Source organism: Flammeovirga sp. OC4 (assembly GCF_000812565.1).
Lineage (GTDB): Bacteria > Bacteroidota > Bacteroidia > Cytophagales > Flammeovirgaceae > Flammeovirga.
In genome coordinates this window covers 57672-115342 of the sequence record NZ_JTAM01000003.1, presented here as the reverse complement: position 1 = coordinate 115342, position 57671 = coordinate 57672, and the positions used below count along the sequence as shown (strand labels likewise).

The 57671-nt window shown below is 34.0% G+C and carries 50 protein-coding genes (2 of these 50 cut by a window edge); 32 read left to right on the top strand and 18 right to left on the bottom strand.

What is annotated here, in order from left to right:
• From PL77_RS03540 to PL77_RS03470, 17 genes are all read left to right on the top strand, one after another.
• A protein-coding gene (locus PL77_RS03540) for a glycoside hydrolase family 3 C-terminal domain-containing protein (protein WP_052444137.1) crosses the window boundary here: on the top strand, positions 1–610 show its 3' portion. 1586 nt of this gene lie to the left of the window's left edge; the window shows 610 of its 2196 coding nt (coding positions 1587–2196); the start codon falls outside the window, past its left edge; the stop codon is at positions 608–610.
• A gap of 138 nt (positions 611–748) precedes the next feature.
• Positions 749–2740: a cellulase family glycosylhydrolase gene (locus PL77_RS30180; RefSeq protein ID WP_052444136.1), complete on the top strand. Its 1992-nt coding sequence runs from the start codon at positions 749–751 to the stop codon at positions 2738–2740.
• Between the two features lie 224 nt (positions 2741–2964).
• Positions 2965–3990 (top strand): glycoside hydrolase family 5 protein, encoded by a 1026-nt coding sequence (locus PL77_RS03530; RefSeq protein ID WP_082026385.1) that lies wholly within the window; start codon positions 2965–2967, stop codon positions 3988–3990.
• 544 nt (positions 3991–4534) lie between these two features.
• A complete protein-coding gene (locus tag PL77_RS03525; RefSeq protein WP_044201837.1) occupies positions 4535–4717 on the top strand; it encodes a hypothetical protein in 183 nt (60 codons plus the stop codon).
• A 241-nt stretch (positions 4718–4958) separates the two neighbouring features.
• Entirely contained in the window at positions 4959–7943 is a 2985-nt protein-coding gene (locus PL77_RS03520; protein ID WP_044201834.1) for a two-component regulator propeller domain-containing protein, read from the top strand.
• Between the two features lie 178 nt (positions 7944–8121).
• Positions 8122–8283 (top strand): 4Fe-4S cluster-binding domain-containing protein, encoded by a 162-nt coding sequence (locus tag PL77_RS32530; protein WP_371199140.1) that lies wholly within the window; start codon positions 8122–8124, stop codon positions 8281–8283.
• On the top strand, positions 8240–8368 hold the full coding sequence (locus tag PL77_RS32525) for a 4Fe-4S binding protein (RefSeq protein ID WP_216595879.1): 129 nt from the start codon (positions 8240–8242) through the stop codon (positions 8366–8368). The genes PL77_RS32530 and PL77_RS32525 overlap by 44 nt, the downstream gene beginning before the upstream one ends.
• A 38-nt stretch (positions 8369–8406) precedes the next feature.
• Positions 8407–9861, top strand: a complete 1455-nt coding sequence (locus tag PL77_RS03515; protein ID WP_052444135.1) for a glycoside hydrolase family 47 protein — start codon at positions 8407–8409, stop codon at positions 9859–9861.
• 213 nt (positions 9862–10074) lie between these two features.
• Entirely contained in the window at positions 10075–11193 is a 1119-nt protein-coding gene (locus PL77_RS03510; protein WP_044201832.1) for an MFS transporter, read from the top strand.
• 169 nt (positions 11194–11362) lie between these two features.
• Positions 11363–11974 (top strand): thioredoxin family protein, encoded by a 612-nt coding sequence (locus PL77_RS03505; RefSeq protein WP_044201830.1) that lies wholly within the window; start codon positions 11363–11365, stop codon positions 11972–11974.
• Between the two features lie 60 nt (positions 11975–12034).
• Positions 12035–12646, top strand: coding sequence for a hypothetical protein (locus tag PL77_RS03500; protein WP_044201828.1), 612 nt, complete (start codon positions 12035–12037; stop codon positions 12644–12646).
• Between the two features lie 103 nt (positions 12647–12749).
• Positions 12750–14309, top strand: a complete 1560-nt coding sequence (gene bshC, locus PL77_RS03495) for a bacillithiol biosynthesis cysteine-adding enzyme BshC (protein ID WP_044201826.1) — start codon at positions 12750–12752, stop codon at positions 14307–14309.
• A 28-nt stretch (positions 14310–14337) separates the two neighbouring features.
• The gene (locus PL77_RS03490) at positions 14338–14958 is read left to right on the top strand and encodes a sterol desaturase family protein (RefSeq protein ID WP_044201824.1); all 621 of its coding nucleotides are present in this window, start codon (positions 14338–14340) and stop codon (positions 14956–14958) included.
• Positions 14959–14995: 37 nt separating this feature from the next.
• On the top strand, positions 14996–16357 hold the full coding sequence (locus PL77_RS03485) for a dipeptidase (RefSeq protein ID WP_044201822.1): 1362 nt from the start codon (positions 14996–14998) through the stop codon (positions 16355–16357).
• Between the two features lie 532 nt (positions 16358–16889).
• Positions 16890–18356: a Fe-S cluster assembly protein SufB gene (gene sufB, locus PL77_RS03480; protein ID WP_044201820.1), complete on the top strand. Its 1467-nt coding sequence runs from the start codon at positions 16890–16892 to the stop codon at positions 18354–18356.
• A gap of 465 nt (positions 18357–18821) precedes the next feature.
• A complete protein-coding gene (locus PL77_RS03475; RefSeq protein ID WP_082026384.1) occupies positions 18822–19940 on the top strand; it encodes a PAS domain-containing sensor histidine kinase in 1119 nt (372 codons plus the stop codon).
• A gap of 8 nt (positions 19941–19948) precedes the next feature.
• Positions 19949–20308 (top strand): response regulator, encoded by a 360-nt coding sequence (locus tag PL77_RS03470; protein ID WP_044201815.1) that lies wholly within the window; start codon positions 19949–19951, stop codon positions 20306–20308.
• On the opposite strand, the gene PL77_RS03465 is transcribed toward PL77_RS03470, so the two are convergent.
• Both PL77_RS03465 and rpoN read right to left on the bottom strand, forming a co-directional pair.
• Positions 20305–20964, bottom strand: coding sequence for a hypothetical protein (locus PL77_RS03465; protein ID WP_044201814.1), 660 nt, complete (start codon positions 20962–20964; stop codon positions 20305–20307). The two genes, PL77_RS03470 and PL77_RS03465, sit on opposite strands and share 4 nt — an antisense overlap.
• 1 nt (position 20965) lies before the next feature.
• Positions 20966–22441 (bottom strand): RNA polymerase factor sigma-54, encoded by a 1476-nt coding sequence (gene rpoN, locus PL77_RS03460; RefSeq protein WP_044201811.1) that lies wholly within the window; start codon positions 22439–22441, stop codon positions 20966–20968.
• A 285-nt stretch (positions 22442–22726) separates the two neighbouring features.
• Between rpoN and PL77_RS03455 the strand changes: the two genes are divergently transcribed.
• The 8 genes from PL77_RS03455 (at position 22727) to PL77_RS03420 (ending at position 32338) form a co-directional block, all read left to right on the top strand.
• Entirely contained in the window at positions 22727–23125 is a 399-nt protein-coding gene (locus PL77_RS03455) for a rhodanese-like domain-containing protein (RefSeq protein ID WP_052444134.1), read from the top strand.
• Positions 23126–23228: 103 nt separating this feature from the next.
• Complete coding sequence (gene yaaA / locus PL77_RS03450; protein ID WP_044201809.1) at positions 23229–23990, top strand: peroxide stress protein YaaA; 762 nt, start codon at positions 23229–23231, stop codon at positions 23988–23990.
• A 71-nt stretch (positions 23991–24061) separates the two neighbouring features.
• On the top strand, positions 24062–25129 hold the full coding sequence (locus PL77_RS03445) for a hypothetical protein (RefSeq protein WP_044201807.1): 1068 nt from the start codon (positions 24062–24064) through the stop codon (positions 25127–25129).
• A complete protein-coding gene (locus PL77_RS03440) occupies positions 25130–26644 on the top strand; it encodes an NAD(P)-binding protein (protein WP_044201805.1) in 1515 nt (504 codons plus the stop codon).
• A gap of 29 nt (positions 26645–26673) precedes the next feature.
• Complete coding sequence (locus PL77_RS03435) at positions 26674–27528, top strand: DUF350 domain-containing protein (protein ID WP_044201803.1); 855 nt, start codon at positions 26674–26676, stop codon at positions 27526–27528.
• Positions 27529–27752: 224 nt separating this feature from the next.
• Positions 27753–29840, top strand: a complete 2088-nt coding sequence (locus PL77_RS03430) for an outer membrane beta-barrel family protein (protein ID WP_044201801.1) — start codon at positions 27753–27755, stop codon at positions 29838–29840.
• Between the two features lie 174 nt (positions 29841–30014).
• Positions 30015–31601, top strand: a complete 1587-nt coding sequence (locus PL77_RS03425) for a hypothetical protein (RefSeq protein ID WP_044201799.1) — start codon at positions 30015–30017, stop codon at positions 31599–31601.
• Between the two features lie 113 nt (positions 31602–31714).
• Positions 31715–32338, top strand: a complete 624-nt coding sequence (locus tag PL77_RS03420) for a 4'-phosphopantetheinyl transferase superfamily protein (protein ID WP_044201797.1) — start codon at positions 31715–31717, stop codon at positions 32336–32338.
• On the opposite strand, the gene PL77_RS03415 is transcribed toward PL77_RS03420, so the two are convergent.
• Positions 32330–32524: a hypothetical protein gene (locus PL77_RS03415; RefSeq protein ID WP_044201795.1), complete on the bottom strand. Its 195-nt coding sequence runs from the start codon at positions 32522–32524 to the stop codon at positions 32330–32332. The genes PL77_RS03420 and PL77_RS03415 overlap by 9 nt on opposite strands.
• A gap of 329 nt (positions 32525–32853) precedes the next feature.
• On the opposite strand from PL77_RS03415, the gene PL77_RS03410 reads away from it, so the two are divergent.
• A complete protein-coding gene (locus PL77_RS03410; RefSeq protein ID WP_216595873.1) occupies positions 32854–33531 on the top strand; it encodes an NAD-dependent epimerase/dehydratase family protein in 678 nt (225 codons plus the stop codon).
• 113 nt (positions 33532–33644) lie between these two features.
• On the opposite strand, the gene PL77_RS03405 is transcribed toward PL77_RS03410, so the two are convergent.
• Positions 33645–34121: a globin domain-containing protein gene (locus PL77_RS03405; RefSeq protein WP_044201792.1), complete on the bottom strand. Its 477-nt coding sequence runs from the start codon at positions 34119–34121 to the stop codon at positions 33645–33647.
• Between the two features lie 41 nt (positions 34122–34162).
• On the bottom strand, positions 34163–35197 hold the full coding sequence (hemA, locus tag PL77_RS03400; RefSeq protein ID WP_044201790.1) for a glutamyl-tRNA reductase: 1035 nt from the start codon (positions 35195–35197) through the stop codon (positions 34163–34165).
• Between the two features lie 327 nt (positions 35198–35524).
• On the opposite strand from hemA, the gene yiaA reads away from it, so the two are divergent.
• Positions 35525–35920: an inner membrane protein YiaA gene (gene yiaA, locus PL77_RS03395; RefSeq protein ID WP_044201788.1), complete on the top strand. Its 396-nt coding sequence runs from the start codon at positions 35525–35527 to the stop codon at positions 35918–35920.
• 46 nt (positions 35921–35966) lie between these two features.
• On the opposite strand, the gene PL77_RS03390 is transcribed toward yiaA, so the two are convergent.
• From PL77_RS03390 to PL77_RS03375, 4 genes are all read right to left on the bottom strand, one after another.
• Positions 35967–37313 carry a leucine-rich repeat domain-containing protein gene (locus PL77_RS03390; protein ID WP_044201786.1) on the bottom strand — a complete coding sequence of 449 codons (1347 nt, stop codon included), beginning with the start codon at positions 37311–37313 and terminating at the stop codon, positions 35967–35969.
• 111 nt (positions 37314–37424) lie between these two features.
• Positions 37425–38939 carry a M56 family metallopeptidase gene (locus PL77_RS03385; protein WP_082026383.1) on the bottom strand — a complete coding sequence of 505 codons (1515 nt, stop codon included), beginning with the start codon at positions 38937–38939 and terminating at the stop codon, positions 37425–37427.
• Positions 38940–39038: 99 nt separating this feature from the next.
• The gene (locus PL77_RS03380; protein WP_044201782.1) at positions 39039–40586 is read right to left on the bottom strand and encodes a M56 family metallopeptidase; all 1548 of its coding nucleotides are present in this window, start codon (positions 40584–40586) and stop codon (positions 39039–39041) included.
• The gene (locus tag PL77_RS03375) at positions 40579–40956 is read right to left on the bottom strand and encodes a BlaI/MecI/CopY family transcriptional regulator (protein WP_044201780.1); all 378 of its coding nucleotides are present in this window, start codon (positions 40954–40956) and stop codon (positions 40579–40581) included. The genes PL77_RS03380 and PL77_RS03375 overlap by 8 nt, the downstream gene beginning before the upstream one ends.
• 383 nt (positions 40957–41339) lie before the next feature.
• Between PL77_RS03375 and PL77_RS03370 the strand changes: the two genes are divergently transcribed.
• Positions 41340–41735, top strand: coding sequence for an energy transducer TonB (locus PL77_RS03370; RefSeq protein WP_044201778.1), 396 nt, complete (start codon positions 41340–41342; stop codon positions 41733–41735).
• Between the two features lie 144 nt (positions 41736–41879).
• On the opposite strand, the gene PL77_RS03365 is transcribed toward PL77_RS03370, so the two are convergent.
• The 9 genes from PL77_RS03365 to hisF form a co-directional block, all read right to left on the bottom strand.
• A complete protein-coding gene (locus tag PL77_RS03365) occupies positions 41880–43871 on the bottom strand; it encodes a YgiQ family radical SAM protein (protein ID WP_082026382.1) in 1992 nt (663 codons plus the stop codon).
• Between the two features lie 355 nt (positions 43872–44226).
• On the bottom strand, positions 44227–45303 hold the full coding sequence (locus PL77_RS03360; protein ID WP_044202130.1) for a lysylphosphatidylglycerol synthase transmembrane domain-containing protein: 1077 nt from the start codon (positions 45301–45303) through the stop codon (positions 44227–44229).
• A gap of 141 nt (positions 45304–45444) precedes the next feature.
• A complete protein-coding gene (locus PL77_RS30175; protein ID WP_052444133.1) occupies positions 45445–47394 on the bottom strand; it encodes an ATP-binding protein in 1950 nt (649 codons plus the stop codon).
• Between the two features lie 45 nt (positions 47395–47439).
• Entirely contained in the window at positions 47440–49098 is a 1659-nt protein-coding gene (locus tag PL77_RS03350; protein WP_044201777.1) for a S41 family peptidase, read from the bottom strand.
• A gap of 25 nt (positions 49099–49123) precedes the next feature.
• The gene (locus tag PL77_RS03345; RefSeq protein ID WP_044201775.1) at positions 49124–49432 is read right to left on the bottom strand and encodes an iron-sulfur cluster assembly accessory protein; all 309 of its coding nucleotides are present in this window, start codon (positions 49430–49432) and stop codon (positions 49124–49126) included.
• A 223-nt stretch (positions 49433–49655) separates the two neighbouring features.
• On the bottom strand, positions 49656–50141 hold the full coding sequence (rfaE2, locus tag PL77_RS03340; RefSeq protein ID WP_044201773.1) for a D-glycero-beta-D-manno-heptose 1-phosphate adenylyltransferase: 486 nt from the start codon (positions 50139–50141) through the stop codon (positions 49656–49658).
• Positions 50125–51147, bottom strand: coding sequence for a lysylphosphatidylglycerol synthase transmembrane domain-containing protein (locus tag PL77_RS03335; protein ID WP_044201771.1), 1023 nt, complete (start codon positions 51145–51147; stop codon positions 50125–50127). Before PL77_RS03335 ends, rfaE2 begins: the two co-directional genes overlap by 17 nt.
• 95 nt (positions 51148–51242) lie before the next feature.
• Positions 51243–51593, bottom strand: a complete 351-nt coding sequence (gene panD, locus PL77_RS03330) for an aspartate 1-decarboxylase (RefSeq protein WP_044201768.1) — start codon at positions 51591–51593, stop codon at positions 51243–51245.
• 385 nt (positions 51594–51978) lie between these two features.
• The gene (hisF, locus tag PL77_RS03325) at positions 51979–52734 is read right to left on the bottom strand and encodes an imidazole glycerol phosphate synthase subunit HisF (RefSeq protein WP_044201766.1); all 756 of its coding nucleotides are present in this window, start codon (positions 52732–52734) and stop codon (positions 51979–51981) included.
• Positions 52735–52906: 172 nt separating this feature from the next.
• On the opposite strand from hisF, the gene carB reads away from it, so the two are divergent.
• The 4 genes from carB to PL77_RS03305 all read left to right on the top strand — a co-directional run.
• A complete protein-coding gene (carB, locus tag PL77_RS03320) occupies positions 52907–55723 on the top strand; it encodes a carbamoyl-phosphate synthase large subunit (protein WP_044201764.1) in 2817 nt (938 codons plus the stop codon).
• A 106-nt stretch (positions 55724–55829) separates the two neighbouring features.
• Entirely contained in the window at positions 55830–56285 is a 456-nt protein-coding gene (locus PL77_RS03315; RefSeq protein WP_044201762.1) for a deaminase, read from the top strand.
• Between the two features lie 206 nt (positions 56286–56491).
• Positions 56492–57523, top strand: coding sequence for a cytochrome c oxidase subunit II (locus PL77_RS03310; RefSeq protein WP_044201761.1), 1032 nt, complete (start codon positions 56492–56494; stop codon positions 57521–57523).
• 41 nt (positions 57524–57564) lie between these two features.
• Positions 57565–57671, top strand: partial view of a cbb3-type cytochrome c oxidase subunit I gene (locus tag PL77_RS03305; RefSeq protein WP_044201759.1) — the 5' portion only. Its footprint extends 1786 nt past the window's final position; only the first 107 of its 1893 coding nucleotides appear in the window; its start codon is at positions 57565–57567; the stop codon falls past the right edge of the window.

The following is a 57671-nucleotide window of genomic DNA, read 5'->3' as shown; positions in this document are numbered from 1 at the left end:
TAGTGAAACGGGTCATGCTTTGGCAGATGTGATCTCAGGTGATGTAAATCCATCGGGCAAATTGCCAATTACTTTCCCTAAAAAACTTGAGGACAACGGAGCTCATCAATTAGGAACAATGTCTTATCCTGGCGACTCAATCAATGTTGAATATAAAGACGATATTTTGGTAGGGTACCGTTGGCATGATACTAAAAAAATTACTCCAAAATACGCTTTTGGGTACGGGTTATCATATACTGATTTCGAAATCAGTGAAGTTGTGGCTGACAAAAAAGTATATGCTTCTACAGATGATATTACGATTACTTGTGATTTGAGAAACAACGGTAAATTAACAGGGGCCGAGGTAGTACAGGTCTATATCGGTAAACATAAATCAAAAGTAGAAAGAGCTTTAAAAGAATTGAAAGCTTTCCAGAAGGTACAATTAGAAGCAGGAGAAAAGACCAGTCTGAGCTTGAAGGTATCGGTAAAAGACTTACAATATTATAACGAAAGCAAATCCGATTGGGAACTTGAAAAAGGAGACTATTACATCTACGTTGGTAATGCTTCTGACAATATTTCCAAGAGATTAAAAATTACGATTTCAGACAATGTTAATTAAAGAAATAGTAAAGTAATAGTGATTGGAGGTGAAATGGGAAAAGGTATTGAGGGTGACTTCATACGCATTACTTTTCCCTTCACCCTTAACACACTTCATTTACAACGTTTTCTTTTCAATCTTCATAAATAAACTAACATGAGAATTATTACATCTTTATTATTATCCATTATTTTTTTATGTACAATATGTACTAGTTATGCCCAATTATCTCCAGAAGCAGCAGTAGAAGCGATTGGAAGAGGGATAAATTTAGGGAACACTCTTGATGCCCCCTATGAAGGGGATTGGGCATTAAAAGCAGAAGAATATTATTTTGATGCTTATAAAGATGCCGGATTTAAATCTGTCAGAATACCGATAACCTGGGCCAATCATGTAGCTGAAAAAGCCCCGTATACAGTTGACCCTGTTTTTATGGACAGAGTAGAACAGATCGTAGACTGGGGTTTAGAAAGAGACTTTATCATCATCATGAATTGTCACCATGAAAAGTGGTTGAAAGAAAACTATAATGCTGAAACTGTTGCTCGATTTGAAGCGATTTGGGTACAGATCTCTGATCGTTTTTATCAGAAATCGGAGCGACTATTATTTGAGACATTAAATGAGCCACATGGCATGACCATAGCGGAGGCTGCTGATGCTAATCAAAGAGCCTTGGATATTATTAGAGAAAAGAATCCCACTCGAAATGTGATTATAGCAGGAAACGAATGGTCTGCCATTAAAGACCTTCTGACAATGCCTATCCCCTCAGATGATGATTACCTGATAGCCAATTATCATACGTATGATCCATGGGATTTTTCATCAGCCGAAAAAGACCTAACGTGGGGGACTCAAGCAGAAAAGAATTATATCTCTAATGAGTTTGAAAAAGCAAAAAACTGGAGTGCTACAAATGGTATTCCTGTCATTATGAATGAATTTGGAGCAGTACATGATACAGATTTCAATTCAAGAATGAGACATTATGCCCATTATGTGGAAGAGTCACTAAGTAGAGGTATTTCTTTTATGGCTTGGGATGATGGTGGATGGTATGAAATCTACCAAAGAGATGAGAAAAAGTGGCATGAAACGAAAGATATTTTAATTCACAACACTAAACAAACACCAACCAATTTATTGTTGACGATGAATGCTGACTCAACAGTTTCAATACAATGGGAAAATAGAAATACAGCTTCAACTCCTCTGAAAATTGAAAGAAAGGTAGTAGGAAGTGATCAATTTGCGGTCATTGATGAAGTAGAGTCTACAGCGAATTCATATAAAGACGTTTCTGTAATTCCGGGTGATAAATACCAATACAGAATTTCACAAATGCAGGGAGATCAGGTCATTATTTCATATCCTCAACAGATCGATTTAGTCAACTATGAAAGTTTACCTTTCGGGGGAACTCCTGCTGTAATTCCAGGTGTTCTTGAGGCTGAAAATTATAACCTTGGTATAGCAGGCATCGCTTATAATGATCAAGAGGAAGAGAACCAAGGTGAAGCTTACAGGGAAGATGGCGTAGACATTGAGGCCAGAGAGGATGGGGGATTCCATGTGGGTTATGTAGAACCTAACGAATGGATGGATTATACGGTCATCGTACTAGAAACAGGAACGTATACCATCACAAGTTTAGTAGCTACTGAACAAGCCGGAGGTAGGTTTAAAGTATCGACTTCAAAGTCATCTATCGTCGCATCTGTAGATGTGCCTTCAACAAATAGCTGGGAAACGACTACAGAGGTGGAGACTGATATTTTTCTAGAAGCAGGGGAGCAAAAACTAAGAATTACAATCGATAAAAAACCTCCTTTTAACCTAGATAAATTGATTTTTACAAAAAAAGAAGAACTGCCTCCAACTAGTATAGAGGGTGATAGAGAAAAGGATCAGGCACTGATTTATCCCAATCCCTTCCATCATTCATTTACGCTAAGATTTTCACAAGATGCTCGTTTTGGAGATCAAGTTGATATTTATGATTTAGTAGGAAATAAAGTGAGTTCAATAAATATTGAAGGAGCTCAATCCATCATCGATTTATCAGCATTTTCGGAGGGAATTTACTTTGTGAAATACCAATCGAACGGAAAGGAATATATTAGAAAAGTTATAAAACAATAAAGAAATAAATGGGCGTGTTGTGGGTTCAATTGATAGATTGAAAAAATATATCAAAAGAGTAAATAGAGAGATATTGTGAACTCAACAACCGCTCATTTTCTTAAGATATACATTGACGAATAATCAATAAATGCAGTCTAGAATTAAAATCAGTTAATCCCAATTTCAAATGTGTGACTGCTTCAAGAGGTAAATCAAAATACAGTATAAAAACTGAATAAAGTATGAAACATTTTAAACTATTGTACTTCCTTAAATGTATAGCCCTTGCGAGTGTATTGGGGGCCCAAGTCGACTTACAAGCCCAAGTAACCGATAACGGCTTACTGCAGGTCAAAGGAAACAAAATTGTAAATAAAGAAGGGAAACCCATACGTTTTGCAGGCCCAAGTTTATTTTGGTCTAATAACTATTGGGGAGGTGAAAAATTTTATAATAAGAATGTTGTTTCTTGGGTCAAAAAGGATTGGCATGCTGGTATCATTAGAGCTGCAATGGGAGCAGAAGATAATGGTGGATATTTTGAAGATCCAGTCAGTAATAAAGCTAGAGTAGAAGCTGTTGTAGAAGCTGCCATCGCAAATGATATGTATGTGATTATTGATTGGCATTCTCATCATGCCAATGAACATGATTGGGAAAAGGCGTCAACATTCTTTGCAGAAATGGCTCAAAAATACGGTCATCATGATAATGTCCTTTATGAAATATATAACGAACCTTTGAAAATTTCATGGTCTTCAAAGATCAAGCCTTATGCTGAGTCGATTATTAAAACGATTCGTCAGTATGACTCTGATAATATCATTATTGTAGGTACCCCAACATGGTCTCAGGATGTGGATCAAGCAGCAGATGATCCTATTGATCAACCTAATATTGCTTATACCCTTCATTTTTATGCAGGTTCTCATGGTCAATCTTTAAGGGATAAAGGGACTTATGCCTTATCAAAAGGAGTGGCACTTTTTGTGACAGAATGGGGTGCTGTCAATGCAAATGGTGATGGAGAGGTGAACTATGAGGAAACGAAGGCCTGGATTGACTGGATGAAAGCCAATGATATCTCACATTGTAATTGGTCTATCAATGATAAGGCTGAAGGAGCTTCTGCTTTATATTCTGGGACATCAAATAAAGGAGGATGGTCTAAACTTACAGCATCAGGAACTTTTGTAAGGGAAATCATAAAGGATTATAACTCCGAAACTGGAAGTCATGAAAACAAGAAGGAAAGGAGTACTGAATAATAGAATTTGAAAAAGTGAATAAGTTCGATGAGAATGGCTTATTTAATAATGCTCACAACACTGATTAAACTTTATGAGTAAATAAAAGGTTATTACAGTACTAAAATTTGTTGTTTAGTCTAGTAAGTCTATGTTGTTTCGGTGTTAAAAACGTGATCTTTATAAGTTAAAATTTGGAGGGTATTATTAATGGTATTTTAGACATTAAAGGCAAGGGGTTTTTGTGTTAAATGGTAGAGATCTTGAAAAATGTATCTATCTGATCTACTTGATTAAAGAAGATAAGTACAACACTATCAAAATTATAAAACAATAATTAATGGAAAGTGAGTTTTATAATATATAGTGTATTATTACCACTTATTAGGTGATGAAAAATAAGAAAAAAAGGTGACTTTGATCTTTTTATTCTTGATGATTTTAGGGTCTAATTTTAACTCAAAATTAAATTATATAATAAATCTTAATAGCCTTAAAATACCAATTTTTTTTATCGTTCTTGGAGGTATGATTAATAACATGTCTAACATAAATTGACACGACAATGGAAAACACAATATTGTCAGCTATCGAAAGGCTAGAACAGCAAGTAACTTTTATTAAAGGAAGAATCAAGTACCTAGAAGGAAATGGTTGTTCACTGAAGGATACAGAGCACTTAAGAGCACGTATGAAACGTCACAAAGTTGAACTCAACGAACTCAGATTTCAGCAGGCAAGAGGGTAGTTTTCCGCAGGGTTAATCATCCACATACTCGAAGAAATTGAAAGAAATAGATAAGTGATCCGTTGCTTATCTATTTTTTTATACCTATTGGGCAATCGTCAAATTTTGCTTTATGTAAATTTTCTACATTAATGAAATGAAAATCTAGGATAAGCGTATGTTTAACATTTGCTTCCTACCGCTTATATATGTATTTTTATACATTATAATGATATATTCATATTGTTCTATTTAAAAGCTAATGGTAAAAGCATTATTTTTTTTAACACTAACTTTCTTAGTTGTACCCACAATTTCACAAGCACAACATATCAAAAAGCAGTTTGAACACTTACGTACTGAAGACGGGATCGCAGATGCTACTGTAAACTCTATTTTACAAGACAGCAAAGGCTTCATGTGGTTCGGGACATTCAAAGGTTTAAACAGATACGATGGTTATGAAATGAAAGTTTACCCTTACGAAATGGGTAGTAAAAAAGGACCAAATGATAATATGATTTCTTCGATTATTGAAGATCATACTGGATTATTATGGATTGGACTTTTGAATAACGGGGTCAGTGTTTTTAATCCTATCGATGAAACTTTTGAACATTATACAGGGGGATGGCAAGAAGACCGGATGATACCTAGTGTATCTGTAAACTGTATGATTGAAGATGATGAAAAACAGCTTTGGATTGGAGCAAGTGGCGGACTTTCTATAATATCAAAAGATAGAAAGCAGTTCAAGAAATACTATTACGAAGAGAGAAATAACAACACCATCAACGGGGCTTCTATTTATGATATCGTGGAAGATAAATGGAACCGTATTTGGTTGGCAACGGATAATAGAAAACTATGTGTTTATGATAAAAATACTGAAAAGTTTTCGGAAGTCGAATATACACACTTGCCTCTAAAGGGTATAGATGACAACGCAAAGAAAAATTTACTGATCTACAATGACACCTTGCTTTATGTGGGGAGTAACAGTGGAGGGTTAGCTGAATATAATTTATTGACTGGCGAATACACTACGTACTTGAAGGGACAGCCTGGTAAAGGCCCTAGTAGCAACAATATCAAAGATATCTTACAAGTCGGTAATAAATTATGGTTGGCCACTGACGGGGCAGGTTTGGATGTTTTTGATGTAAATACAAAATACTTTGAGTCGCATAAACATTCTAAAGTAGATCCATTATCATTATCAACTGATGTTTTATGGAGTCTGTACAAAGACAGAGAAGAAAATATTTGGCTAGGTGCTTATTTAGAAGGTGTGGATAAGTTTGACCCAAGAAAGAACTTTTTCAGACAGATTGGTCATATACCTTGCAATGAAAATACTTTACCGAATAAGCCAGTACTTTCATTATTCTATGATAAAAAAGGGAAACTTTGGGCAGGGTCTGACTGGGGAGGTTTACATCAACAATCTGATCATAATGAAAACTACTTCAAGCATTTCGATATTGATGGCAAAGAAATCAATGACTTTGCGGTAGATGTTGTAAAAGCCATCACAGAAGACTCATTGGGGAACTTAGTGATTGGTACTTACAATGAAGGACTCAGAGTAATTGAAAAAAGTACCGGTAAATACTATCACCTGAAAAGACAAATGATGGATGACGGCTGCCTGACAAGTAATAATATTTGGTCACTTCTTACAGATTCAAAAGGGATTACTTGGATGGGTACTTTAGGTGGAGGAATAGCACAATACGACCCGGTGAATAAAGAATGTATAAAACTCGATCTCGATTATATTGACGCAGGACAAATCCATGTTTACCATATGTACGAAGATGCACTTTCAAATGTATGGTTTAGTACCGATAGTGGTGTATTGCGTTTTGAACGAAAAACAGGCAAATGGACTTTTGACTTAATGCAAGATTTAATTGCAAAGAATCACAATTTCAATTATGTGAGAGCAGTCTATGAAGATAAGCTAAGACACATTTGGATGGCTACTGCTGAAGGGTTAGTGAAATACCTTCCCGAAAGTAATGAGTTCAAAGTATTGACAGAAGAGGATGGTATACCACAATTGCCTATATTGAATATCAACTCTGATAATAGGGGTAATTTGATTATCGTATCGAAAAATTATATCTCAAAAATGTCATTGTCGGATGAGGAGATTGTAAGTTATCATATCTCAAACAACTCGTTTAATTACAATTCTCTGGAGAAAAATAAGCGTGGAGAAATATTGATAGGGGGTACAGAAGGAATTACAATTTTTAATCCTCAAATGTTGAGTGAAAACGAAGTGGCTCCACCGGTATATATTACAGGTTTTGATATTTTTAATGTTCCTCAACTTCCATTAGATTCTGCTTCTATTCTTAAAAAATCTGTGCTAGAAACGGAAACAATTGAATTGGATTATGATCAATCGGTTTTTAACTTCAATTATTGTGCATTGAATTTTACCGAAACAGAGAGGAACCAATATGCTTATAAACTGTCGGGCTTTGATACTAAATGGAATTACGTTGGAGATCGTAGAATTGCCACTTATACCAACTTGGATCCGGGAAAATACACTTTTAAAGTGATTGCTTCGAATAATCATGGGGTATGGAACAAAGAGGGGGCTTCTATCAATGTAATTGTCAATGCACCTTTTTGGCAATCGACATGGTTTAGAATACTCATGTTTTTATTGTTCTTACTAGTGCTTTACTTCTTGCAAAAGGTGAGAATTATGAATGTCAAAAAACAATTTGCTTTAGAAAGTATTGAGGCGGAAAGGGAGAAAATAAAAATTCAGAATACAACGCTAGAAAAAGAACTAGATTCAACAAAAAGTGAGTTGACAAACATTACAATCAGTCATCTTCATAAAAATCAGAGTTTACAACAGGTTAAACAAAAGCTGGAAGAATTGTCGGCTAATCTGGGAAGTACAGAGAAGCGTAAAATCAGGACAATCGTAAAAGAAATTAATAAGGAAAGTGATGATCATGATTATTGGGACAAATTTGAACATCAATTCAATAAATCCCATGATAACTTTTTAGAGCGATTCAAGCTGGAATACCCTGACCTTAGTAAACGGGAATTAAGGATCTGTGCTTACTTAAGAATGGATTTAGAAAATCAGGAGATTGCCACATTAATGAATGTCAGTGTGAGGACACTCGAAACATCCCGCTATAGAATTAGGAAAAAAATTGGGTTGGAGAAAAGGAAATCCCTAACCAAAATGATTACAAGGTTTTAAATAAATATTAAGGCTGCCAATAGGTGGCCTTTTTCTTTTTGAATGGAAAATGAGAATAGCGTGAGAGTATCATGAATACACGTTGGAGTACACTACTATAAATTGAATAATTATTCAATACCCCTTTACTTTGTAATTGATGAAACGAAAGGAATTATAAACCTATAGGAGTCGATTGATGGTTTTGGAAAAAGGAATGATTACAAATTTACAGCGGCTTTCTTTACATGACGGTCATAGTATTCGTGCTGTTATCTTCTTGAAAGGGTGCAATATGAGGTGTTTGTGGTGTCACAATCCTGAAACCTTTTCTCAGAAAGCTCAAAATAGAAAGAATTGAACAGAAATGTATTTCTTGTGGAGTATGTGTAGAGGTTTGCAGTTCTGGAGTCATGCATCAAAAGATCAATAATATTTGGAAATAAATTATATACTTAACAATAACCATTATCTAATTTATACAATGAAAACTACCATAAAAAAATCATTAGTAGCCTCAATTTTAGTGGCATCAACTACATTATTTGCAACTTCATGTACAACTTCAACTAATGTTTCAAAAGAGACAGTTACAGAGGAAATTTCACCTAAGGAGAAACAACAATATCAAGAGAGAGTTAAGACGGCATTTAAGAAAGGGTGGAGAGCCTATATGAATTATGCGAAAGGATTAGATGCAGTAAACCCAATCTCAGAAAAAGGGCATAACTGGTATGCGGAGTCGTTATTAATGACACCTGTAGATGCTTTTTCTACTATGTACTTAATGGGATTAGAAGAGGAAATGAAAGAATGTAAGGATTTAATTTTCTCTGAATTAGATTTTGATAAAGATTTAGACGTACAACAATTTGAAATTGCAATTCGAATTTTAGGCGGTTTACTTTCTTCATACCAATTGGATGGTGATCCTAGATTCTTAGAGTTAGCCAAAGACCTTGGTGATAGAATGATTCCAGTTTTTGATTCACCTACAGGAATTCCTTACCGTTTGGTAAACCTACGTACAGGTAAAGTAAGCGGTCAGGGTACAAACCCATGTGAAATTGGTTCAATGTTATTAGAATATGGTGTTTTGTCGAAATTGACGGGAGATGATAAATACTATGAATTGTGTAAAAGAGGTATCAAAGCGTCTTATGATCGAAGAGGTAAGACAGGATTGCAAGGTTCGTGGATTGACCAAGATACAGGAGAGTGGGCAGATACAAGAGCTCATATCTCAGGAGGTATTGATGCTTACTATGAGTACTTATTAAAGGGTTATTTGTTGTTTGGTGATGAAGACTTATTGGAGTGGTACAACGTTTCAAGAGATGCAGTCAACAAATATTTAGTCGATACAACTTCTGTAGATGGTGAGTTCTGGATTGGTTGGGCAGATATGAATTCGGGGGAAAGATTGAGTACTCGATTCGGTGCATTGGATTGTTTCTGGAACTTATGTTATGTATTGGATGGTGATTTAGATAGAGCTGAAAAGTTACAAGCATCTATCAATAAAATGTGGTTCAAAGACGGTATTGAGCCAGAGGCTGTAGATTATACTACAATGCAACCATTCTATGAAGGAGCTGAATACTATATGATGAGACCAGAGGCAATTGAGTCTACTTATTATGTATGGAGAGGTACTGGCAATGACAAATACTATGAGCAAGGCAAAAAGATGTTTGAAAGCATTGAAAAGTACTGTCAAGTTGAAAATGGATACGTTCAGCTGAAAGATGTGAAGTCAAAAGAGAAATGGGATACTTTGGAAAGTTTCTTCTTTGCGGAAACCATGAAGTATTGTTATTTATTCTTCGCTCCATCAGAAGTATTTGACTTTGAAAAATACGTGTTGAATACGGAAGCACACCCATTAAAAAATACTTGGGATAAAGGATGGAAAGGGAATAAAATTGGTTTGAAATAACCCTTTGTTTCCCATCAAAGGAAGAGCTAAGCTGTCAAGGTTTAGCTCTTTTTTTGTATTCAATGGGCTGTCCCTTAAAATTAAAACGTCTATATTCGCAGTTAACTATTACAACAAACAAGATGGCCAAACAGAATATGATTATCTGTAGGTCATAATTTCCGATAATAAAACCAACTGAAATTGAAAAATACTTCCGCATTCCGATCACCGATGTACAAGTTTTTACTAGTCCTATCTATCGCAACAGCATTAGGATTTCAAGGCTGGCGTACATTGTTCAATAATTTTGCTGTCGATGAAATTGGCTTAAATGGTTTTGATATTGGAGCCATTCAATCTTTCAGAGAAGTTCCAGGCTTCCTTGTTGTGACCGCCTTATTTTTCTTGATGTTTATTAAAGAAGACCGATTTGCTTCTATATCTATTATTGTGATGGGAATTGGTGTTGGACTAACAGGGTTATTTCCTTCATTTTGGGGATTGATGATGACCACTTTGATCATGTCTATCGGTTTTCATTACTATGAAACTTCCAATCAGTCACTCACACTGCAAAGTTTTTCGAAGGAGGATAGTCCACATATTTTGGCTAGACTAAAAAGTGTCATGGCATTTACAAATATCACCATTGGTGGAGCTATCTATGGATTGACATTTGTTGCTTCTTATGAAATTATTTATCTCCTTATCGGTGTAATAGTTGTTTTGGCGGGAGTTTGGGCATTATTTCAGAAGCCTATTGAGGAAGATGCTGTGATGCAGCATAAAAAAATGATTCTAAAGTCAAAGTACTGGCTTTTTTATGTTTTGAATCTTTTAAGTGGGGCAAGAAGACAAGTTTTTGTAGTGTTTGCCGTATTGCTTCTTGTGGAGAAATATGATTTCTCGATTAAAGAAATTACTGTTTTGTTTGTGTTGAATAATATCGTCTCGATGTATTTCAATCCCATTATTGCAAGAATGCTCAATAAATACGGAGAACGAAAAATGTTGAGTTTTGAATATATCAGTCTTACAATCGTTTTCTTGGCTTATGCATTAATAGAAAATCGATGGGTAGTGGCAGGGCTTTACATCATAGACCATATTTTCTTTAGTTTTTCTATAGGTATTAAAACGTATTTCCAAAAAAATGCCGATCCAAAAGACATTGCACCTTCAATGGCAGTAGGATTTACCATCAATCATGTAGTAGCTGTATTCTTACCATTATTAGGAGGATGGATCTGGTTAAAAGATTGGACGTTGCCTTTTTATGGAGGGGCAATTTTGTGTGTGATCTCCCTTATTTTTGCTCAATTTGTCAAGGTTCCTTCCCTTAAGAAATAATTTCATTGTATTATATCAAGTAATGTGAACGATCTATGAAAAAATTGAGCTATAGAATAAAATAACTGCCTTCGTTTTATTAATTTAATATTTAAGTTTTACAATATTATCATTGTTAAATGAGGCAATACATTAATTATATAATCAACCTAATCATTCAATTATTCGTATGGCAGAAAACCAAACTGTAGCACAAGAGTATATCGACAATGCTTTTACTTATGAGGCGTATAGAGAAGCATTGGATAACCTATTATCTGATGAACCGACAATCATCAGCTATGATGACTCCCAACTAGTAGATTATACTCGTTTGAATGTTACAAGAATGCAAAGGATTGACAAAACCAATCGCTTATTGGATCCTTTGAGAGTGGCAGGAAGAGCGGTAAACACAAGTGTTTACTGGTTGGTTTTAACCGAAGGATGGTGTGGAGATGCTGCCCAAAGTTTACCTATCATTGCTGAGGCCGCTCAGGTTTCACCAAAAATAGAATTAAGATTTTTGTTGAGAGACAATAACCAAGACTTAATGGAGCAGTTCTTAACCAATGGTTCAAGGTCTATTCCTAAGTTGATCATGATTGATCAAAAAACCAATGAAGTCTTAGGAGAATGGGGGCCTCGACCGGAAGAGTTGACCGCTTTAATTCCAGAATTCAAAAAAGAAGTAGGAGAGGATAAACAGCAGTTTTCAATGAAAGTTCAAAAATGGTACAACAAGGACAAAGGAAAAGCCATTATGAAGGACCTTCAAAAATTATTGGAAACCTTGAAATAAATCTCAAAAAATACCATAAATTCGATGCTTATTTATGGTATTTTTTTCTTTTAACTATTTATGTCTTCACATCACATTGTTAGAGATGATCAAGAACCTGCAGTTTTAATTGACAAGGTGGATGAATCTCTATTTTCAGTCTTATTTTCTTTATTAGAATGGAGTCCAATTGTAATTGCTTCAGAGCAGTCTTATGAAAAGCTCTTGTCATTGGATATAAAAATTGATGTTATCTTCTATCAAGATGATAAAGATGCAATCCGTCAGAATATGGAAAGGCAGAATGAGTTTTTTGAATTGGTGTATTATCATGAAAACCTTCTTGAAACGGTACTGAAGTGGTTGGCAAAGCAAAAGCATTTCGCATTAAATTTCATTACTGATAATTTGGATGTAGCGAGTCAAAACTTGCTCAAAGAACAAGTTTACATCAATACATTAGTGGTGTTTGCAGATGGTTTTAAGTATATTTTAAATAAAAAATCTCCTTATGAAAAATGGATACCAAAAGGAGTGGAGTTGGTTGTTGATGCTGATATTCAAGGTGCAGAAAATACAGAACTTCTTGAAGAAAGGAGATATAAAGTGATAAATGATGGTATCATAAAAGTTTATCATAATGATCAATTAGTTATTGGTGAGAAAATGAATGTTCCTTACGATCGTAAATGAATATTTTATAGTGTCGAATATTGTTGAAACAAATATTTTTTAAGTTTCACTATTTTTTTAGAAAACATCCATTAAATTCGTAGATCGAAGAATAATAAACACAATGAATACTTACAAAATTCCATTCGAAACAGCCGGTTTATACGGAAAAATGTTTCTAGATTACCTTTCGGAAAAAGAAGAAATTAAACCTTTATTTAAATATTCACCCCAATTATCATCGTTTGATCAAATTATAGAAAATCGAAGTGATTTTACTGATGTCTCAAGACAAAGATTAGTGACTTCTTTACATGAGCAATACAGTAAAATTGAAGCTTACCCCAAAGAACAAGTCGATTTACTATTAGAAAAAGATACTTATACGATAATCACGGGACATCAGCTGAACATTTTTACAGGGCCTTTATTTTTTGTCTACAAAATTGCAGCAACAATCAATTTATGTAAACAACTTAAAGAAAAGCATCCTGATAAGAATTTTATTCCAGTGTATTGGATGGCTACTGAAGATCATGACTTTGAAGAAATTGCTTCATTTCAACTAGGAGGTAGAAAATATACTTGGGAACACCCTAATCCTTCAGGACCTGTAGGTAGATTGTCTTTGGATGGAATTGATAAAATTCTGGATCGTATCAAAGATATGCCAGGACTGTTTGTAAAAGCATATTCAGAAAGTGAGAACCTGACAGAAGCAACAAGAAAAATTGTTAATGCACTTTTTAAAGATTATGGTTTAGTATGTGTTGATGCAGATCATAAAACATTAAAAGAGCCATTTAAAGATATAATTAAAAAGGAGCTCCACGAAGGAGTAAGCTTTGATAAAGTTTCGAAGACAAATGCAGTAATCGAAGCACAAGGTTATAAAACACAAATCTTTGCACGAGAAATCAATCTATTTTATATGGATGATGGGGTGCGACTGCGTTTGGAAAAAACAGCTGACGGATTCCAAACTGTAGGTGGTGAATTAACATGGTCTTCAGCAGAAATAGACAATTTGGTAGAGGAAAGCCCTGAAAAGTTTAGTCCTAATGTTGTCTTAAGGCCAGTGTTACAAGAAATTTTACTGCCTAACCTTGCATATCTAGGAGGTCCAGCAGAGGTGATTTACTGGCTACAATTAAAAGAAGCATTTGATGCATATAATGTGCACTATCCAATGGTGTTGCCAAGAGGTTTTTGTTTAGTATTAGATGGACATTTTAGTGAGAGGTGGCGTAAGTCAGGTTGGCCATTAGAACAACTATTGCAACCTAAACGTGAAATCGAAGAGCAAATTTTGGATTCCAATAATGAAGTTGATACAGATATTGCTGCTGAACTGGAAAAAATAGAGCTCGCTTACAGTGATATTTTAAGTAAAGCAAAGGCGATCACTCCTAATTTAGAGAAACACGTTGATGCAGAAAAAGTACGTATGCTGAAGAGAGTAAAACATACTCAAAATAAGCTTCGAAAAGAAGGTAAAAGAAAAATCCAAGATGATATTGAAAGAGTACTATGTATTAGGGAATGCTTGCTACCAAATAACGCTCCACAAGAAAGAATTGTTAATTTGATGGAGTTTTGGCCTAAAAATGTGGATTTTATTCCCGAACTTATAGGAGAGTTAGACCCATTGTCCTTTAATCTAAATGTGATGGTGGGTGATTAATCCTTAACCCTTACATAACTATTTAGCAATGGATATTTCTTCATCTTCAATCAATGAAAAAAAATCTAACGATAAGAAGCTTTTTAAAAACCCTTTACTAGAAAAACTTACTCATACACATGCAGCCGTCCCGATATCAATGTATCTCATTTTTGGTGCAGGGTTGCTTGTGTATGAGTTATACTATCAACTGGTTTCAGTTGGTATGACCATCCTACTTTTCTTTGTAGGGCTCTTGCTATTTACTTTGGTAGAATATGTAATGCACCGGTTTGTATTTCATATGTCACCGACAACACCACTGAAAAAAGATATTACACACAAGTTTCATGGAGTTCATCATCATCACCCCAAGGATAAATCTCGGTTGGCTATGCCTCCAATTGTCAGTGTAGTGCTCGCATCTTCTTTTTTCTATTTGTTTTATTTGGCCTTAAATGATTATTGTTATCCCTTCACAGCAGGTTTTCTAACAGGATATGCCTTATATTTGGGGGTCCATTATATGATTCATGCTATGCACCCTCCAAAAAACTTTTTGAAGATTTTATGGATTCATCATAGTATCCATCACTATAGAGATGACACTAAGGCATTTGGGGTCTCATCACCCTTATGGGATTTTGTCTTTAGAACTATGCCTGATTGATATTAATCAGTATGACTTTTTAAAAATACATATAACAATGACTAAGTACATCGAAGAGAACAAGGATAGATTTTTATCTGAACTTTTTGAATTATTACGTATTCCTTCAGTAAGTACCGACGTAGAATATCAACCTGATATCAAAAAAGCAGCCGCATTTATAGCACACAAATTAACAGAAGCAGGTGCTGACAAAGTTGAGATTTGTCAGACGAAAGGTAATCCTGTTGTTTATGGAGAAAAAATTATAGACTCTTCTTTACCTACTGTAATCGTTTATGGACATTATGATGTACAGCCAGCTGACCCTATAGATTTATGGGACACTCCTCCTTTTGAACCAACAGTGAAAAATGATAGTATTTATGCTAGAGGAGCTTCAGATGACAAAGGTCAAATGTACATGCACATCAAGGCTTTTGAGTCTATGATGAAGAACAATACATTGGCTTGTAATGTGAAGTTTATGTTGGAAGGTGAGGAAGAAATTGGTTCTGTAAACCTTGGAGACTTCATTAGAGAAAGAAAAGAAGATCTTAAGGCAGATGTAATTTTGATCTCTGATACAGGTATGATTTCAGTAGATACTCCATCAATTACAGTGGGCTTAAGAGGTTTGAGCTACATGGAATTGGAGTTGACGGGTCCAAATAGAGATCTTCACTCTGGTATGTATGGTGGAGCAGTACAAAATCCATTAAATGCTCTTTCTGAAGTTGTAGCTGCCCTGAAAGATGAAAATGGTCATATTACAATTCCTGGTTTCTACGACAAAGTAGAAGTTTTAACAGAGGAAGAAAGAGCCAAAATGGCAAAAGCACCTTTTGATCTTGAAGCTTACAAAAAAGCGTTAGACATCGATAAGGAATTTGGAGAGAAAGGTTTTTCAACGAATGAAAGAACAAGTATCAGACCTACATTGGATGTAAACGGTATGTGGGGTGGTTATATTGGTGAAGGTGCCAAAACGGTAATTCCATCAAAAGCATATGCTAAAATCTCAATGAGATTAGTTCCTCACCAATCGTGGGAAGAGATCTCAGAATTGTTTGCAAAGCATGTTGAGTCTATCGTTCCTGATGGTATCAAAGTAAAAGTTACAGCTCATCATGGAGGAACGCCAGTTGTGATTCCAACAAATTCAGTAGAATATCAAGCAGCAAATGATGCTTACGCTGAAGCATTTGGTAAAGAACCAATCCCTGTAAGAAGTGGAGGATCTATTCCAATTGTTGCACTTTTCAAAGAAGAGTTAGATTTGGACTCTGTTATGATGGGATTTGGATTAGATTCTGATGCTATCCACTCACCAAACGAAAAATTTGGAATTTTTAATTTCTTGAAAGGAATTGAAACAATTGAATTATTTTACAAGCATTATGCAAAATTAAAAAAATAATTCATTTAGATATTAAACAATAAAAGCAGTTAGGCTACCCGCTTAATTGCTTTTTTTATGGAATAGAAAGATCAAAGAGAGCCTGTTAGGTGGTTAGAATTACAATAAAAAAGGGTTATCTAGAAAGACAACCCACAATTATTTAAATTCTTTAAATAAGTTAAGGCTAAGGTATACAGTCATGAAAAAAAATACCCGTAATAACACAACTTGAGGCGGAGTTGTGTTAGCAACTTTAACGTTTGTAAATATAATTATTATAGTGTATAAATTGCATTTAATGTAGTTTTTTTTTCAATTTTCTACAATAATCATCTTTTTAATAGAATTGATAAACTTTTTGATGCTAAAACTCAACTTTCTGAAATTTATGTCTTAATTTTGCAATTTAGAACCATACTAAATAATTGATGGACAATTTCTATTAATATTTGTAAGTTTCTAAGTAAACAAAACAGTTATGTTTTTAGTTTTACTAAAAGCATATTGAAAATTGAATAGGAATTAATAACGTATAAAACGTTTTTATATAATGAGCGCAGATCAGGATAACAAAATTTTAGAAGACTTTACGTCCAAAGAGTATGAGCACGGTTGGACTGTCGATATTGAGGCAGACCAGGCTCCGAAAGGATTAAATGAGGAGATTGTAAGATTCATTTCTGCAAAAAAAGAAGAGCCGGAATGGTTACTTGAGTGGAGACTTAGTGCTTTCAGAGAGTGGCAGAAGATGGAATGCCCTGAGTGGGCCAATGTAGTCTATGAACAAGTGGATTACCAAGACATCATTTACTATTCAGCTCCAGTACAAAAGAAGGCAATTGAATCTTTAGAGGAAGTTGATCCTGAATTGTTAGCTACTTTCGAAAAATTAGGTATTTCTCTTGATGAACAAAAACGTTTGACAGGAGTTAAAGATTCAAATATTGCGGTTGATGCCGTATTTGACTCTGTATCTGTTGCTACTACATTCAAAGACACTCTTGCAGAAAAAGGAATCATTTTCTGTTCTTTCTCTGAAGCAGTAAAAGATCACCCAGAGCTAGTGAAAAAATACTTAGGATCAGTTGTTCCAGTAAAAGATAACTTTTTCTCTGCATTAAACTCAGCAGTATTCTCAGACGGTTCTTTCTGTTATATTCCAAAAGGTGTTCACTGTCCAATGGAATTATCAACGTACTTCAGAATCAACGCATCTGGTACAGGTCAATTTGAGCGTACTTTAATCGTTGCTGAAGATTCTTCTTACGTTTCTTACTTAGAAGGTTGTACTGCACCTCAACGTGATGAAAATCAACTTCACGCGGCAGTTGTAGAAATCTTTGTTCATGAAGATGCTGAAGTGAAGTACTCAACTGTACAAAACTGGTACCCTGGTGATGAAGATGGAAAAGGTGGTGTTTACAACTTCGTAACAAAACGTGGTATTTGTGATGGTAACAACTCGAAGTTATCATGGACTCAAGTAGAGACTGGTTCTTCAGTAACTTGGAAGTACCCTTCTTGTATCTTGAAAGGTGATAACTCAGTAGGAGAGTTTTATTCAGTGGCTGTAACAAACAACATGCAGCAAGCAGATACTGGTACGAAAATGATTCACATCGGTAAAAACACTAAATCTAGAATTGTTTCTAAAGGTGTTTCTGCAGGTAAATCTCAAAACTCTTACAGAGGTTTGGTAAAAGTGAACAAAAACGCTACAGACTCAAGAAACTTCTCTCAATGTGATTCATTATTGATGGGAGATCGTTGTGGTGCTCACACTTTCCCTTACATTGAGGTGGATAACCATACATCAAAAGTAGAACATGAGGCAACAACCTCTAAAATTGGTGAAGATCAAATTTTCTACTGTAACCAAAGAGGTATCGACACTGAACAAGCTGTCGCACTTATTGTAAACGGTTACTGTAAGGAAGTATTGAATAAATTACCAATGGAATTTGCAGTGGAAGCTCAAAAATTATTGGCTTTATCATTGGAAGGTTCAGTAGGTTAAACCCTTCTATATTTACAATATTTTGAAGGCTGTCTCTATAGGAGACGGCCTTTTTTTATATAAAACAATGCCGTTAAATCATTACACTATTTTAGGATAATCTTCTCAATATATAGAAACTAGCTCAAATTTTAGTATTTTAAGATAGAAGTATTAATTCATATTAATGGACAATAACCCTTATCATCAATAAATTCTTTTAAATAGTAAATGCTTAGTTTACAATGTGATAAGTAAAGCTGATATTAATATTGAAAAATGAATACTGAAGATAGTTAAAGTGTATAAGGAATCAGAAACCACTTATTGATTTTATTGTGATTTAAACCTAAAAACAAATAGAAAAATAAAACCATGATCATTCTATCTTTATACCTATTTTAAGTAATAAACCTATTTAATTTTATGACATATTGTTGATTATACTCATTCATAATTTCAAGAAGTAAGTGTTGTAGTCTCAGTATGTTACCCTCGTCAATCAATTTGGTAATGAATAATGGTATCGTGAATTCAAAGAGAATACATAGAGAACAAAAGGTAAGTGTTAAAGATCTTAGAACGTTTGTTGATACAATACCGACCCCTGTTATAATGTTAGATTATTCCACAAGAATTTTAGCTTATAGTAAGCAGTGGTTGGCATTTTTTGGACTAACAGAAGATATTCATAGAGATTTATTTATTTTCCATTTCAAGACATTAGAATTAGAAGAGAGTATAAAAGTGGTGATGGATACAGGAGATAGTATTATTATACCCGCTTTTGAGTACAGTGAAGGTAAAAAACTAAAATATCTACATGTCAAGATTACCCCTTGGGTAAGTGCTGAAAATGACATTGGTGGAGTAATGATAATGTTAGAAGATATAACGACACTAAAGGAAAAGGAAAGAGCACTTCAGGAACATAATAACGAACTAAAGCAGTTTGCCTATATCACAACACATGACGTAAAAAGTCCGATTACAAACATTAGTAGCTTTTTACATTTTCTAAAGGAGGATAAATCTATTGAAGATCCTTCGTCTTTGCAAGCGATACATTGGATCGAAAAATCAATTGATAAGGCCAACGCTAAGATCAATGATTTAGTAAAAGTAATTGAACAAAGGGAGGCATCCGTTTTATTAGAGAAAATAGAATTAGTGCCTTTGATAGAGGATTTAAAAAGGAGTATTACAGTCGATGAATTGTCTTTAAATGATTATTTAAAAGTTGAATTTATAGGAGAACCTTACTTGATGAGTTCTCAAAAACAATTAATTACTATATTAGAAAATCTGTTAACAAATGGATTAAGATATAGAAAAAATACAAATGATCTTCAACTTTCTTTGATAATAGATACGACACCTAAAACCCAAACGATAATTCGTGTAAAAGATAATGGTGTTGGAATAGATTTAAGTGTTCATAAGGAACGAATTTTTGGAATGTTCAAAAGAGCAAATGATGTGATTGAAGGAAATGGTCTAGGTTTGTATTTGACTAGACAAGCTTGTGAACAGCTTAAAGGGAAAATAGATGTTTTAAGTACACCAGGTAAAGGAACAACTTTCTTGGTTTACTTACCCAAATAAAATATATAATGAATATTCTTTTAATTGATGATGATGAGGCCTCTAATGCTTATACTGAAATAATGTTGAATAGGTCGGGATTACTGACTGCATTGAATGTTTTTAGAAATGGCGAAAAAGCACTAGCCTTTGTATTAGAATTAATACCTCAAGAAAAAATAGACTTCATATTGTTAGATATTAACATGCCAGTAATGACTGGGCATGAATTTTTAGAAGCACTCCAACATAATCACAAAAATATTCCTGTAGTCATATTAAGTACTTCTATCGTAGAAGAGGATGAACAAGAAGCGTTGAAATATGATTTTGTGAAAGGTTACTTGAATAAACCTATTAGTTTAGAAAATCTTCAGAAATTAATTTAAATCAAAGTGTGGTGCTGTAGGTAATATGCACTTATTATTGCACCTCCAAAGCCACTAAAGACACCAAGTAAGGCTCCTATTATAATTTGATAGAAAGTGTGTGCTTGTAAATACAAACGTGCTGTCATTACAACCCCAAGTAAAATGATACTAATGCCAAAAGCATCAAACAGTACAATATTGGGTTCTGCTTCTGCTTCTCTGATAAAATAAAAAAGTATACCAATAAGTCCAGACAAACCGATAGAGTGAAGGCTTATTTTATCCACAAAATTGGCAATATTGGCAATTATTAATGTAATAGTTACTGAGCAGAAAGAAATACTTAACGCTGTACTTACATTAATTTTTACAATCAATAAATAACACAGAATTGCTAGAGATATTATCATAATAGATAATGCAAAAGCTCGCTCCTCTCTTTGATGCATTTGAGGACTTTTTACTACCCCAAATCTTTGCATAATTAAAAGACAACTGATTGGCATTAAGGTAGTGATAGTCGAAATAAGACTAAATAATGACCACCTTGCTTTAGCGTCTAACCAAGGAGCTTCATTTACTCCAAAAAGAAATAACCCCGCAATAATGCAGGGTATAAATATGGGATGTAAAAGAACTGATATTATCTGAAATACTTTTTTTGTTTCAAGCATATTAAAGTTCTTTTCTCATTCTTGCTACTGGAATATTCATTTGCTCTCTGTATTTTGCTACAGTTCTACGAGCAATGTTGTATCCTTTGATACGAAGCAGCTTTTCAAGCTTATCATCAGACAATGGTTTCTTTTTGTCTTCTGTTTCAATCATTTCCTTTAAGACTGATTTCACTTGCTTGCTACTTACATCTTCTCCACTTTCAGTAGAAATACTTTCAGAGAAGAAATATTTTAAGGGGTAGATACCAAAATCTGTTTCTACTACTTTACTACTTGCAACCCTAGAAACGGTAGAGATATCCATTTGAATAATCTCTGCAATATCTTTTAGGATCATCGGTCTTAGTTGTCCTTCATCTCCACTGAGGAAGAACGGCATTTGATAATCCACAATAGCTTGCATTGTTCTCAGTAGCGTATCCTGACGTTGTTTGATGGCATCAATAAACCATTTGGCTGCATCAAGCTTTTGCTTCACAAAACGCACCTCCTCACGCATTTTCTTCGTCTTCTTAGGGGTTTTGTCAAAAGCATCAATCATATCTCCATATTGGCGGCTTACTCTTAGATCTGGAGCATTCTTTCCATTCAATGAGATATTGATTCTACCATTTACTTCTTTGATAATAAAATCAGGTGTTAAGAATTGAGCTGATGCAGCATTGCTATTCACTCCTCCTGGTTTAGGGTTGAGGTGAATTATCATTTCAATGGCATCTTTCATTTGCTCATCATCAATACCTAATCTTTTTTGAATTTTTGTATAGTGTTTTTTCTTAAACTCCTCAAAACACAATACGATCATTTTGATGGCGATTTTGACAATAGGGTCGTGGGTATCTCTCTTTTTAAGTTGTATCTCAAGGCACTCTTGCAGCGTTCTTGCACCAATTCCAGGAGGATCAAAATGTTGGATTTTCTTCAATACCATTTCCACATGATTGAGATCTGTTTCTACGTTTTGTAGAAAAGCAAGGTCATTGACAATGGCTTCTAAAGGCCTTCTGATATAGCCGTCACTTTCGATACTGCCTATCAGTTGTTCCCCGATCTGTTGCTCTACTTCATTGAGATTAAGAAAGCTCAACTGCATAAGTAGAGAATCACCTAACGTATCCATCATAGGGATAGGAAGTTCCTTATCGTCAGAAACATCACCGTCTCCATACATTTTATAACCTGCTACATCATCTCTATTGACGTAGTCATCTAAATTTACTTCATCTATTGGGTCAATTTCAGGAATGTCATCAAATTCATCATTGGTGTCATCAGTAGTTGAGGCGTCATCGTTTCCGAACTCCTGTTCTTCTCGATCAGACTCCTTCCCTTCCTCAAGAACGGGGTTTTCTTGAAGTTCCTCTTGGATTCTTTTTTCCAGCTCTATAGTAGGCACCTGCAAAAGTTTAATAAACTGAATTTGCTGTGGTGATAACGTTTGTGTCTGCTTGAGCTTCTGCGCCTGTTTTAACATGGTACTTGAAGTCAGTAATTAAAAAATACATTTCATTACTCATAAATAAAGCAAAGAAATATTAACATTTCCTGATCAGTAAAGATCATAGCTTTTACCTAAAGTTTGCACAAAAATCGATGGATTCACTAACTTGTGAAAACTTTAAACACTATGGTTATAGGTATAAGTCAATTATAGTACACGAAAAATAACATATTTTGTTGTGGAATTAAAATTAAAATCGTGCCATTATATTTTTTATACTGATAGTCAGTATTTTATATTTTTAAAAAATAATTTTTAATGAAAAACGTCTTCATCTCACTTCTTATCGGAATCGCCTTTTTTAGTGCATGTAGTCGAACAGTTAACAATGAACCACAAGCATCAGTGTCTGATTTTGTGGAAGTTAGAGCTAAAAACCCGTCTGCAATTGTCATAGATGTCAGAACACCAAGTGAGTTTAATGCCGGAACTATGGAAGGAGCTATTAATATCAATGTACTAGAAGATTCCTTCGAAGGGAAAGTAAAAGACTTTGATAAAGATGCGACAGTCATGGTTTTTTGTAAATTGGGTGGAAGAAGTGCAAGAGCAAAACAAAAATTAGTAGAGCTTGGTTTTACTAAAGTAGTAGACCTTGAAGGAGGAATTACAGATTGGAAAAAAGCTGGAGGTAAGGTAATCGTCCCTCAACAATAGCTATGTTCTATTGTAGCATCAAGTTTTTTGATTGGACAAAATCTAGTTTCCATCGTAACTTGCATGTAGTTGAATAGGAAAAAAATATTAAAAAGATATAATTATGAAGTTAGTGGTTTCCCCGGCAAAGAGTTTAGATTATGAAACAGCATTCTCCACTGAGATTGTTACGAATCCAAGATTTATGGATCAATCTGAACAACTTGTAAAGTCATTAGCCCAACTATCTTCTGAAGACATTGGAAAACTGATGAGTATCAGCCCTAAATTATCGGACCTGAATAAGGAAAGATTTATGGATTGGAAAAAGGAGTTTGATCCAAATAATGCTCGTCAAGCGGTTTTTGCATTTAAAGGAGATGTATATGTGGGTTTAGATGCTTACTCATTAAGTAGCGATCAGCAGGCCTACCTTCAGGATCATTTAAGAATCTTATCAGGACTCTATGGTATATTGAAGCCAATGGATTTAATGCAGCCATATAGATTAGAAATGGGTACAAAGTGGGGAGTTGATGAGCACAAAAACCTTTATTCTTTTTGGAAAGAGACGGTTACGACATCATTGAATGAAGAATTGGGTGATGGCGAAATGCTTGTGAATTTAGCATCTAATGAATATTTCAAAGCTGTAGACAAGAAAAAGCTGAAGGCCGAAATTGTAACGCCAATCTTTAAGGATCATAAAAATGGAGCCTACAAAGTGATTAGTTTCTTTGCAAAGAAGGCTAGAGGTTTAATGGTAAGATATATTGTTGACAATAAAATTGATTCTATTGAAGGGTTGAAAGGTTTTGATTATGAAGGTTATACTTATAATGCTTCATTAAGCAAAGGCAATGAACTTGTTTTTACAAGAGGATAGATAAATGTTATTTACTTTAAAAAGCCACTTTAGATTACGCTAAGGTGGCTTTTCTGCTTATATTTAAACTAATGAATAAGCAATGGTTATTTTCTAAGAAACTAGATCTACTTTTTTTATACCTACCTATTTTTTTGACTTGGGGTTTATGTTTTGCATTTGATAGCACATTTGCAGATATGCAAATTCCCTTGTTGGTGTGGGTGTTTTTTGTGTTAGGAGTAGATGTATCACATGTATGGAGCACTATTTTCAGAACATACCTTTCTAAGGATGAAAGAAATCATTATAGTTCTATAATTAAATTAGCACCTATAATTGCTTTCGTTTTCACATTTATTTTTTCTTGGTATTCTGAAGATCTGTTTTGGCGAATTTTAGCCTACTTTGCTCTTTATCATTTTATCAAACAACAATATGGTTTTCTAAAGCTATATCAGTTAAAATCTTCAGTAAGAGGTATTCGATTAAGGGATGAGTTTATGATATACATAGGCACACTTTATCCTGTTTTTGTGTGGCATTTTTTAGGAGATAGAAAGTTTAATTGGTTCAATACAGGTGATTTTATCACATTTCCAATTCTTTCGGAAGGGTATGTGACAGTATTCAATTTTCTCTACTTCGGAATTTTAATCGCATGGATACTTGAACTGTTCCTTTTATCTAGAAGGCAAAAAACACTATTCCCGATAGGTAAAGTACTTTGGGTTGCTTTTACTTTTGGTACTTGGTGGTTAGGTATAGTGTATTTTAATTCAGATTTTTCATTTACAATCACTAATGTAGTTGCACATGGAATCCCTTACATGTTTTTAGTGTTTTATTATGTAGAAGAGAAAAAGGTAATACAAAAAAATGATAGTCAGTCTTTTAAGAAGGTAACTGTTAGCGTGTTATGGATGTTACTGATTTGTCTCTTTCTAGGGTCTTCCGAAGAATTATTCTGGGATGTCTTTATCAATAACGAAAGGGTAGACTTATTTGGAGACTGGCAAGAGTTCTATATCGATCATCGTTTTTACAGAGCTTTAATTATCGCTTTATTATCCCTTCCTCAAATTACCCATTATATATTGGATGGTTTTATATGGAAAGGGAAAGATAACCCATACATTAAAAATATTTTTACGAGATAAATGAATAGAAGACATTTTCTTCAGTTGTCCTCCACTGCTTTGTTGGGGGTGCTTACAGGTTGTGATACTAAATCCGAAGACTATCATTTTGAAGTACAGGTAAGGTCAGATGATAAGGTAGGCCACCTGGTTTATCAGAGTAAATCATTTCCTACAGAAGTAAAAGGAAAAACGAAGACAATTATAGTAGGAGGTGGAGTAGCCGGGCTGACGTCAGCCTATTTATTGAATAAGGAAGATTTTTTATTATTTGAGTTATCTGATCGCTTTGGAGGGAGTTCGTCATCAGAAGTACATGGAACTACAATTTTTGCTCAAGGTGCCCATTATGATATGACTTACCCAGAGAAGTTTGGGGCTGAAGCTCTTCATCTTTTGGAAGAGTTAAATATCATAGAAAAGAAAGGAGCGTTTTATGAGTTTAAAGACAAAGAGTTTATAATCTCAGAGTCCTTTTTGAATACCACAAAATACAAAGGAGAATATTATAATGAAGTCCTTTTACCTTCAGAAGAAACTTCAAAGTTTTATGAATTAATTAAACCCTATTATTCCAAGATTACTTTACCCACTCGTTTATCTTCAGAAGATACTAAGTCGTTAAATGAGATCAATTTTAAAGCATGGTTAATGAATCAGGACATAGAATTAACAGAACAGTTGGTTCGAGGGTTAAATTATCATCTAATAGACGACTTTGGGGCAGGGATTGAGCAAGTTTCCGCCTTTGCTGGGATCGCATATTATGCTGTTCGACCAGAATTTGGTGAGTGTTGTACTACTTTTTCGCCTCCAGAAGGGAATTATTATTTTGTAAATAAATTGATGGAACAAATCCCCACAACTAAATTACAAAAAGGACATTTAGTCACTTCAATTCAAAAAAAAGGGGATCAATTTGAAGTAAGTGCCATTGATGTAAAAGATAAGAAGAATAAGGTGTATTATGCTGATGAAGTCATTTATGCAGGGCAGAAGCATTCACTGAAATATATCTTAAAAGATCATCAGCCCCCATTACAACATTTGGAGCAAGCCCCTTGGATGGTCGTGAATCTTATTTTGAAAAAAGGAAACTCAATCCCTTTTGGGGCATGGCAAAATGAAGATTTGTCTAACGAAACTGAATTTATGGGTTTTGTAGATTCCACAACTCAAACCTTAAAAGAAGATAGAGTTCTGACAGCCTATTATTGTTTTTCTTCTTCTGATAAACATCAATTGACAAAAGTATCAGAATACCGAAATAAAATTGCAGTGCAGACTTGCCGTAATATTTCTTCATTTTTTGAGCTAAAGGAAGAAGAATTTATTTCTCAAATTGAAAAAGTATATATAAATTTAATGGGACATGCAATGCCAATTCCTGTACCTCACTACCTTTTTAATGACTTGAATGACAATAGACAACACGAAAAGTTAGTATATGCAGGTGTTGACAATGGTAGGCTACCCTTTTTGACTGAAGCAATTGATTCCGGGATAAAAGCCGTGGAGCTATTAGGACATAAATAATCTTTTTAAACTCAAAAGACTAGACAATTATGAAAGAACTACTATTAGAAATTCTTACCGAATGGGGATGGAGTTTAATCTATATTCTCATTTTTGCAGTGATTCTCTTAATCGCCAAATTTCTCAAAAGAATCATTTATAAAGATGATGTTGATGTACAGTTGACAGAAAAAGATAATGTGGCTTATGGTATTTCTATTGGAGGATATTTTGTCGGTGTTTTTGCTATTTATATTGGAGCTTTAATAGGCCCTTCTGTAAGTTTTTTACAAGATATAGTTAACGTCACGGCATATGCATTGGGTGGTATTGCTATCATGTTCCTTTCGTCTTGGGTGAATGACCACGGAATCTTTAGAAGAGTGGCAATCCGTAAAGAGATTAAAGAAAAGCATAATATTGCTGCTGCAATTGTTCAGTTGGCGTCTCTTTTAGCATCCGGTTTAATGATTGCGGGAGCTATTAAAGGAGAAGGAGGAGGACCTCTACAAGCTTTCGTCTTTTATTGTATTGGTCAGGTATTTTTGGTTCTTTTTACAAAAGGCTACATCAAATTTAGGTCTTATGATATCCAACATCAGATTCACGAAGGGAATATTGCAGTAGCATTTAGTGTAGCAGGGAAGATGATTTCAATTGGGATTATTGTAATGATAGCAATAGGTCATGACTTTTTGGGTTGGAGTAAAACTTTCATTATGATTTGTATGGATGGTACAATCATGATCTTTATTTTACTGATAGTAAGTTATTTCTTCGATAAATTAATTATTCCTAAATCTGATTTAGATTATGAATTAGTGGAGGACAAAAATATCGGAGTAGGAGTCCTTGATTTTTGTGTGAATCTAATGGTTTCTTTACTCGTATTTTTCCTTTTCTAATCAATAGTTTTTTATACTACTAAAAGCATAACCGTAGTTGATAATGCGGTTATGCTTTTTTATTACATTAAAATATATGTTAGATATCAAATTAAATAAATTCTCTTAAATTATTCTTCTAAATATTAAAATAAACATTGTTATTGATAATGTGATTTAATAAGCTTAATTCGGAAGTTGAATTCATCGTAGTTTTATATTAAACTATTTAAATGAATTAATCCGTGAAAGACTACCTTTTTGTTTTATTAATAGTATTTGGCTTGTCGACCAATTCCCACGCACAAGACAACGAAGTAAACACTACGACCAATAGCTCCAATGATCGGTATGAGATTGGAGTTAATATTAAGATTGTAGATGGAAATGCGTTAGATGCCCTAAAACTTATTCCTGCAGTCGATGTAAATGCTGATGGAATAGTTAGCTATAGAGGAAATGAGGGAGTTCAAATTTTCATCAATAACAGACCCGCCAGTCAATCAGGTGAATACGGTCCCATCTTAGAGCAAATTCTTATTCAAGATATTAAATATATAGATATCATTTCTAACCCATCTGCCCGCTATGATGCCGATGGGACCTCTGGTATTATTAATATTGCAACAAGCTCTAATAATCTAAAAAATACTTCAGCCAACGTCATGTTGGGCTTTGGAAGCAGGGAAAAATATGATGCTGGAATCGGATTACAAAAACAAGAGGGTAAACTATCTTTAAATACATCCTATACTTTTAAAGAAGAGAACAGGTATACTTCTATGGATGCCAATCTTCAGAATTTTGGAGAAAACGAACCCTTTAAAAATACAGACCAAGGATATTATGGTGACAACAACTTCAAGAAGCATAACATACAGCTCGGAGCTCAGTATGACTTCAATGAACACAATAATTTAAGCATCTCTACCAATATTGTAAAAATAGACTGGCTGAGAGATGGAGATCTCTGGACTGAAGTAACAGAAGAAGGAAGTATGCCTCATCGCTCTGAACAAAACAATGTGAATGAAGGCAATAAGGTAAAGGGAGAAGTGAGGCTAGATTATTTACATACCACTGACAGAGAAGGGGAGGAATTAGCTTTTAGTACTGCCTATGCAGCAGGTGATGTGGGAATCTTTAAAGAATTAGGAACTATGGAGCAGAATTATAAAGATGCGACTTTCTCTAATTTTTCATTTCAAACAGATTACACAAGACCAATTGGTAATTTGAATTTAGAAACAGGTATGAAACAAACTATCAGGACTAAGACCGAAGGATTTAATGTCATGAATTACGATGAAAACTCAGATGATTTTATTCCTGACGAATCAAGAAACAATATTTTTAATTATAATGAGTATGTAACGGCCGCATATGTAATGGTGTCGGGTACTCATAACAAGTTTACTTACCAAGTAGGAGCTAGAGCTGAGCAAACATTTATTAGAACCAACTTAGAATCTAACCCTTCAGATATCTTTGAGAATGATTATTTTAAACTTTATCCTAGTTTAAACTTAAAACAAGGTTTATCTGAGTATGATAATTTATTCTTTACATACACAAAGAAAGTAGAACGTCCTAGCATGCGAATGATTAATCCTTTTGAAGATTATTCTAATCCAAGTTATATCAATAAAGGTAACCCAGAATTAGATGCGTCATTTATTGATTCATTTGAGTTAGGGTATAATTTGAACAAAGAAAAAATCAACTTCAAAGGATCTTTGTATTATAAATTGTATCAAGATCCTGCAAGATGGTATACTACTGAAGGTGAAAATGGTGCCATGGTCAATTCCGTAGAAAATATGGATAAAGCTTCAGATGCCGGAGTGGAATTTATTGTAGATGCAGAGATCAAGAAATGGTGGAACCTTAATGCAAATGTTAACCTGTTTTATAATATGATTGATGGCCGAAGTATTGATCCGAATGTGTATCAAACCAGTTTTAATTGGAGAACTACTGTTACATCAAATATGCAACTTTGGAAAGGTTCCCAATTAATGATTTCTGGTACTTATTTATCTCCTCAGAAAAATCCACAAGGTGATGTCTACAGTAGGTATTTTATCAATGCATCGCTTTCTCAATCTGTTTTAAAAGGTCAAGGTAGTTTGGTATTAGTTTGGGATGATATGTTAGATACGCAAGAGTATATAATGAGTAGAGATCAACCAACTTTTTCGGAATACAAAACGTATGGTTGGGAATCAAAAGTGGTCCGACTGACTTTTAGATATAGAATAGGAAACTCTGCTTCAAGTAAGAAAAAGCAATCTAATGGATTAGGAAGTACTACAGATGCGATTTTTAACTAGGGCAGAATAGGTTGAAAATGGCCTGAAGAAAGAATATATTGCAAATTATCGTTAAAGTTAGAACTTAAACATAAAAAAATCGGTATAACATAATACACGATATGATTATGGTGTTGCTTGATTGAAAGAACACCTCAAAATTTTATACTACTATTATTATATACTACATTAATCATGAAAGTTCTAAACCTAATTAGATTTATTGCCCTAAACGTTTTATTAATCAGTGTATTTTCATGCTCTAACGATGACTTGGATGATACACCTTCAACTTTACCGGTTCAAGTCAATACATTTGCAACTTACTCAGTAGATGAGTTTGCAACCAGCGGAACAGTAAGTATTGAGTTAGATGAAAACGATAAAATATTGGTCAGAGTTGAATTGTCCCAACCAGTAACCGAAGAACAGACGGTAAAGATTTATAATGGATTATTTGATGGAGTGAATCATGAAGTTTACCTGACTCTTAATCCAATTGCAAGTGGAGAAACAACTAGTATTACTGAAGTTGTACAAAGTGATAATGGAAATAATATTATTTTCGAACAGCTTGTCAGTGAAGATCGAAACCTAAGAGTTTTAAAAGAGAGTGAAGACCCTCTGTCCATCAATGTTTTTACGGATTTGGGAGAAAATGCTTTCGTACAATCAGGTGAAAAGAAGTATGCTATAATCGATGCTGATTCTGCAACAGTAGCTGAAGCGGTAATGCTGCCTAGAGAGAATGAAGATACACCAATGTTAGTTGCTGTAAGGATGATAGATAGGGACGATAGTAAAGATTATTATCCAGTAATCAGAACAGGTACAGCTGCAACAGGTGCATCAACAAATGATATTATAGTAAGTTTACCTACAATTCTGAAGTTTACGAATGATAACAGTGCCGCAGTTAGTTTTATGAATCTAACCGATTATACAACACCACTTTCAATTGTTGATGGTTTTTTAATCATTACTGAAGAAACCAGTTCAGGTACAGAAGTAGGAAGAGGAGATGTTGGAGGAAATGAATTAACGGGGAACTATAATGATTACGTTTTCGATAATGAGAAGAACAAAACGTATGATGGCACAGTAAGATTACAAGAGAGGTATAATGGTAATGTGCTAGTGGCTTATCAGATGCATTCAGGTGATCAAAATCCAGACGACACTTCGTTAGTAGGAATGTACGTTTCCAATCACATTCAGTATAATGAAGGAATGGTCGAAATGTTAACGGATTATCAAGCCGGAAGTGGATCAGTTTTTTATTCTGATGTGAGAGCCATAAAATATGATGCCTTGTTAGCTTCAGATAATCACATTAGAATGTTTCAAGGTACAGAAAAAGATGGTGATTATTATGTTGTTTCCAACCTTGGTACTGCAGCTTATACGGGCATCAACATAGAAACATCAATTACGTATTTCGATGGGGTTATTGCTGAGCCTTTAAAAATCAATTTAAAACAAAGGGTCAATGAAAAAACAGAAGGCGTTATTGAGTTTGACTCCTTTATAGCTTCAAATGAAACTTATGAAATTAAGATTTACAAAGGAACAGATTACAATGCAGAGCATCCGATCGAATTAGTTGACTTTTCTGCATACGATAATATGAGTGGGCCAGTTTTTTACCGAGATGTTCATTCAGATGCCAACAGTAATCCAATTAAATATATTGATATGGTAGGAGGACAAAATCATTACAGAGTATATAGAAAATTGGGTGAGGGTGATTTAGAGTATATCGGTTATGGCATAATTGAATAATATATCTGATAAAATATTTCAGAAGGGTTATTACTTATTGAGTAGTAACCCTTCATGTATTATAAAAAACTTCTTCCTATATTAGTCTTTCAAAAATTGAAAAAGCTTAATTGATGAGTAAACCTTACAAAATAATTACCACTACTGTTGATGCTTTAAAAGGTGATATATCACTACTAGACGGTGAAGAATTAAAAAGGTATAAACGATTTATTTCAGAGGTTAAAAAAGAAGAGTTTCTGACTGCAAGAACTTTCCTTAAGTATGCACTTGCTAAAGAATTAAATTTAGAACCAAAACAGATCTCACTATCTTACTCTGAGAATGGCAAACCATTTCTTTCAAAGATATATGGTGATTTCCATTTCAACCTATCGCATAGTAATGGTTATATTGTTTTAGTCACTTCCCAAAACGAAATAGGTGTTGATTTGGAGCCTATTTCTGCTTTGGATGAAGAGAAATTAAAGTGGTTTTTGTCTACTCAAGAGTTGAATGAAGTAAAATCTATTCAAGATGCAGCACAAAGGAAATTAGCTTTATTTCAATTGTTTACGATGAAAGAAGCTTTTATAAAAGCTACAGATAAATCTTTTTTACTTGATACTTTTACTTTTTGGTATATCGATGGCAACTGGGTATTACAAATAGCAGGTGAGAACAATTGGCATTTTGATTTAAAAACGATTGGCAATGAGCTGGTAGTCGCTATCTGTTTTAAAAAAACATTAAAATAAAGGTTGAAAACCCATATAGGAAACCATAATTTTAGCAATACTCGCTAATAGAAACGTTGAGACTAAGAAAGAAAGAGCGATTGCTTCGATGATTTCTAAACCAAAGTATTTAAACAAAGAAGTAAACTTTACAGTACCAAAACTGAGTAAAGTCAAGGCGGTAAAGATGATGAATATTTTCTCCATATATTTAATATAAATTTAACCTAAATGTGTTACGAATGTGAAAATAAGAAACAACGTTACTATATCTTTACATATTGCCTTTATTTCTTGTTTTTATTAACATAAAATCACAACAATTCAGGCAGTTCGTATCGATTACTTTGCAGTAATTCCCATTGAGAGTCAGTTAGAAAGGAATTTTTATAATGAAAACAAGATTAATAATTACTTTTATATAATTAGTAATAATTTATTATTAATTTCTACGTTAGAAGGTATAGAATCAATCTATTACTACTTTTCAAGAAATGGTCTTGAATTATAAAATACTAATTGAATAAACTACTAGCATGGAGAAAATTAAAGCCATTATTACAGGAGCAACCGGAATGGTTGGTAAAGGTGTTCTATTAGAATGCCTTGAAAGTAATGATGTAGAGAAAGTATTGATTATTGTTAGAGAATCTACAGGTATAAAACACCCAAAATTAAGTGAAATAATACACAAAGACTTCTCAGACTTTTCAACAATTATTCCCCAGATGACGGATTACGATGCTTGTTATTTTTGTTTAGGAATTTCATCTGCTGGTATTTCCAACGAAAAATACCATGAGATTACTTTTGATTTGACAATGCATTTTGCCGAAATTGTTTTGCCTCTTAATCCTGAAATGACATTTTGTTATGTTTCTGGGGCAGGAACAGCCACCGGTGAAGATTCATCAATGAATTGGGCAAATGTAAAAGGGAAGACTGAAAATGCAATTTTGAAAATGCCTTTTAATCAATCTTATATGTTTAGGCCGGGATTTATTCAGCCTGAAAAAGGGGTGACTTCTAAAGTACCATTATACAAAGCGATTTACCTTTTTGTATCGCCTCTTTTCTCAATTCTGGATAAATTATTCCCCAAAAGTATCACCACTACATCAAGGCTAGGAAAAGCGATGATATCAGTGGTGAAAAATGGTTATAGCGAAACCTACTTAGAGAATCACGATATTAATAGGGCAGCATTAAAATAGTTTTATAAAAAAAGGAAGTCGGCCGGGTTGTAATTATTCTAGCAGTGAAAAGTTGGCCAACGTTCCTTTTTTAGTGTGTAGTTATTAGATTATTAAAAGGTAATAGAGATGTGCTAACTTGCATTTAGTATAGCGTTAGCAGCCTCTTTCATTATATCAGTTATGACATTAAAAATTGTACTCCAAGCATCATATACTTGTGTGGTCCATTGTTCTTGGAGTACCGTTTCTAAAGCGTAAAATAAAGCTTGACGAACAGCTTCATAATGTTTTTCTTGAATATTATGTTCAACATGAGTTCTTCCAAAATCTTGCAGGATTGGAATTATTAATTCAATATCTTGTAAGCCATTGACAATAGCTGACAACATAGGGATGAGTTTCCTTTCTTGATCTTTTGGATCTAATTGTATGGAAGACTCTAAAGACGTTTCTACTTGAAATAATTTTGAAAAGAATAATTCAGAAACTTGTCCTCGGTGTGGCGTTATTAAAGTAAAAGAATGCTGAACAAGTTCAATTTGCTTAGTAGAAATCAAATCTTTTGGACTGTTTTTCTTTTTACCTAATAGTGAGCTTATAAAACCCATAGTATTAGTTTATGATATAAAGTATAATGAGAAAACTTAAATTATGCAGTGGCTTGGCTCACTGAAGGAATATATACAGCCTGATTAAAGTTTTCTGTAAAGAAATTCGTCTCTTCTTCAATGATACTTTCCACTTGAGGAACAGTTCTTTTTCTTCTCAATATCGTATGATCTGTTTGTTGCCCCAAATCATCCACATTCAATAACTTTGTTCCTAAATTACAGATCTCTGTAGATACTGTTCTTGGTGAGCAAAGGTCAATGACAAGTTGAGGAGGTTTATTATTGAAATGTATACTTTTATAAGAGTGAGCCTGTTGACGAGCCGTAGTCAAAATGATATCAAACATATGTAGTTTTTTAGCATGTAAACCATAGTCAATGCTATTGAAGCCATATGTTCTACTCATTTCTTTTGCTTTCTTCATTGTTCGATTGGTCACCCAAACATTTTTTGTATTAAACTTGCTTAGAAAGTAACAAACATCACTTCCCATTTCTCCCACACCAATAATTAATACTTTCTTGTTTGAATCTTTATTGTATTCTTTCTGAATGATATTTGCCGCTGCATAAGAATTGGATGTAATACCATAATTGTACTCTGTTTCAGAAGATATTCTTTGATAAAATTGAATGAATCTTTCCATAAGACTATTCAATACATTTTTACTCATACCTTCCTCTTTTGAAATCTCAAATGATTTTTTGAGTTGACCAAAAACTTGGTGATCTCCTAAAAGAGTAGAATTTAAACCGATTCCGGTACACAATAAATGCTTTATAGAAGCCTTACTTTCTTTTTCTTCCACATACTCCTTATACTTCTCCGAAGGAATTAGACATTTATGAGCACAAAGTACTTGCAAAATATCGTTCGTCTTAAGTGTATCAGCACTATAATAGATTTCAGTACGATTACAAGAACTATAAATCATTGCTTCATTAATAGAAAGAATTTCTTTGAACTGATGAAGTAACTGTCTAACTTCTTGATTGTTAAGAGCAAATTTTTCACGAATTTCAACGTTTGCTTTCGTGTGTGAAATAGAAAAGAGTTTTAAATCGGCTGTCATTGTAATACAAGTTTAGTGTGAGAAGTGTGGTATCAGAAAGTGCTTAATAGCATGTATAACTTTTAATACATTACAAAGGTAGATGTCTGTAATCTCCTTTACTATGTTATATTTCATCAGTCATTGAGTTTTATATAAGGTTGTAAACTGTTTTTTCGCAGGATTAATTATCATAAACTATTATTCATAAAGATTCATTTAACAATTTTTATTAGTGAATGAATGAACATTTATTAAATAACGCTCGTTAATAACTCCCAACTACGTTTTAAAGGCCTCTTTTGAATAGGAGAGGGTAATTATTACTTAACTCTAAAAAGATTAACTATGAATACAAAACCGTCAAATGCATATGTAATTTCTTCGTGGGTAGCCACTGGAATAGGTGTATTAGGCTACTCGATTGGACTTTTGAGAGCGGAGATGATGTTAAATGAAAAGGGGTATTACTTAGTAGTTTTACTTTTTGCATTATATGCAGCAATATCAGTTCAAAAGTGTGTTAGAGATAAACAAGAGTTTATACCAATGACCAATGTTTACTTTGGATTTAGTTGGTTTTCCTTAATTGCGTCAATATTACTATTGGGTATCGGATTATTTAACGCCGATTTATTACTCAGTGAAAAAGGCTTTTATGCTTTTGGATTCGTTTTATCCATATTTGGAGCTATCACAGTTCAGAAAAATACCCGTGATATCGCAAAGTATGAAAGTTCTTAAGTGAAAATAGAAAGGGTACTCATTTTAAAACGAGTACCCTTTTTTCTTATAAGTTGACATTTATACCCTGCTGTTTTAGAGGCTTGAACTTTTCTTTATACTCTGCTTCAAACTCCACCATGTTATCAGACAAATTGACTATTTCAAGGTTGGGTAAATCATTTAATTTTTCTGGGAAAAAAGTAATCCTATTATTTGACAGATCTAAATCTACAAGTTGCTCTAATTTTAATATTGAATTAGGGAAAGAGTCTAATTGATTATTTTGGAGATGCAATACTTTTAGATTTTCCATTGAGCTTAAGTCAAAAATGTACTCTATTTGATTATGGTGAAGATAGAGTTTTTCCAATTCCGTAAGCTGTTGTAGTTCTATGGGCAAGTCTTTTATCTTATTAAAAGAGAGATAAAGTGTATTTAGGTTATGTAACTGTCCTATTTTATTTGATATAGTTTGAATGTTATTGTGATAAATATCAAACTCTTTAAGCTGTGTCAATTGATAAAATGAATCAGGAATTTGCTCAATCTCATTTTGATATAAAATGATATGATTAATCATTTTTAAATTCCCTAATTCATCAGGAATACTACTTATTCTATTCTTTGCTAATACGAGGCTTTCTATATTTTTTAATGACTCTACCTTTGTAGGAATCTCTAGTAACTCGCATTCGTTCATATTTAATTTTTTCAGATTCTTCAGTTTACATATACTGTAAGGATCAAGAGGTAACACGGTTTTATTGAGGTTTAAAGACTCTAGTTTTTTCAACTTTTGAATACCCTTTGTGTTTTGAAGTGGATTATTGGATAAAATGAGTGTCTTTAGTTTTTTTAGTCGCTTAAGATTTTTAGGAAGTCTTTCTATATTACAATCACTAAGATCAAGGTATTCTAAGTGTTTCAGTTTATAAAGTTTCAGTCGTTTACCAGAGAAATTGTTTTTAGAAAGGTCTAAATACTTTAAATTCTTTAGCCCTTTTAATACTTTGTTACTAGAAGTAAGTTGATGATTTGTAAACGTTAGAGTGTCTAAATTTTCAAAATAAGTCAACGATTCAGGCAACTCTGAACAGCTTGAATAATCTAAACGGATTTTTGAAGTATTCCGATCAAGAGTATCAAGAAACTGCGTGTAGAGCAGTTCTTTTTCTTTTCTATTTTTGATATCCTCTAATGAATCAGCCTTAGCGGCCTCGATGATTCGACGTAAGTTCTCAGGATTTTTTTCTTTTAAAAAGTTGTGGAACCTTGTTATACTATTGTTATATCGTGCATCTTTTTCAGCTTGAAAGTCCAATTGTTTTTGATGGATTAACTTAACTTCTTTTCTACTTTGAGCATTTGTAAACAAAGGAAGGAATAGAATGGAAAAAAATAGTTTATTCATAATGGCTTAGTTATTTAAAAAAACAGAACACTTTGGGTAAGTGTTCTGCTATATGTTGACAAATCACATAAACTAGATGAAGTGTTAGTTTATGAGTTATTGAATTTGTACTTATAATTTGAAAGTAATAGGTAAAACAAGTCTTTGCTTAACAATTTTTCCTTCGTGATTTGCAGGTTCCCAACCTTTCATCACTATATCAGCAACTCTTAGTACCTCTTGGTCTAGAATAGGATCAATGCCTCGTACAATTTTAAAGTCTTCTCCATTGCCTTCTTCATTAATTACAAATTGAAGATAAACTTTACCCTCAATACCCTTTTCTTGAGCTTCTTCTGGATATTTCATTGTTTGCCCTATTTCTTCATATAAGACATTCATACCACCAGGATAGTTGGCAGGGTTTTGAACTTCGTCAAAAACTTCCTCTGATTTCAATTTTTGTTGTTCCCATTTTGCGTTTTCAGTTACATCAAAAACTAAACTAGATGATGGAAGAACCTTAAGGTTACTAATCAACTGGCTGTTTAAATCATTTTTGAAAGATATAATGATTGTTCCCTTGACATGCTCGTTAAAAAAAGAAGGTATTTTGTCTCCTTTCATAACGTTGATGGCTTCTATCTCATCAGGATTTAAAGTATTAACATAGCTTTGTTTGACATCCCAATAAGTTCTGCCATCAATTTGATACCCGTAAACTTGTTCGGTTGAAACCTCTGACAATAGGGAATCTGCATCGATAATTTCAAATTCATCTTTGACGCAAGCTTGTAGGAAAACAATACTTGTAACTAAGATTGAAAAGGTAAAGAGACTAGAAACTCTTTTCCATTGATTTGTGCGTTCTTTTTTTAGCATTTTAATTCTTGATTTTACAGTTGAAAATTGAAAACCATGTCCTACATTTAAAGAGATATCTTCAAAAAGAGACCGGATCATTAATTGACTGTATGATGCATCGTTAGTCATTTGATTTGCCTTTTTATCGGCAAGGTATTCATGCTGCGTGCGCAGTGCAGCATCAATGAGGTATATAGCTGGATGGAACCAAAAGATGATCTTAAGGATTTCCATCAGAAAAATATCGAGAGAGTGTAATTCTTTAATATGTGTTCTTTCATGTTGAAAGATGAGTTCTTGTTCTTTTTGATTTAATTGTGTGGTATTATCCCAAAAAATGTATTTCAAGTAAGCAAAAGTGGGATATTTCCCTTCAGTGTAAATAAGAGTACTGTCTTTGAAATTTACTTTTTTGTGACGTTTAATAAACCGGATGAGCTTATAATTAGAAAAAATGAAACGGGTAAAAAGAATAAATATGACAAGTAAATAGGAGAGAAGAATAGCACTTTCTAATGTCCATTCTGATAAAATACTTTCATTCACCTTTTGATTTCCAATTACCAATTCAGGGAGATTCAAAACAGGTAGAGCATCTGCCACAATCACTCGTTGTTGATCGGAAAGAATATTATCAAACAAAGGGAAAATCAAGCTAACAGCAATTCCTATTAATAATGTTATTCTATTTTGTTGAAAAAATGTCTCTCCCTTGTGAAATACAAAATAGAATAGTGCTAAAACGACAAGACCTGTAGAAGACATTAATAAATAACTAATCATTGCTTTCTTCTTTTTTATTTAAATCAATTTCATTTAATAAACCTTCTAACTTATTTAGATTTACATCTTCCTTTTTTGCAAAGCATGAAATCATTTATTTTATAATTTAAAGTTGATAGGTAGTACTAGACGTTGTTTTACTATTTCTCCTTTGTTATTAGCAGGGGTCCATTCTTTAATTAACAATTGAGCAACTCTCAAGGCTTCTTGATCTAAGAGAGGATCAACGCCTCTAACAATTTTGAAATCTTCTCCATTTCCCTCCTTATTAATTACAAACTGTAAGAATACTTTTCCCTCAATGCGTTTTTCGATAGCTTCTTTTGGATATTTCATATTATTCCCAACAACCTTATAAAACGCTTCCATTCCTCCAGGATATCCAGCCGGGTTTTGAACTACTTCATATATTTCATTATCATCACCAATTTTGATTTCTTTTAAATCCATTTTTGTTTTATCAGCATAGGATTCATCTTTTTGATCAGTTTTGAATAATGAAGCTGAAGTGGAAGGCATATCATTGATATTAATTTTTTTTCCTAAATCTACTTCATCTTTAACTTCAACAATGACCACTCCTGTTACGTTATCACTAAAGATTTGAGGAAGTTGGGTACCTGTAATTACTCTTACTTGAGAAATTTCATAAGGTAAAACTAGATCTTTTAAGGATGAATTTGAGTTTGTGTCCCAATAAATCTTATCCTCTAACTCATACCCATAGAGTGTTTCAGAAGTAACTTCTGCTAATCTAGGATCTACTGCATTGATTTCATCCTTTACACAAGCTTGAAGAAATATGATACTCGAAACTAAGATTGAAAAGGTGAATAGGCTAGAAACTCTTTTCCATTGATTTGTACGTTCTTTTTTTAGCATTTTAATTCTTGATTTTACAGTTGAAAATTGAAAACCATGTCCTACGTTTAAAGAGATATCTTCAAAAAGAGACTGGACCATTAATTGACTGTATGATGCATCGTTAGTCATTTGATTAGCCTTTTGATCGGCGAGGTATTCATGCTGCGTGCGTAGTGCAGCATCAATGAGGTAAATAGCTGGATGGAACCAAAAGATGATCTTAAGGATTTCCATCAGAAATATATCGAGAGAGTGGAGCTCTTTGATGTGAGTCCGTTCATGTTGAAATATCATCTCTTGTTCTTTGGTCGTCAACTTTGTGGTATTATCCCAAAAAATGTATTTCAAGTAGGCAAAAGTGGGATATTTCCCATCAGTATAGATCAGTGTGCTTCCTTTGAAGTTTACTCGCTGATGGAATCTGATAAATTTCAATAGTTTGAAATTCGATATAATAAAACGAGTCAGTAAGATAAAAAAGACCAAAAAGTAGATCATCAATACAAGGTTGCTTGTACTTATTTCTGAAAAACTACTTTCTTCAATAGCTCCACCTCCAATCACCAATTCTGGTAGGTATAATGTAGGAACTACTTCTGTAATTATAGTCTGTTGGTAGTTTGAAAGAATACTATCAAACATAGGGAAGGTGATACTAACCAAAATTCCCATCAGTAAAGTCAGTCTATTTTGTTGGAAGAAAGTTTCATTCTTGTGAAATACAAAATAGAATAGTGCTAAAACGACAAGTCCTGTAGAAGATATTAATAAATAACTAATCATCGCTTTCTTCTTTTTTATCAGGATCAATATCTTTTAAAAGATCTTCTAATTCATTGAGATCAACATCTTCCTTTTTCGCAAAGAATGAAACCATGTTTTCAAAGGAGCCACTAAAGAAACGTCCTACAAAACTTTTTAAGTATTGATGGGAGTATTGTTCTTTTGTGACTAAAGGAAAGTACTGATGACTTTTCCCAAAAGTATTATGGCCCACAAACTCTTTTTGCTGTAAGATTCTGATAATAGTAGAAACCGTATTGTATGCAGGTTTTGGTTCAGGTAATTCAGTAATGATTTCTTTTACAAATGCCTTTTTTAGGTCCCATAATACCTGCATCACTTGTTCTTCGGCAGTAGTTAATTTTTTCATTGAATATATATTTAGTATTTGATTATGAATGCAATGTATGAACTAAAGATTTAGTTTACAACTTTTATAACTAATAATTTAGTTTTAAAACTAAATTATTAGTTCAGTTAATTTCTTAGTTATTATTATATAGTGTGTAACATTAAATTAATATTGAAGTGTTTTTTAGTTATTGTTCTTTTTTGAGAAATATTTACTCTTTTTATTATTCAAGAGTGAAACTAAAGAGAATAAATAAGCGTTATAATGCTAAAAATGATCATAATCATCAAAAAAACTTAAGTGTACTTAGTACAATATAGAATTTAAACAACCATCTTTATATTACGTTAATGTTAAGGATAAGTAACATTAATAATTTTTAAAACTAAAAAAGTAAAGTCATGAACATAAAAAATATATTATTATCAGTAGCATTTATTTTCGGATTAGTTATTAATGTAGCAGCAGACAACTTCGATGACGACAAACCATTATTTACATATCAACAAGCAAAAGTTGTAAATTATGAAGAGATAACTTCTCAAATTGATTATCCAAAAGTTGGTAAAGATTTAGGAATCGAAGGACAAGTGAAGATTAAAGCTTATGTTAATGCTGAAGGGGAGGTTACAAAATATACAGTAATTAAAGGTAGCGAAATGCTAGCATCTTCTGTAGAAGAAGCAATTATGAAATTAGAGTTTGAGCCTACTGTAGTTACTAATACAATTACAGGTGAAGTACAAGCAGTTCCATCTTGGGTAATTGTTCCTTTTAACTTCTCATTAAACTACTAATTGTAGAGAAAAAATATAGCTTAAAATAACAAACACCTCATCAGGTTCAAATCTGATGAGGTGTTTTGTTTTATATGAATAGAGTTGTAGATAAAATCCTGTTTTCCTTGTTGTTAAAAACTGACTTTCAAGGAAAAGTTCAATTTATCTTCTCTTCTTTCTTCTATTCGAGGCTTTTGATTGGCCCATTTTCATCTCCTTACCACGAGATGATTGACTTTTTACTCCACCACGTTTATTTTTTGATGCAGATGAACTGTTCGCTTTAGCATCACGCTCATCTCTTTTAGCTTTGGCGTGATATTTTAATAAATCTTCTGCCATTTTAGAGTTGCCACTTTTGCGAAGTGTTTCTCTGATCCAAGCTTGATTTTCTTTTTTATACCAGAAGAAGAACTTGTTCTGATCCTTTTTCTTTCTAGGATCTTTTACCGTATCCACTGGCTTTAAAGTATAAGGGTGTACACCCGTATAATAAATTACAGTAGCAACAGTCATTGGAGTAGGAGTGAAATCTTGTACTTGCTCCAATTGGAAACCCATTTCTTTTGTTTCTAAAGCAAGGTTTGCCATATCTTTCATTTCACAACCAGGGTGACTTGAAATAAAATAAGGAATCAAAGGTTGTTTTAACCCATGCTTTTTATTGATTTGATCGAATTTCTTCTTGAATGTATGGAAGTGTTTGAAAGAAGGTTTTCTCATTATCCTTAAAACAGGATCTGAAGTATGTTCGGGAGCTACTTTCAATCGGCCAGGTATATGTCTTGTGACTACCTGTTCCATGTATTCATGTAAACTTTTTGTTTCATCTGATTTGTTATAGTCGCTTACCAAAAGGTCATATCGGATACCACTACTTACAAATGCTTTTTTGATTTCAGGGTGCTTGTCAACTTTTCTGTAAAGTTGCGTCATTGCCTTATGTGATGAATCTAAGTTGTCACAAACCACAGGGTGAATACAAGAAGGACTTACGCATTTATCACAAATGGATTGTATTTTACCTTTCATCTTGTACATGTTGGCACTAGGGCCACCAAGATCACTTAAATATCCTTTGAAGTCAGGCATAGTCGTTACTTTATCAATTTCTTTTAAAATTGAAGATTCAGAACGACTCGCAATCATTTTTCCTTGGTGAGCTGAAATTGTACAGAAAGAACATCCTCCAAAACAACCTCTATGCATATTGATTGAGAATTTGATCATATCAAAAGCAGGGATTGCACCTTGGTTGTTATACTTTGGATGTGGTAATCTTGTGTAAGGTAAATCAAAGGAAGCATCGATTTCTTTCTCCTTCATTGTCTTATATGGAGGATTTATGACTAATCTGTACTTACCTATTACCTGCGTTAAGCGGTCAGCATACTGCTTGTTAGATTCTCTTTCTATATGCTTGAAATTGGAAGCGAACTTTATTTTGTCTTCCAAACATTCTTCATGAGAGTGAAGGTCAATTGTATTCCAATGCACCCCTTTAGGTAATTCTTCTTCCACAGGCTGTAAAATGGCAGTCTGTTGAATAGTTTTTAATGAACGCATTGGTACTCCTTTTTTGACAAGTTTGATAATTTGTCTTAAAGGTTGTTCTCCCATTCCGTAAACCAATATGTCAGCCTCTGATTCTTCTAGAATAGAAGGTTTCAATTGGTCAGACCAATAGTCATAATGTGTTACCCTACGTAAAGAGGCCTCAATTCCACCAATTAGTACAGGAACGTCAGGATATAACTCTTTTAGGATTTTAGAATAAACTATGGTAGCATAATCAGGTCTTTGTCCTGATTCCCCACCGGCCGTATATGCATCATTAGAGCGTCTTCTTTTGGCAGCAGTGTAATGATTGACCATTGAGTCCATACATCCACCAGTTACTCCAAAAAACAAATTAGGTTTACCTAACTGTTTGAAGTCGCTTAAGTCACCTTTCCAATTGGGTTGAGGGATAATTCCTACTTTTAATCCTTCAGACTCTACAAGTCTTGCAATTACAGCAGCACCAAATGAAGGATGATCCACATAGGCATCTCCTGATATGATAATGACATCTAGGCTATCCCAACCTCTTAATGCCATTTCTTTCTTAGTGATTGGTAACCAATCAGATAATTTATTCTCTCTTCTTATCATTCTATCTCAAGTTCGGGGTACAAATTTCGTAAGAATGTTACTAGAAAGTAAATTTTACGATAAAGTATTTCTGAAATGAAAGTGAATTTTTTGTTTATAAACTGATTTCTAATGGTTTTGTTCTTTTTTAGTCCAAAAGTTACTTGAGTAGTGTACCTACAAAAGAGAGTTGTTCTTCTATTATAAAAGAAATAATTTTGATAAACACTTAGCAGAGACTATTTCCCGTTAGACCTAATTTTTTTTATCATTATCATTAATTAAAAAAAGTGGAACCGTTTTCAGTTCCACTTTTTCGTTTTCTAGTCATTGAAATCCCTAGAAGTAAATCTATATAGATAACGTTAAATCAAATTTAAAACCTTTTAGTAATCCATCGAGGTAATACAATTGAACCAATAGCCAAGTAAGCGTAGTAGGTGAATAATCTCCAAAAAAGAGCAACAATCAGCACAATTCCACTGTCTTTGAAAAACTCTTTAAAAAACTCTCCAAAGAAAAATTCCGCAGTCCCAGCACTACCAGGAGTGGGAGATATAAGCATTACAATCCACATGATGACTTGCCTTCCAAAAATTAGGCATTGATCTAAGAAGCTTTGATGTGTCATGCCCATTAAGTCAATATGTAAGAAAGCATTGATTAAACAATTTAGCATTGCGTATCTTGCTGACCAAATAAATATCGTTGAAACAACCACTTTAGTCCAGTAACTGAAGGGATGACCTCTCAGTTCTCTGGAGGCAACAATCATCTCATTACCACTTCTAACCGCATCACGTCTCCATCTCTTGGTGAATCTTGTTGAGGTTAGCTTCCAAAGGAACCTTTTAAAAGATTTTGGACCAATGAAAAGTCCCCAAGCCATGAATATTGTATATAAAGCGATCAATGAAACACTGACTACGAATATTTGCTTTAATCCTAATGTAAAACCTAAAATTTCAGTGGTGTAATTATTGGCAGGAAATATACTGCCGGGAAAAAGTGCTATTACTAACAGAGATGCAAAAACAAAAAATAAATTATCTAAAATTGCAGTTAGCATCACAAAGCTTAGGGCTTTACCGAAAGGGATTTTTTCTTTGTTCATGATGAATACAGCTACAGTGGTACCACCAACTACGGAGGGAGTTACTGCTGAAGCAAATTCCCATAACATAATCACAAAGAAGCTTGAATTCCAGTTTAACTTGTTGTCAGTTAAAGTTCTGATTCGAGACATATACCCAAAATCTCTAGCAAATAATACCACAAATGAGGCAATCACCCACCAAAGGTCCATTTGTGATAAGCTTTTTTTAATGACATTCCAATTAATGTTGTCATCAGTAAGTATCATGTAAAATAAAACCCCTAGACCTACCAAAATAGGCAATACCATCCTAGTTGGACTAAGATTTTTAAGCATTTTTTGCTGCTGGGTATCCATAGTGTTTGTTTCTCCTTTTATTTTAAAAAAATCGAAGTTTTGATGACTTGAATCGAATACACACATAAATTTGACGAAGTCAACACACAAAAATACTTTTTAATCTGAGAATCACTTATGATGTAACCTTTTTTTAATCTTTTAATAAGATTTTTTTTCAATTAGGGAGAGCAATTTCGTTAGAAGTGTTTCAGGGTCGAAGGGCTTAGAAGCGAAACCGTTAAAGCCTTTTCTTTCAATTTCAGTAATATTTTCACTGGCCACATCAGCACTCAAAGCAACAATAGGTAAGTCTTGGTAGTAATCATCTCGTTTTTCACGAATAATTTTTGTTGCTTCATAGCCGTTCATCACGGGCATCTGAAGGTCCATTAAAATGATGTCAACAGTCTTATCTTCTTCGTGTAATTTAATGATTGCATCCTCACCATTTTTTGCGGTAATGTACTCTGCTTCCCATCGGTTAAGAAATTCCGAAGCAATGAGAATATTGAACTCATTATCATCTACCAACAGTACTTTTTTCCCTTTTAAGTTACCTTCTACAATTTGAAAATTATCTTTCTTTTTGTCCGCCTCCTGGTTTTCAGCAATAGTAAAGGGAAGACTCACTTTAAAGGTCGAACCTTCTCCTTCTTTACTTTCTAGAATTAATTGTCCATCCAAAAGGTCTACTATTTTTTTAGTAATATTTAAACCAAGACCAGTACCACCAAACTTTCTAGTTGTACTTGTATCTGCCTGAGTAAAAGCTTCAAATATGGAATCAATTCGATCTTGTGAAATGCCTATACCTGAGTCTTTAATGATAAATTGATACACAATCGACTTTTCGTCTTGATAAGTGCATTCAACATCAAAAGAAACGGCTCCTTCCTCTGTAAACTTTATGGCATTGGAGATTAAATTTAATAGGATTTGAGATAGACGTGTAGGGTCACCCATTACGAAATTAACGGGTAGTGTAGAGGCTTTGAGTTGATAACCAATATTTTTATTTTCTGCTTGAAGAGCATACATCATAAACAAATGCTCCATTGTATCAGGAATCGAAAAACGAATTTTTTCTAAACTTACCTTGTTCGCCTCCAATTTATTGAAATCTAATATTTCATTGATTAAGCGAAGTAAGTTATCAGCAGCAAATCGCATCATTTCCAACTTTTTCGATTGATAAGGGTTGAGTTGAGTATCAATCAATAAGTTGATAGAACCAATAATTGAATTCATTGGTGTTCTAATTTCATGGCTCATGGTGGATAAAAACTCCATCTTTTGCTGAGCTGACTTTTCTGCTTTTTCTTTCTCTTCCTTTAGTTTATTTTCTATGTTTTTTCGAGTAGAAATATCTATGGCATAGACGTACACTACATCTTGATCAGGTATTGGTTTGATCGTTATAGAGTATGGCGTACCTAATATGATTTGTTCGTATTCTTTGGTTTGATAAGCTGATAAACATTCTTTAAACATATCAGCATAAACCCATTTTAGTTCTTCAAAATGTGCGATGATCTTTTTTGCAGAATGATTTAAAAATAGAATGTTTGCTTCTTTATCAAACCTAAATGTAGGGTAGGGGCTTTGTGTATTGTGCTTTGATGTAGAAAAAGTTTTTAACCTTTCTAATTTCAAAGAATTGATAACGCATTTAGAAAGTAGATTGATAATCGTATTAAATCCATTGATATTATCAAAACCAAAATTGGTCTTTTCAGACTGAATCACCAAAATACCTTGTTCCTCAAGTTTAGAGATGTAAAATGATTTGTCCCCTTTTTCGAAAATATGATATACTTGATCTAGTTTTAAGAAATTTTCGATTAGATAAACATGAGGAGGGTAGTAAGTGTGATTGGTGTAGATATAAGCTAATCCAAGGTTTCTGATAAATGGAGGATTTAATTCAACATGATGTTCCTCTTTTTTAAAGAAAATAGAAACATTAAAAGGGTTAAGTATTGTTGAATACGCATCAAAAAACAGATCAAGACTTTCCTTGAAGTTTTGTCCTTCTCCAATTTTAGAGGAGAGGAATACACTAGTTTGAGCGTCTTGATTGGAGAGTAATTTGATTTGTTTTAGCTTCATAAGTATAACTAGAGTAGTAAATTTGGGGTATTGAATTGATTACTTTCAGCCTTTGACTTTTGGGTCTTTGGCTTCGGTAGCCACTCCTTGCTGTATGATCTTTTTTGCTTCTTTTACCATAGGATCTTTTGTATTAAGAACCTGATAGTATCCTTCATCTCCCCAGAGTGCTCTTGCTATTGTAACTTTGATTCTATGCACTAATTCCTCATCAATTTGATCTGAATTACGATGCTCGAATTTTCTTAACACACCATTCATCTCTGAGAACTTTTCAAGTTGAGTGATGATTGAGGTGTCATTTTCAAAATTATTGATGAAATGTGTTAAACCATGTTCTTGAAGATTGATATAATGATCGTTGGCATAGTTCAACGCAAAATCTCTTAGCAAATCAGTATGCTCTAAGGTATAGTAATAGATGCCTAAAGATGTTGTATCTAAAGGTACAAAGTTGTCGGGAATAATGCCACCACCACCATAAACAATTCTGTTATTATCGGTTTTGAATTGAGGCATTTCGTCCAATTTTATACTGTCTTTGAAGAAAAGTTCTCCACTTTCGTATCTTTCATTGATATCGTTGTCGTAGGAAATTCCATCACCATACGGTTTTTGGATGCTCCTACCACTCGGAGTAAAATACCTTGATATTGTAAGTCTTAATAGGGAGTTGTCTTTTAGCCTGATTTGCCTTTGTACTAACCCTTTTCCATAAGTTCTTCTCCCCACTACAACCGCTCTATCGTGATCTTGTAAAGCCCCTGTCACAATTTCAGAAGCTGAAGCACTTCTTTCATTGACCAAAACAACGATAGGTCCGGTGAAATCAGCAGGCCTAATACTATATTCTTTTTCACTGAATTCATTCCCTTTTCCTTCTGTGTAAACGATTAAGTCATCTTTTGGGAGAAGGTCATCAGCTATTTTTACAGCCTGTCCTAAAAATCCGCCACCATTATCTCTTAAATCAAGCACGAGGTTTTCCATTCCATCTGATTTTAGATTTAATAATGCATTATGAAACTCATCATATGTTTTTGTGGCAAATCGAGAGATTTTGATGTAACCTGTTGCTTCATCAATCATATAACTCGATTCAACAGAAGGTGTAGGGACTTTGGCTCTTGTAATTGAAAAAGATAACAAATCGGGTTCTCTTCTTCTTTTAATATCTACTTTTACAGTGGTGCCTTTTTTACCTCTCAATTTTTTCACAATCTGAGAATTGGTCAGGTTTAGGCCTGCTATGGTATCTCCATTTACCGTAATGATCTTATCCCCTGCTCGAATGCCTGTTTTGATAGAAGGGCCTCCTGGCATTAAAGAGATTACTTTTAAAGTGTCATCAATGACTCTAAATTCAATACCCACACCATCAAATCCATCATCCAGTCGAGAAGCCATAATATCAGCTTCGGTAGGAGGTACATAGACCGTGTGTGGATCTAGATCGTCTAAAATATGATCAATGGCTTTTTGTGTAAGTTGATCAACATCAACACTGTCAACGTAGTACTTGTCAACATAATTAAGAAGACGTTCAAATTTGGAAGCATTAGAATCAACTGCCATACGTTGACTGTCTGGGCTGGGGGCCCTGAGATGTGTACCTATTATCACACCAAGTCCAATGGATAAGCCTACAATAAGAGGTATCCATGCTTTTACGCCGTATTCTTTTGTTGATTTTTCTTCTGTCATCTTGGTTTAAACATCTGTAAAAAAGCTACTGAGTGTTTTTCTTGTTGAAAACAAAACCTCTTTCGTCTCTACGGTCTTCAAAGTCTACTTCTAAATCAATTAAAAACATCATCTGACGTTTTTCAATGACGACTGAAATTCCTTTTGTAGTGTAAGACATATCAGTTTCTTTTTCTTTATCAAATCCTAAAGTAAAGGCAGCTCCGCCGCATCCTCCTCCGCCTTTTACTCCAATTCTAAGAAAGTAGCCCTCAGGAACTTTTTTCTGGGTTAATATATTTTTTATTTCTTCTGCTGCACGATCAGTTATTGAGATCGGATTTTCAATAATCATACTTCTATTAATAATTTATGGACTTGTGAGATGAAATGCAAGGTTAAAGACACCAAATTCAAAGGAATATTCTTGAAATCTCTTAAAATCTTGAATGTACACAACTATTCGTTGTAGTATTGAAAAAAATCAAGTTTGTTATGGAAAATGTCTTTTTATGAGGGGTGTTTGATTTATGAGACTATACTAAATAATCCAATTTTTGCCCAATATTGGCATGGCCTTATAATCCAACTTTTCTGATTTTATTGATAATAGATGTTGTTGAAAAACCTTCTACTAAAGTGATGGTCTTCACTTCACCACCATTAGCCATAACTTCTTTGGCCCCAACAATGTTTTCAACAGTATAATCAGCTCCTTTTACTAATACATCTGGCATTAACTCATTGATAAGGTTAATTGGTGTGTCATCTCCAAAAAGAATTACCATGTCGATAAATTCAAACGCCGCTAATAAGCGTGCTCTTGCGTATTCGTTATTAATAGGTCTTTCTTCACCTTTTAATTTTTTGACAGAACTATCCGTATTTAACCCTAAAATCATTTTCGATCCTTGAGCTCGAGCTTGTTCTAAATAATCAACATGACCCAAATGTACAATGTCAAAACAACCATTTGTAAATACTACAGTTTCGTTGTTTTTTTTCCACTCTGCTCTTATTTCAAGACCTTTGTCAAGGTCAACAATTTTATGTTTTGATTCCATTTTTCTCCGTTTGTTCGATGTTCTCTGGTGTTTTCTTCAAGTTGGCAATCAATGTGCTTATTCCTCCTATAGTAAGTACAGAAATGGTTTGTGAAGTATGCATCAGTAACGCAAATGCGATAGCATTGGTTTCCGTAACACCATAAATTAAAAGAGTCTGTGTTGCAAAGAAATGGTATGAACCAGTACCTCCAGGTGTAGGTAAAACCATTCCAAGTCCTCCCATCATCATCATGACAAAACCTACCATTGTAGATAAATGAGATGTTCCTTCTATAGCAAAGAAAAGAACATAACACATATAAAAATAAGTAATCCAAATTAGTACGGTATAAAGGAGGTAGGTTGCTAAGTCTCTGCTGCGAAGCTTGAAAACACCTGCCATTCCTTCTAAAATCCCATGAATGAAACTATAGAATTTTCTGAATAAAGGAGTCTTTAAAAGTCTTTTTCGTATTTTGAATAAAACACCTAAAATGGCAATCCCAATGATACCAACAAGAATAAGTACATAGATTTTATCTTTGAGTGCGGCTTCGTTTTGGGTGACATGGGGGAGTATCATGCTTTCTAATTTCTCAAACTGACTAAAAAAAGCGATTGAGAATAAAATAATAAAAATGACAAGATCTATTGCTCTCTCAGCTACTACTGCTCCAAAAGATGTTTTTGCTGGAATTTTTGTAAGTTTTTGAAGTATTCCACATCTGAAAAATTCACCAAATCTTGGAATGATCACATTGCCAGCATATCCAGTCATCGTGGCCATAAATAAGTTAGGCCCTGATGCTTTATAGTTAAGCGGTTTTAGCATTAACCCCCAGCGGAGACCTCTTATGTAGTGGCTCGTCAAAGAAATCAAAATAGAAGAAAATACTATTCCCCAATTTAGGTCTTCAAACGAAGAGGCAACTTCTTGAATATTTTGCTCTTTTAAAACATACCAGAGTAATAGCCCTGCGAGTACAAATGAGAAAATATACTTAAGAATTTCTTGTAATTTCATATAGTCCTCCGTTTACCGGGGTATCCAAAAAAAACGAGCCAACTCAAAAGGTTTTTATTCAATTGAGTTGGCATAGTTATTTAATATCTTAAAAATTAATCTTCCAATTTGTTGTCATCATTAGGGAAGACAAGCTTTGGACGATATTCTTTTGCTTTTTTCTGTTTCATGTAAGCATAAGAGATGATAATTAGGATATCACCTACTTGTACTTTTCTAGCTGCTGCGCCGTTTAGGCAAATTGTACCACTTCCTCTTTCTCCAGTGATAACATAAGTCTCAAATCTTTCGCCGTTATTATTGTTTACGATTTGTACTTTTTCGCCTTCAATAATATTTGCAGCGTCCATAAGATCTTGGTCCACAGTAATACTACCCACGTAGTTTAATTCCGCTTGTGTAACCTTAACTCTGTGTATTTTTGACTTTAAAACTTCTATATACATAGCTGTATTTTAAATCTTTTTCATTATGCAAATGACATACTAAAAGCTTTTACAAATATCTTTAAGAATAGAAGAATATACAAATTATTAGAAGCTTGATATTCAGTTTATTAAAATATTATCTATTATGCTTTTGTAAAATATGCCTGCAAAAATAAGATTATTTTATAGAATGAACAATAATATTAAGTATCCTTACAAAAGATTTGATGATTGTTCATTCATTAATTTATACTTTGAAAATCGTAAAGTGCTAGTGCATAGACACTCTAGTTTTAGAATGTTCTTGTATTTATTATTATAGGAGAAAGTTCACTTCGTAAAATTCGTAGAAGCTTTTAGGGTAAAGCCTAATAATAATATGCATCCTAGAACTGACTATCAATTACAATCTTATTTCTACTCCTTCTTCTCTTAAATGTGATTTTAAGTGAGGTATTCCAATTTCTTTGAAGTGGAAAATACTAGCAGCCAAAGCCGCATCAGCCGCATCTTGTTGAAACAGGTCTATAAAGTGTGGTTCAGCACCCGCTCCCCCAGAGGCAATAACCGGAATATTCAATGACTGTGAGATTTCTTTTGTGAGTTCGATAGCGAAACCATTTTTAGTGCCATCATGATCCATTGATGTTAAAAGAATTTCACCAGCACCTCTTTCTTGGCATTCGTGTACCCAAGGAATAGTTCTTAACTCAGTAGGAGTACGGCCACCTCTTACGTGAACAATGTGTTCTCCATCAACAAACCTCGTATCTACGGCAACCACCACACATTGACTGCCAAATTCATCCGATAATTCGTTGATTAATTCAGGTCTTTTTACAGCGGAAGAGTTGATAGAAACTTTATCAGCACCAGCGTTTAATAAGGCTGATACATCTTCAATAGATGAGATTCCTCCTCCAACAGTGAAAGGGATATTGATCTGAGAAGCAACTCTTTGTACAAGATCAATCAATGTTTTTCTTTTTTCTACAGTAGCTGTAATATCAAGAAATACTAATTCATCTGCTCCTTCATTGCTGTATATTTTTGCAAGTTCAACAGGATCTCCGGCATCTCTTAATTCTACAAAGTTGACACCTTTTACAGTCTTGCCATCTTTGATATCCAAGCAAGGAATTATTCGTTTTGTTAGCATATAGGCGATTTTTAGAAAAAGTACAAAGATAGATGAAGAATTTGTGAAATCTGAGTAAAAACGTCTTTAATTTATTAATCGAATAATAATGTTATTTAAATAGTGATTTTAAAGAAATCTATATTAGTTTTGCACCCCGAGTGTTAAGTCATGTTTTAAACGAGATAGCAAAATGCCTAGAAAGAAGCACATTAAGTCGGTACTTATCATCGGAAGTGGTCCAATCATTATTGGACAAGCTTGTGAATTTGATTATTCAGGAACGCAAGCGGCACGTTCACTTAGAGAAGAAGGTATCGAAGTAACTCTGATCAACTCTAATCCTGCAACTATTATGACGGATCCGGTAACAGCGGATAACGTCTATCTCCTTCCTTTAGAGAAAAAATCTCTTATCACAATTCTTGAAAAGCATGATATTGATGCGGTACTACCTACAATGGGTGGTCAGACTGCATTGAACCTAGCGATTGATGCTCAAGAAGCAGGGATCTGGGAGGATTACGGTGTAGAGATTATCGGTGTTGATATTGATGCAATCAATACGACAGAAGATAGAGAGCTGTTTAGACAAAAAATGCTTGAGCTAGGCGTAGGTGTATGTAAAGGACGTACAGCTAAATCTTTCCTAGAAGGTAAAGAGATTGCTCAAGAAATTGGATTCCCATTAGTAATTAGACCATCATTTACTTTGGGTGGTACTGGAGGTGGTTTTGTAAACACGCCAGACGAGTTCGAAAAAGCGTTATCAAGAGGATTGGAAATGTCTCCAGTTCACGAGGTATTGATCGAACAATCTATTTTAGGATGGAAAGAATACGAGTTGGAGTTATTGAGAGATGATTTAGGAAACGTAATTATCATCTGTTCAATTGAGAACTTTGACCCTATGGGTGTTCACACTGGTGATTCGATCACAGTGGCGCCTGCACAAACATTACCAGATACAGTATACCAAAAGATGAGAGATCTTGCCATCAAAATGATGAATGGTATTGGTATGTTCGCTGGTGGATGTAACGTTCAGTTCTCTGTATCTCCTGATGATGATGAAATTATTGGTATCGAGATCAACCCTCGTGTATCAAGATCATCAGCGTTAGCCTCTAAAGCTACTGGTTACCCAATCGCTAAGATTGCTGCCAAATTAGCTATTGGTTATAACTTAGATGAATTGAAAAACCCAATTACAGGTACTACTTCAGCGTTCTTTGAGCCTGCATTAGACTATGTAATTGTAAAAATCCCTCGTTGGAACTTTGATAAATTCAAAGGTGCTGATACTAAACTTGGTTTACAGATGAAAGCTGTAGGTGAGGTAATGGGTATTGGTCGTACATTCCAAGAGGCAATACAGAAAGCTTGTCAATCATTAGAAATCAAACGTAACGGTATTGGTGCTGATGGTAAAGAGATCACGAAACAAGATGAGATTCTAGATAAATTAGAAAATCCTTCATGGGATAGATTGTTTAGAATTTGGGATGCCATGAAATTGGGTATCGCAATGAAGACTGTTCGTAAGATCACTAAAATTGATAAGTGGTTCCTACGTCAAATCTTAGATTTAGTATTAGTTGAGAAGAAAATCGGTGAGCAAACAATTGACACTATTTCTTTTGAATTAATGCGTGAGGCAAAAGAGAAAGGATTTGGTGACCGTCAAATCGCACACATCTTAGGATGTTTGGAGTCGGAAGTATTCGACAAGCGTTACAAAGAGATGGACATCAAACGTCAGTGGAAATTAGTAGATACTTGTGCTGCTGAATTTGAAGCGAAGACTCCTTATTTCTACTCTACTTTTGATAGCCAAAACGAGTCTAAGCCAACGAAAAAGAAAAAAGTAGTTGTATTAGGTGCAGGTCCTAACCGTATCGGTCAAGGTATCGAGTTTGATTACTGCTGTGTTCACGGTGTCTTAGCGGCAAAAGAAGCTGGATACGAGACTATCATGATCAACTGTAACCCTGAGACGGTTTCTACCGACCCTGATATTGCTGATAAATTATACTTTGAGCCTGTATTCTGGGAGCATATCTACGAGATTATCTTACATGAGAATCCAGTAGGTGTAATCGTACAGTTAGGTGGTCAAACTGCTCTTAAGATTGCTGAGAAATTAACGAAATATGGCGTTAAGATCTTAGGTACAAGTTATGAAGCACTTGACTTAGCAGAGGATAGAGGTAGCTTCTCAACATTGTTGAAAGATAACAACATTCCTTACCCTAAATTCGATGTGATTGAAACTGCTGATGAAGCATTGGAGAAATCAGAAGATTTAGGATTCCCTCTTCTTGTAAGACCTTCTTATGTATTAGGTGGTCAGAAAATGAAGATCGTAATCAACGAGGAAGAGTTAGAGCAACATGTTGTTGAAACATTACGCGATATTCCTGGTAACAAAGTTCTTTTAGATCACTACTTAGATGGTGCAATCGAAGCAGAAGCAGATGCAATCTGTGATGGTGAGGATGTACATATCGTAGGTATCATGCAGCATATCGAGCCTGCAGGTATCCACTCTGGCGATTCTTACGCTGTATTACCTCCTTACAACTTAGGTGATATGGTGATTGAGCAAATCGAAGAATATACGAAGAAGATTGCGGTAGCCTTGAAAACAAAAGGTCTATTGAATATTCAGTTTGCCATCAAAGATGATAAAGTTTACATCATTGAAGCGAACCCTCGTGCATCTCGTACAGTGCCATTTATCTGTAAAGCCTACCAAGAGCCATACGTAAACTATGCGACTAAGGTAATGCTAGGTGATAAGAAGGTGAAAGACTTCGATTTCAAACCAGTGAAGAAAGGTTATGCGATCAAGATTCCTGTATTCTCATTCAACAAGTTCCCTAACGTAGATAAACAGTTAGGACCTGAAATGAAATCTACAGGTGAAGCAATCTACTTCATTGATACATTGAAAGATGATTACTTCTTAGATATTTACTCAAGAAGAAATCAATACTTAAGTAGATAATTCGGAAATTTCCGTAACTATATTGAAGCCCTGTATTACGGTACAGGGCTTTTTTTATTTTTTTTGAAACAATTATTTTTAACAATACAATAGTATTATGAGCAGTATGGAAAGAACACAAGAATTTGACTTAGCTTTTATGAGATGTGCAGAGTCAATTGCTGAATTAAGCAGATGTGTACGTCTTAAGGTAGGGGCAATTATTGTGAAAGATGGAAATATTATCTCAATGGGGTACAACGGTACGCCAAAAGGTTTTGACAATTGTTGTGAGATTGAGGTGAGTAAGTGGAATGAAGAGCTGCAACAAGAAGAAACAGCTTTAGCAACCAAAGAAGAAGTGTTGCATGCTGAGGCCAATGCTATTACAAAAGCAGCTAAATCAACTTATTCAACAGATGGAGCATCGTTATACTGTACCGATAGTTGTTGCTTTGGATGTGCGAAATTAATTGTTCAGGCAGGTATCTCTCAGTTCTTCTATAAGAGGGCTTATAGAGACCAATCTGGGCTTGATTTGTTACGAAAAGCGGGTATAAAGGTTACGCAAGTCACCTATTAAAGTGTAATTATATCTTACTGTAAATCAATCTATTCTTATAAAATATCGAATAATATCATCAAAAAAGTATGATATATATCATCAATGTAAAAATACTTTAATATATTTGATGGAATTTTATGCGAACTTATTTTTCTCAGTAGAGAATTAAGACGATAAATTGTCACAATAAAGTATATCACGAACTTACACACTATCAGAAAGGTATGACAACGGCTTTACTTTTTGCCACGGGAGCGATATTGATCTTAGCAGTTCTTGCTTTGGTCTATCGTATTATTACTCTTGTAGGAATCGCGAAGGGCGACCAGAAGAAGAAGGTTACGACAAGTAACAAAATTAATGCAGCATTATTTCCAATTGTATTAGTTGTTGGATCAGGTTTAATAATGTGGTCTTTTAACGATGCTAAACAATTCTTCTTACCGGAAGCTGCATCGATTCACGGTAAAGAAACGGATCATTTATTCTGGATAACAATGGGTATTGTGTTTACAGCTTTTGCTTTAACACACTTGTTATTATTTACATTCCCATTCTTATTCCAATTCTCAGAAAAAAGAAAGGCAGATTTTAACCCTCACAATGACACATTAGAGATTGCTTGGACGGCTGTACCTGCAATTGTAATGGCAGTTCTTGTAATTTTTGGTTGGAGAGCATGGGCAGATATCACTGCACCTGCAACAGAAGATGCGATCCAAGTTGAATTAATGGGTAAGCAATTTGCTTGGGAGATTCGTTACCCAGGTAAAGATTTGAAATTAGGTCGTTACGATGTTGCCAACATCGATAATACTAACTCAATGGGTGTAGATTATGATGATGTAAATGCTCAGGATGACTTTACTGCTAGAGAAATTTATCTTCCAGTAGGTAGAGAAGTCGAGTTAAAGATTAGAGCCATTGACGTAATCCACTCAGTATTCCTTCCTCACTTCCGTGTGAAAATGGATGCTGTACCAGGTATGCCAACTCGTTTCAAATTTACGCCAACAATTACGACGGCTGAAATGAGACAAAAGACAAACAACCCTAAGTTTAATTATGAATTAGCTTGTACGGAGGTTTGTGGTTACGGTCACTTTGGTATGAGAAAATTAGTGAAAGTTGTTACTCAAGAAGAGTATGATGAGTGGTTAATGAAGCAGAAGCCATGGTTGGAGAAAAATCCAGACTACTTATCACAATGGGAAGCAAAGAAAGCGAAAACAGCTTCAGTAGCTAAGTCTCATTAATCCTTTTCAATTTAGATTCAAACTCAAAAAAGATAAATAACATGTCAAGTGTAGCATTAGACGTAGAAAGCAAAGACGTTCACTCGCACGATGATCATGAACACCACGGTAATTTTATTACTAATTATGTGTTCTCATTTGATCACAA

Coding starts and splice junctions, on each gene's coding strand:
- PL77_RS30180 (WP_052444136.1), top strand. CDS start 749: ATGAGAATTATTACATCTTTATTATTATCCATTATTTTTTTATGTACA.
- PL77_RS03530 (WP_082026385.1), top strand. CDS start 2,965: ATGAAACATTTTAAACTATTGTACTTCCTTAAATGTATAGCCCTTGCG.
- PL77_RS03525 (WP_044201837.1), top strand. CDS start 4,535: ATGGAAAACACAATATTGTCAGCTATCGAAAGGCTAGAACAGCAAGTA.
- PL77_RS03520 (WP_044201834.1), top strand. CDS start 4,959: ATGGTAAAAGCATTATTTTTTTTAACACTAACTTTCTTAGTTGTACCC.
- PL77_RS32530 (WP_371199140.1), top strand. CDS start 8,122: ATGGTTTTGGAAAAAGGAATGATTACAAATTTACAGCGGCTTTCTTTA.
- PL77_RS03515 (WP_052444135.1), top strand. CDS start 8,407: ATGAAAACTACCATAAAAAAATCATTAGTAGCCTCAATTTTAGTGGCA.
- PL77_RS03510 (WP_044201832.1), top strand. CDS start 10,075: ATGTACAAGTTTTTACTAGTCCTATCTATCGCAACAGCATTAGGATTT.
- PL77_RS03505 (WP_044201830.1), top strand. CDS start 11,363: ATGGCAGAAAACCAAACTGTAGCACAAGAGTATATCGACAATGCTTTT.
- PL77_RS03500 (WP_044201828.1), top strand. CDS start 12,035: ATGTCTTCACATCACATTGTTAGAGATGATCAAGAACCTGCAGTTTTA.
- bshC (WP_044201826.1), top strand. CDS start 12,750: ATGAATACTTACAAAATTCCATTCGAAACAGCCGGTTTATACGGAAAA.
- PL77_RS03490 (WP_044201824.1), top strand. CDS start 14,338: ATGGATATTTCTTCATCTTCAATCAATGAAAAAAAATCTAACGATAAG.
- PL77_RS03485 (WP_044201822.1), top strand. CDS start 14,996: ATGACTAAGTACATCGAAGAGAACAAGGATAGATTTTTATCTGAACTT.
- sufB (WP_044201820.1), top strand. CDS start 16,890: ATGAGCGCAGATCAGGATAACAAAATTTTAGAAGACTTTACGTCCAAA.
- PL77_RS03475 (WP_082026384.1), top strand. CDS start 18,822: ATGTTACCCTCGTCAATCAATTTGGTAATGAATAATGGTATCGTGAAT.
- PL77_RS03470 (WP_044201815.1), top strand. CDS start 19,949: ATGAATATTCTTTTAATTGATGATGATGAGGCCTCTAATGCTTATACT.
- PL77_RS03465 (WP_044201814.1), bottom strand. CDS start 20,964: ATGCTTGAAACAAAAAAAGTATTTCAGATAATATCAGTTCTTTTACAT.
- rpoN (WP_044201811.1), bottom strand. CDS start 22,441: ATGTTAAAACAGGCGCAGAAGCTCAAGCAGACACAAACGTTATCACCA.
- PL77_RS03455 (WP_052444134.1), top strand. CDS start 22,727: ATGAAAAACGTCTTCATCTCACTTCTTATCGGAATCGCCTTTTTTAGT.
- yaaA (WP_044201809.1), top strand. CDS start 23,229: ATGAAGTTAGTGGTTTCCCCGGCAAAGAGTTTAGATTATGAAACAGCA.
- PL77_RS03445 (WP_044201807.1), top strand. CDS start 24,062: ATGAATAAGCAATGGTTATTTTCTAAGAAACTAGATCTACTTTTTTTA.
- PL77_RS03440 (WP_044201805.1), top strand. CDS start 25,130: ATGAATAGAAGACATTTTCTTCAGTTGTCCTCCACTGCTTTGTTGGGG.
- PL77_RS03435 (WP_044201803.1), top strand. CDS start 26,674: ATGAAAGAACTACTATTAGAAATTCTTACCGAATGGGGATGGAGTTTA.
- PL77_RS03425 (WP_044201799.1), top strand. CDS start 30,015: ATGAAAGTTCTAAACCTAATTAGATTTATTGCCCTAAACGTTTTATTA.
- PL77_RS03420 (WP_044201797.1), top strand. CDS start 31,715: ATGAGTAAACCTTACAAAATAATTACCACTACTGTTGATGCTTTAAAA.
- PL77_RS03415 (WP_044201795.1), bottom strand. CDS start 32,524: ATGGAGAAAATATTCATCATCTTTACCGCCTTGACTTTACTCAGTTTT.
- PL77_RS03410 (WP_216595873.1), top strand. CDS start 32,854: ATGGAGAAAATTAAAGCCATTATTACAGGAGCAACCGGAATGGTTGGT.
- PL77_RS03405 (WP_044201792.1), bottom strand. CDS start 34,121: ATGGGTTTTATAAGCTCACTATTAGGTAAAAAGAAAAACAGTCCAAAA.
- hemA (WP_044201790.1), bottom strand. CDS start 35,197: ATGACAGCCGATTTAAAACTCTTTTCTATTTCACACACGAAAGCAAAC.
- yiaA (WP_044201788.1), top strand. CDS start 35,525: ATGAATACAAAACCGTCAAATGCATATGTAATTTCTTCGTGGGTAGCC.
- PL77_RS03390 (WP_044201786.1), bottom strand. CDS start 37,313: ATGAATAAACTATTTTTTTCCATTCTATTCCTTCCTTTGTTTACAAAT.
- PL77_RS03385 (WP_082026383.1), bottom strand. CDS start 38,939: ATGATTAGTTATTTATTAATGTCTTCTACAGGTCTTGTCGTTTTAGCA.
- PL77_RS03380 (WP_044201782.1), bottom strand. CDS start 40,586: ATGATTAGTTATTTATTAATATCTTCTACAGGACTTGTCGTTTTAGCA.
- PL77_RS03375 (WP_044201780.1), bottom strand. CDS start 40,956: ATGAAAAAATTAACTACTGCCGAAGAACAAGTGATGCAGGTATTATGG.
- PL77_RS03370 (WP_044201778.1), top strand. CDS start 41,340: ATGAACATAAAAAATATATTATTATCAGTAGCATTTATTTTCGGATTA.
- PL77_RS03365 (WP_082026382.1), bottom strand. CDS start 43,871: ATGATAAGAAGAGAGAATAAATTATCTGATTGGTTACCAATCACTAAG.
- PL77_RS03360 (WP_044202130.1), bottom strand. CDS start 45,303: ATGGATACCCAGCAGCAAAAAATGCTTAAAAATCTTAGTCCAACTAGG.
- PL77_RS30175 (WP_052444133.1), bottom strand. CDS start 47,394: ATGAAGCTAAAACAAATCAAATTACTCTCCAATCAAGACGCTCAAACT.
- PL77_RS03350 (WP_044201777.1), bottom strand. CDS start 49,098: ATGACAGAAGAAAAATCAACAAAAGAATACGGCGTAAAAGCATGGATA.
- PL77_RS03345 (WP_044201775.1), bottom strand. CDS start 49,432: ATGATTATTGAAAATCCGATCTCAATAACTGATCGTGCAGCAGAAGAA.
- rfaE2 (WP_044201773.1), bottom strand. CDS start 50,141: ATGGAATCAAAACATAAAATTGTTGACCTTGACAAAGGTCTTGAAATA.
- PL77_RS03335 (WP_044201771.1), bottom strand. CDS start 51,147: ATGAAATTACAAGAAATTCTTAAGTATATTTTCTCATTTGTACTCGCA.
- panD (WP_044201768.1), bottom strand. CDS start 51,593: ATGTATATAGAAGTTTTAAAGTCAAAAATACACAGAGTTAAGGTTACA.
- hisF (WP_044201766.1), bottom strand. CDS start 52,734: ATGCTAACAAAACGAATAATTCCTTGCTTGGATATCAAAGATGGCAAG.
- carB (WP_044201764.1), top strand. CDS start 52,907: ATGCCTAGAAAGAAGCACATTAAGTCGGTACTTATCATCGGAAGTGGT.
- PL77_RS03315 (WP_044201762.1), top strand. CDS start 55,830: ATGGAAAGAACACAAGAATTTGACTTAGCTTTTATGAGATGTGCAGAG.
- PL77_RS03310 (WP_044201761.1), top strand. CDS start 56,492: ATGACAACGGCTTTACTTTTTGCCACGGGAGCGATATTGATCTTAGCA.